Below are 57,671 nucleotides of genomic sequence, written 5' to 3'. Positions count from 1 at the left end.
ACCTCCCACGTCGGCGTGGTCTGGAAGGACGGCCGGGTGGTGGGCGAGTTCGGCGGCCTCAGCACGGTCAGCGACGTCAACCGTTTCGGCACCGCCATCGGCGGGACGGAAGCCGTGGAGCCGTTACTGCTGCACGGCGGCCGGTTGAGCCGACTGGGCCGGCCACCCGGCAACACCCGGTACTTCGCCCAGGCGAGCGCCATCAACGACGCCGGCCTGATCATCGGTGGCGCCAAGTTCGACGACGGCACCGAACACGCCGTGGCGTGGTCGGCCGACGACCCGCGCAATCCGTGGGACCTGGGCGTCACGGGCCGGGCCTGGGCGCTGAAGGACATCAGCGACAGCGGCCAGATCGCCGGGACGGTCCAGGCGGGCACCCGCACCCGCGCGGTGACCGGCACCGTCGAGGCCGGGCTGACTCCGCTGGGCGGGGTCGATCCCAACGCCGACAGCTCGGCGACCGACGTCGCGGGCTCGTTCGTCCTGGGCAAGGGGACCATCCCGGGCCGGGCCGCCGGCTGGGTGCTGTGGCGTGACGGCGTGCCGAGCCCGCTGTCCACCACCGCGACGCTCCAGGACGTGAACGGCTCCGGCGTCGTCGTCGGCCATGAGACGACCGGCGGCGTCCCCACCTCGGCCATTGTCCTGAACGGCGCCACCCGCACGGTGCTGCCCCCGCTGCCCGGGTACCGCCACGCCGACGCGTTCGTCGTCACGGAGGACGGCCGCGTCGCGGGGCGGAGCCATGACGGCCAGTACTTCCGGTCCGCGGCGACCGTGTGGACCTGCCTCTGACGGCCCACCCGGCCTCCGCGCCAGGCTCCGCGGCAGAGGGGGCCGCCGGTCAGGCAGCCCTGCCGGTGCCCGTAACGGCGGGTCGGTGGCCCCAGCAGGACTCGAACCTGCACCAGACCCGGCTTCGTAGACCGGCGCTCTGTCCCATTGAGCTATGGAGCCTTCGGCGCAAAAGAATGCACGGGGAATTCTTGCGGGCGGCGTAAAAAGAAAAGCCGCCGGCTGTGTTCATGGCGGCCTCGGGATTGTCTCCTGCGTGGAGGCCGCTCAGATACGGAAATGGCCGCCATACGGCGCCGGACGGCGAAGACGGCGCCGTTCCGGCCGGTGCGCGGTGGCTGCGAATTCCATGACGGCAACGATAACGCCCCGCCACGAACGGGCGCCACTCCATATCGGTGCGTCGCGTTCATCCGAAGATGAGATAGAGCAGCAGCGCGGCCAGGGCCACCAGGACGGCTCCCAGAGCCGGAGTGAGCAGCCGCCCGGCGTCCGGGGACGCCCGCTTCGACAGGCGCGCCTGCCTGGCGGCCAGGGCGTCCTCCCAGTCTCCGAGCGTGTCGCGCTCCATGAACCTACGGATGATCAGCGGCAGGAACGGCAACGCCACGCCCGCCATGGCCATGGCGGCGCCAGGCACCCCGAACGGCGTGTTCATGATCAGCCGGATCCCGCCGACGACCAGGACGGCGGCGAGCCCGAGCGCCACGGCCGAGCGGCGGGTCAGGTTCATCGCCAACGCGGCCCTGAGGGCGCCGAGCGCCACGGACAGGGAGCTCATCTCCAGCTCCGCCGCCCCTTCGCCGTCGGCGAGCCACTGTTCGAGATAGCGCTCGCGCCGCGCCTTCCCGGGCAGGATCGCGGCGGCCGTGACGATGATGCCCCGGGTCAGCGCGTTCACCTCAGACTCCAGGCTGGGGCAGGCTCTGGCCGATCGGCTGGTACGCGGCCGCGCGCCTGGCGACGACGCGGCGCGCGGCGGGCAGGGCGTCCCCCGTCAGCCGGTAGAGGCGCCGGCGCGACCCGCTCCGCGCGGAGTCCGCCTCCCAGGTGTCCGCCTCCCAAGTGTCCGCCTCCCAGGTGGAGGTCACCCATCCGCTGCGCTCCAGCCGATCGAGGACGACGTAGACGGTCCCCGGGGCCAGGCCGGCCGCCTTGGCGATCTCCAGCCCCCAGCGCGCGTTCAGATCGGCCAGCAAGGCCTCGATCACGTCCACGGTCGCGGGGGTGATCGCCGACAGAGGCTGCATGATCACCACTCTATGTCCCGCGTCGAGACGGAGGGCGAGCCCTCCAGGGCGGCGGTGAGACGGGAGGCGAGCGTCGTGACCGCGGCGCGCAGTTCCGGCCCGCCCTCGACGCGGAAGGGGAACGGCACGGTCGGCAGCCACTCCTGCGCGTACATCGCCGGATTGCTCGTGCTGCCGACGAGCACGCACCCGCTCCCCGACGGTTCGAGCCGTCCCATGGGCGGCCGGATCCAGGGCGCCACCTCGGCAAGAGGAGCGTCGAAGACGACACGCGTGGCGAACTCCCACCCGGTGCCCAGGTTCTCCTCCAGCGCCGCCACCGGGTCGAGGCCGTCGGGCGGCTCGAACGTGTGCGTGCTCCGCTCGACCCGGCGGATGCGGTCGACCCGGTAGGTGCGGACGGCGGCCGCGCGGTGGGAGTGGCACAGCAGGTACCAGCGCCCGTAGCGGACGACGACCGCCCAGGGGTCCACCTCGGCCTCCCACTCGTTGCCGGACTCGCTGCGGTAGGCGACCACCACGCGCCGCCGGTCCGCGATGGCGGTCACGAGCGCGCTGGTGGTGGCGGGATCCGGACGGGCCGAGAACCGGTCGGGCGCCGCCGACGCGTGCTCGCGCAGCGCCGCCGCCTGCCGTCCGACGCTTTCGGGCAGCGCCCGGATGACCTTGCCCAGGGCGGCGCCGACAAGATCGCCGACGTCGGCGGCCGACGGCTGGCCGTCGAGCACGGCCATGACCAGGCCGAGCGCCTCGAGTTCGGTGAAGGCGACCGGAGGCAACCGAGTCCCGCGCCCGAGCCGGTATCCGCCGTAGGGGCCGCGGGCCGACTCGACGGGGATGCCCGCCTCGCGGAGGATCCCGACGTAGCGGCGCGCCGCCCGCTCCGTGACGCCCAGGCAGGTGGCGAGCTCTCCACCCGTCACGCCGGGGCGGGTCCGGAGGATCTCCATGGCGCGCAGAGCCCGTGCGGTGGGGCTGAGGTCGGTCGGCACACGAGCACATTAGGAGGTCACGGGGCGAACAGGAAGTAGAACGTCCGGAATCGGTCCTAGCCTGACGTCCTGACCGGGTTCCGCGGCCAGGACCGCGGGAACGCACCGAAGAAGGAGAACGGATCATGGACATCCTGCTCGTCGCCGGCCTGTGGCTCGACGGATCCTCGTGGGACGACGTCGCGTCCGCGCTGGAGGAGCTCGGTCACCGCCCCGTGCCGGTCACCCTGCCCGGACAGGGTGACGGATCCACCTCGGCCACTCTCGACGACCAGGTGGCGGCCGTGCTCGCCGCCGTGGACTCGGCGTCGGGAAGACCCATGGTGGTGGGGCATTCCGCCGCCTGCACCCTGGCCTGGCTGGCCGCCGACGCGCGCCCGGAGCGGGTCGCCAAGGTCGCGCTCGTCGGCGGCTTCCCGTCCGCCGACGGGCAGCGCTACGCCGACTTCTTCGAGCTGGAGGACGGCGTCATGCCCTTCCCCGGCTGGGGTCCGTTCGAGGGGCCGGACTCCGCCGACCTCGGCGAGCAGGCCAGGCGGGACTTCGCGTCCGCGGCGATCCCCGTCCCCGGAGGGGTGGCGCAGGGAGTGGTACGCCTGACCGACGAGCGCCGGTTCGACGTCCCCGTCCTCGTCGTGTGCCCCGAGTTCACTCCCGCCCAGGCCCAGGAGTGGATCGCCGGCGGTGAGGTGCCCGAGCTGGCCAAGGCCAAGCACCTCGACCTCGTGGACATCGACTCGGGCCACTGGCCAATGATCACCAAGCCGGCCGAGCTCGCCCGCGTCCTGGTGGCATGAACACTCCATGATCAGGCGTAGACGCCATATGTCGGTGTTGTATAGCCTTTCTGGAGGTTCTCCCGGGACTCAAGGGGCCTATGGACAGGCTGGCTGATGAGGACTTGGCGCTGCTGCTGCTGATCCGGTCCTTCGAACGGAAGCTGCTCGCCCTCTTCACCAAGGGCGAGCTCAACGGCACCACCCACACCTGCCTCGGGCAGGAGTACGTCCCCGTCTCCCTGCGCCCGCTGCTGAGCGACCGCGACTGGGTGTTCAGCAACCATCGCGGACACGGCCACTACCTGGCCCGGTTCGAGGACCCCGAAGGGCTGCTCGCCGAGATCATGGGCCGGAAGGGCGCCGTGTGCGACGGCGTGGGGGGCAGCCAGCACCTGCGCCGCGACCGCTACCTGTCGACCGGCGTGCAGGGGCAGAGCCTGCCGGTGGCCGCCGGGGTGGCCCTGCGACTGAAGCGGCACGAGCCCGGCACGCTCGCCTGCGTGTACATCGGTGACGGGACGTGGGGCGAGGGGGCGGTGTACGAGGCGTTGAACATGGCGCGGCTCTGGCGGCTGCCGCTGCTCGTGGTGGTCGAGCACAACGGCATCGCCCAGTCCACCCCGACCGGGCTCCAGATGGCGGGCACCATCGCGGGCAGGGCGGCCGCCTTCGACATCGGGCACACGCGGGTGTCGAGCCTGGACGTCGCCGAGATACGACGGCGGCTCGCGCCCTGGGTGGAGAGGGTCAGGGGCGGCTCGCCGGCGGTGGTGGAGTTCGCCACGCACCGCCTCGGCCCGCACAGCAAGGGTGACGACACACGCCCGTCCGACGCCGTGATCACCGACTGGTACGCCTCCTACCAGGCCGAACACCCCGGCCAGTCGTCCCGGATCGAGGCGGCGGCCCGCTCCCGCATGGACGCGATCGCCGCTGAGGTGGCCGCTCGCCCGCCGGCCGCCTGGACCGCCGCATGAGGGTGGGCGAGAACCTCAACGAGGCCCTGCACGGCCTGCTCGGCGACGACCCCGGTGTGTACGTGCTCGGCGAGGACCTGCTGGACCCCTACGGCGGCGCCTTCAAGATCACCCGCGGCCTGTCCACCCGCTTCCCCGACCGGGTCCTGACGACGCCGCTGAGCGAGGGCGCGATCGTCGGCGTCGCCTCCGGCCTCGCGCTGGCGGGGGAGAAGCCCATCGTCGAGATCATGTTCGGCGACTTCGCCGCGCTCGCCTTCGACCAGATCGTGAACTTCGCCAGCAAGTCCGTCTCCATGTACGGCCGGCGCGTCCCCATGCCACTGATCATCCGCTGCCCCTCCGGCGGCAACCGGGGCTACGGCCCCACCCACAGCCAGAACCTGCAGAAGCACTTCGTCGGCGTGCCCGGACTCTCCCTCTTCGAGATGTCGCCGTTCCACGACAACCGCGCCGTCCTCGACCGCATGCTCGCCATCGAGGAGCCCTGCCTGCTCTTCGAGGACAAGGTCCTCTACACCCGCCGGATGTACGAGGTGGACGAGCTGTTCACCTGGGACCTCGTGGACGACGTCGCCGTGGTGCGGTTCGACGGCGACCTCGACTACGCGGTGATCGCCCCCGGCGGTGTGGCGCACCGGGCCATCGCCGCCATGCGGACGCTGCTGCTCTCCCACGACCTCGCCGGGGCCGTGCTCGTCCCGTCGCGTCTCTACCCGTTCGACCCCGCCGCGCTGCTGCCCCTGCTCGGCCGGGCAGGACTGATCTGCGTGGCCGAGGACGGCAGCGCGGGCGGCACGTGGGGCGGCCACGTCGCCGCCGACCTGCACACCCGGCTGTGGGGCTCGCTCCGGCGGCCGGTCCGCCTGGTCAGCTCGGCCGACAGCGTGATCCCCACGGCCGCCCACCTGGAGCGTGACGTGGTGCTGCAGGACAGCACGATCTGCCGGGCCGTACTGGAGGCGCTCGATGGGTGAGATCCGGGTCCCGAAACTGAACAACAACGACTCGGAGTACACACTGCTGGAATGGCTGGCCGAGGACGGCGCGCCGGTGCGGCGGGACGACCCGGTGGCGACGCTGGAGACGTCGAAGACGGTGGAGGAGCTGGTCAGCGAGCAGGACGGGGCGCTCACCCAGTTGGTACGGACGGGCATGAGGTGCGTCCCCGGCCAGCTCATCGCCCGGGTCGGCCCGCCGCCCGCCGACCCGGCGCCCGCTCACGAGCCGGTGCCCGTCACCCTGGCGCCGGTGCCCGCCGACGGCGGGCCGCTCATCACGGCGCCGGCGCGCGCGTTGCTGGACGAGCTCGGCCTCGACCCCGCGCTGGTGGCCGGGCTGGACGTCAAGGTGGTGCGGCGGACCGACGTGGAGCGGCTCGCCGCCGAGACGGCCACCGGCGGCGGGCGGACCCGTACGCTGTCCGACCACCAGCGCGCGGTCGGCCGGACCGTGACCCTGTCGCACCAGACCGTCCCCGCCGGATACACCGTCATCAAGGTGGACGTCACCCCCGCCCTCACGACGGCCCGGACCCTGACCAGACGACTGCGCAGGCTGGTCGGCCTTCCTGACCTCCTCGTCGCCGCCGTCGCCCGGCTGCACGACGACTTCCCGATGTTCTTCGCCGAGCTCATCGACGACCGGACCGTCCGCATCCCCGACCAGCCGCGCGTGGGAGTGACGATCGACATGGGACGCGGCCTCTACGTGCCGGTGATCCGCGACCGCCTGACCGTGCCGGACATCGCCGAGCGCCTGGCCGAGTTCCGCAGGCTCGCCCAGCACGGCGGTTTCGGCGAAGAGCACCTCACCGGCGGGAACATCGTCGTCACCCTGCACCACGACGCCGACGTCATCCTGGCCATCCCGATCATCTTCCCCGGCCAGACCTGCGCCGTCGCCCTCACCTCACCGCAACCCGAGGGTGAGCGCACGGTGGCGGCGATCGGCCTGGCCTACGACCACAGGATCGTCAACGGCAGGGAGGTCGTGCTGTTCCTCCAGGCGCTGAAGGAGACCCTAGAGCGTCCGTCCGAGGGCCTGTAGCCCGACCAGGTCGTCCGGGGCCGCGTCGGCGCTCTTGTCGAGCAGTCCCGGCAGCCGCGACCGCAGTGCCACCACCGCCAGCACGGCCATCGCCAACGCGAACAGCAGGTACATGAGCCCCACCCCACGCCCGGCGCCGGTCCCGATGAGCGCTCCGACGGTCGGCGCGAGCGACCCGCCGGGGGCGAGCAGCGGGTCGAACACCGCCGCCCCGTACGGCGCCACGAGCCCGAAGCCGAGCGGCAGGGTGGACCAGGCGATCAGCGTGTTCAGCGCGAACACCCGCCCGTGGAACCGCTGCGGCACCTTGACCTGCACGATCGTGGCATAGACACCGTTCAGCAGCGTCACCCAGAGCGACATGCCGAACGCCCCGATCCCGATCGTCACCAGATCCGCCCGCAACCCCGTCACCAGGCAGAACGCCGCCAGCGCCAGCGTGCACCACAACACCGCCCGCATCCGCCCGCGCCGCGGGCCGCCCCAGGCCGTCATCGCCAGCCCGCCGAGGAAGACCCCCAGCCCGGACACGAACGAGATCCGGCCCACGTCCTGCAGCGTGCCGAAGGAGAGCACCAGCGGCGAGATCAGCAGGAACAGGGGCGACAGGAAGATGTTCAGCACCGCGAAGTAGAGGAGCATCTGGCGGAACCCCAGGTTTCCCCAGGAGTAGCGGAACCCGGCCGCCATCTCCGCCAGCACCGGCTCCTTCCGCCGCCAGGCCATCGCGGCGGGGAAGCGCGTCAGCGCCGTCACCCCGATCGCGAACACGTAGCTGGCCACGTCGAGCACGAGGATCCCCTCCAGCCCGATCACGGCCATCAGCCCGACGGCTGCGAGGGGGACGAGCAACTGCGTCATGCCTCCGGCCATCTGGACGATGCCGTTGGCATGGCCGAGGTAACGCTTGGGGACGAGCTGCGGCACGGCCGAGGTGTAGGCCAGCCGCTGGAACGTGAGCGCCACCGACTGCAGCGCGATGAGCGGATAGATGTGCCAGGTCTGCAGGCTCCCCGTCCAGAGCAGCGCCCCGAAGGCGAGCTGGGTGCCGACGGCGGCGACGTCGCCGCCGAGCATGACGGCCCGCCGGTTCCCCCGGTCGACGATCGCGCCCGCCAGCGGGGCCACCACCATCCCCGGCACCAGCCCGATCACGGAGAGCAGGGCGAACTGCGCCAGCGAGCCCGTGGTCAGATAGATCCAGACGGGGATGGCGAACCCGGTCAGCGCCGACCCCAGGAGCGACACCGACTGACCGGCGGCGACGGCCACGAACCGCTTCATGCTCGGCTGCGGCCCGGGCACGCCGGCCTGCGTTCCGGCCGGTGTCCCGGCCTCTGTTCCGGCGGGTGTTCCGGCCCGCGACACCTCCCGCACCCGCCAACTGGCCCCGCCCGCGACCCCTGAGCCCGTCTCCGGCTCTGTGCCCGGCCCCGAGCCCGGTTTGATGGCGAGGTGCGTGCGGGTGACGATCTCGGCGAGCTCCGCCGCCCGATATTTCAGGAAAAAGTGCCCGGCCTCGTCCAACTCCACCACGGCGGCCGTCGGCGTGAGGAAGTGCCACTCGCGATACCGCTCTTCGAAGTACTCGGTCGCCGGGTCGTGCTCTCCCGCCACGCTGATGATCGGCGCCCGCAACCGCTCCACCGAACCCTCGAACAGCCCGGTGAAATACTCCTCCGCCGCCTCGCTGTCACGCCGCATGTTCCTGATGATGTGCCGAGCCTGCCCCGGCTCCAGGTCGCCCATGTCCAGGCCCATGGACGTCAGCCAGTTGGCATAGCTGCGGTCGCCACGCAGGAACTCCCGCCTGGCCAGCCTGGACAGCACCGCCAGGGGCCCGTTCCCCGGGCGGGCGAACGGGAAGATCGCCCCGATGTACACCGCTTCGAGCTCGCGCCCCGCCGCCTCCAGCCGCCGCGCGATCTCGACGATCAGGGCCGACCCCACGCCGCAGTGCCCGTACAACGCGACGGGCCCGCGTACCTTGTCCTGGATCTCGGCCACGCACCTGGCCGCCACCTCGTCCAGCGGCAGCCGCTCCTCGTCCAGGCCGACATCATGCCCGGGGATGGCGAGCGACCACAGGGCGTACGTCTCCGGCAGGGCGTCCGCCAGGGGCTGATAGACCACCGCCGCGCCTCCGCCGTACGGCACGCAGACGTACGTGAGCTCAGGAGGAGAGGTACGGCGAGGCGTCAGCTCGTGCAGGAGCCCGCGCGACGCGCTGGCGGTGCCGTCGACCAGCGCGGCCAGCTCGCGGACGGTCGGGTGCTTGAACAGGTCCACCACGGCGATGGGCGCCGCGCCGGGCGGCAGCACCCTCCGCAGCCTGGCCACCACCTTGATCGCCAGCAGGGAGTGCCCGCCGACGTCGAAGAAGTCGTCGTCGATCCCGATGGCCGCGCCGTCGGGGGCGGCCACGTCGAGCAGTTCGCCCCAGACCGCGGCGACCAGGCGCTCGGCCTCCGTGGCCGGCGCGGCCCGCTCGCCCGGCGCCGCCGTCGCCGATGCCGGCGGGTCGGGGAGGCGGCGCCGGTCCACCTTGCCGTTGGCCGTCAGCGGCAACCGGGGGAGAGGGACGAAGCGGGTGGGGATCATGTACGCGGGCAGGGTCTCGGCGAGATGGGCGCGCAGGCGTACCGGGTCCGGCCGGGCGGCGGGCTCGCCGACCACGTAGGCCACGAGCTGAGCCCGCGTGCCCGATCCGTGGGTGGTGACCACGCACTCGGCCACGTCCGGGTGACGGGAGAGATGGGTCTCGATCTCGCCCAGTTCGATGCGATAGCCGCGGATCTTCACCTGCGCGTCGGCGCGGCCGAGGAATTCGATGGTGCCGTCCGGGCCGTAGCGGCCCCGGTCTCCCGTCCGGTAGAGGCGCTCGCCGGTGCGCGGGTGGGTGAGGAAGGCGGCGGCGGTGCGGTCCGGGTCGCGCCAGTAGCCGGTGGCCAGGCCCGCTCCGCCGATGTGGAGGTCGCCGGGCACGCCCACGGGCACCTCGCACAGGCCGCGGTCCAGGACGTGGAAGGACTGGTTGGCCAGCGGACGGCCGTAGGGGATCGACGACCACGCCGGGTCCACCGCGCCGATCGGGTGGAAGATGGACCAGATCGAGCCTTCGGTGGCGCCGCCCAGGCTGATGATCTCGGCCTCGGGGGCCAGGGCGCGGATCCGGCCGGGCAGGGTCAGCGGGATCCAGTCGCCCGACATCATCACCAGGCGCAGCGAGCTCAGGTCGGTGCCCTCGTGCTCGGCGTGGTCGACCAGGAGCTCCATGAGGGCGGGGACCGAGTTCCACACGGTGACGCGGTGCTCGGTGACCAGGCGGGCCCAGGCGGCGGGGTCCTTGTCGGCCGACGGCTCGCCCATGACGAGGGCCGCCCCGGCCGCCAGGGCGCCGTGGACGTCGTACACGGACAGGTCGAAGCTGAGGGCCGACAGGGCGAGGACCCGGTCGGCCGGGCCGACGCGGAACCGGTGGTTGATGTCGCGGATGGTGTTGAGGGCGGCCCGGTGCTCGATCATCACGCCTTTCGGCGAGCCGGTCGAGCCCGAGGTGAAGATCACGTAGGCGAGGTCGGAGGGCGCAGCCGGGCATCCGTCGCCGGCAACGGCCGGCGACGCGGCGGGGGAGGTCACCGGCACCTGGGTCACGCCGGCGGGCCAGGTCAGGTCCAGCCGCGGCTGGGTGAGCGCGACCCGGCACTCGCCGCGGGCCATCAGCTCGAAGCGCCGCTGGTCGGGCAGGTCCGCGTCGACCGGCAGATACGCCGCCCCGGCCTTGCCGACGGCCAGCACCGCGACGACCTGCTCCCACCCCCGCTCCATCACGACCGCGACCAGCTCTCCGCGTTCCACGCCCGCGGACGTCAGCTCGGCGGCCAGCAACGCCGCCCGCCGGTCCAGCTCCGCGTACGTGATCGCGCCGTCCGGGTGGGTCACCGCGACGGCGTCCGGCGCGTACGGCACCCGCTCCTCGAACGGGCGGTGCAACAGGCCGTCCGCGCCCAGGTCGAGCCCGGTGTCGTTCCACCGCTCCCGTTCCGCCCGCTCTGGCGCCGTGAGCAGCTCGATGGTGGAGACGGGGGCCGACGGGTCGGCCGCGATCCCGTCGAGCAGGGCGGTCAGGTGCCCGGCCATCCGCGCGATCCGTTCCGCCGAGAACAGCGCGACGTTGTAGACGAACAGGAACGAACCATCGCCGCCGGTGTACAGCTCCAGATCGAACCGGGTGGCCCACACCCCCGGCGCGAACCCCTCGACGGCCGGGCCTCCGGAGGACGACGGCTCCCCGCCGTAGTTCTGCATCGCGAACACGACCTGGAACAGCGGCGACCGCGACACCTCGCGCGGCACGTTCAGCTCCGACACCAGCCGCTCGAACGGCAGGTCCTGGTGTGCGTAGGCGTCCATGGACATGTCCCGCACCCGCCGCGTCAGCTCCGCGAACGACGGGTCGCCCGACAGGTCCACCCGCATGGCGAGCATGTTGACGAAGCAGCCGACGAGCCCGTCCAGCTCCGGCAGCGAGCGCCCGGCCACGGGGGAGCCCACCGCCACGTCCTCCTGCCCGGCGTAGCGGCCGAGCAGCACCGCGAAGGCCGCCAGCAGCACCATGTACGGCGTGGCGCCGTGCTCCCGCCCCAGCCGCTCCAGCCGCGCGACCAGGGCGGGATCCACGGCGAAGGAGTGCGCCGCACCGAGGTGGGTCAGCTCGGGCGGCCGGGGGAAGTCCGTGGGCAGCTCCAGCGGCGGCAGACCGGCCAGCCGCTCGCGCCAGTAGGCCACGTCGTCCGCGCCGCCGGGCCGCGCGCGCTGCCAGGCGGCGAAGTCCCCGTAGGTGACGGGCAGGTCGGCCAGCGGCCCCCCGTCGTAGCAGGTCAGAACTTCGCGCAGCAGGATGTTCGCCGACCAGCCGTCGGCCGCGATGTGGTGCACGGCGATGGCCAGCACGTGATCGTCGGCCGCCAGGCGTACCAGCAGGGCCTTGATCACCGGCCCGGTCACCAGGTCGAACGGCTCGGCCAGGAAGCGGTCGGCCAGAGCCCGCGCCTCGTCGGCGGAGCCCGCGGCGGGGGAGGAGGTGAGGTCGGCGACGGTGAGCGGGACCGTGACGGCGGCCGAGACCGCCACCTCGGGCTGCCCGTCGTCACTGACCGGGAAGCGGGTCCGCAGCGGCTGGTGGCGCGCGGCGACCCGGTTCAGCGCGTCGCCCAGCAGGTCCGCGGCGAGCGGGCCGCGCAGCCGCCGTACGAACGGGATCGTGTGCGCGGGGTTGCCCGGCGCGTACTGCTCCATGAACCACAGCCGCTCCTGCGCGTAGGACAGCGGCGGCGCCTGCCCGCCCGGCAGGGCCGGGATCGTCGCGGCGCTCCCGCGCCGCCGCAACCTCTGGGTCAGCAGCGCCCGCTGGGCCTCGGTCAGCTCGGTCACACCGTGTCCTCCGGATCCAGCATGCTCAGCGCCTGTTCGTCGGACAGCCCGGACACCTCCGCCAGCAGCGCCTCCTCGACGGCGCGCGCCAGGTCGGCGACGGTCCGGCGGGTGAACAGCGTACGGATCGGCAGGTCCACGCCGGCGATCGTCCGGAGCCGGGCCGCCACTCTGATGGCGAGCAGCGAGTGCCCGCCGAGCGCGAAGAAGTCGTCGAACGCGCCGATCTTGTCCGCGCCGAGCACCTCGGCCCAGACATCGGCGATCAGCTCCTCCGCGTCCGAGCGCGGCGGCGTGGCCTCCCCGCCCGCCTGGCCGGTGGCGCGGCCCGGCTCCGGCAGCGCGCCCCGGTCGAGCTTGCCGTTCGCGGTGAGCGGCAACGCCTCGAGGACGACCCAGCGGGTGGGCACCAGGTACGGCGGAAGCCGCCCGGCGACATGCTGGGCCACGTGCTGGGCCAGGTCCGCCGCCTCACCCACCACGTAGGCGACGAGCTCGCCGTCCCTGGCGGTCACCGCGGCCTGCCGCACGCCGGGATGCGTGAGCAGGCAGTGCTCGACCTCGCCCGGCTCGACACGGAAGCCCCGCACCTTGACCTGCTCGTCCATGCGCCCGAGGAACTCCAGCAGGCCGTCGGGGCGCAGCCGGACCCGGTCGCCGGTGCGGAAGTACCGGCCGCCGCCGGGAAGCCGGACGAACCGCCGCGCCGTCGCCTCCGGCAGGCCGAGATAGCCGCGGGCGACTCCTGGGCCGCCGATGTACAGCTCACCGGGGGCGCCGGGCGGGGTGGGCGCGCCGTGGGCGTCGAGGACGCGGATCGTGGTGGCCGCGATCGGGCGGCCGATCGGCGGGCGGGGATCACCGCCGGGATCGCCCGTCAGGTCGGCGGCGGTCGCGACGATCGTGGCCTCGGTGGGGCCGTAGGTGTTGACCAGCCGTACCCGGTCGCCGAAACGACGCCGCCAGCGGGCCGCCGCGGTGGCGTGCACCTGCTCGCCGCCGATGACGACCAGGCGGAGGGCGGGGGGCCAGGCGATCTCGTCGATCAGGTCCACGAGCTGGTGGAAGTACGCCGTCGGGAGGTCGAGCACGGTGACGCCGGGACGTCCGGCGAGCAGGTCGGGCAGGGTGGCGCCGCCGTCGGGGAGGAGCACGACCGTGGCGCCGGTGGTCAGGGCGGGGTAGAGCTCCTCGGCGTGGGTGTCGAAGCTCAGGGAGGCGAGCTGGACCACCTGATCGCCGGGACGCAGGCCGTACTCGCGGCGCATCCACCGGACCCGGGCGGCCAGGCCGGCGTGCTCGACCGCCACGCCCTTGGGGGTCCCGGTGGAGCCGGAGGTGTAGAGGACGTACGCGAGGCCGCCGCCGGAGTCGCCGTCCGGGGGAGGCTGGTCGTGGGGAGCCGGGTTCGTGGCCGCGATGCGCAGGCCGTCGGAGACGGTCAGGCGGGCGCCGCTCGTGGTGATCATGTGCCGGTGGCGCGCGGCGGGGTAGGCGGGGTCGAGCGGCAGGTAGGCGGCTCCGGCGCGCCAGATCGCCAGCATCGTCACCACGGCGTCGATCGACCGGCCGAGATGGAGGCCGACCACGTCCCCGCGCCGCACGCCGCGCCGCGTCAGCTCGGTGGCCAGCAGGGACACCCGCTCGGCCAGCTCGCCGTAGGTCACGCTCTCGGCCCCGCACACGACGGCCGTCTCATGGGCGTGGCCGGCGGCGGCCTCCGCGACCATGTCCGGCACGTCGGGTACGTCGGGCACGTCGAGTACATCGAGCACGCCGGCGTCTGAACTGTCGGGCGCGTCGCGCGCCCCGGCGTCCGGCGCGGCGGTCTCGGCGCCGCTCGCCGACGCGATCAGCTCCTGGTCGGCGGCGGTGAGCATCGGCAGGCTCGACAGGCGGGCATGGCGGTTGTCCGGGTCGGCCATCGCGCGCAACAGCACCGCGAACCGTCCGGCCAGCCCCGCCACCGTCTCCGGGTCGAACAGCCCCGCGTCGTAGCCGAACGCCACCCGCAGCCGCCCCGGCGCCCGCCAGGCCTCCACCACCAGATCGAACTTGGCCTGCCGATACCCATCGTCGAAGTACGACATCTCCAGCCCGTCGCCGAGCCGGTCCTGCTCCCCGTCCGCCGTCCGGCTGTTCAGCGTCAGCATGGTCTGGAACATCGGCTTCCTGGTGATGTCCCGCTCGATGTCCAGGTCCGCCAGCAGCCGCTCGAACGGCACGTCCTGGTGCGCCATCGCCTCCAGCACGGTCCCGCGCGTCCTGGTCAGCAGCTCGTCCAGGGTGGGATCGCCCGACAGGTCGCCGCGCAGCACCAGCGTGGTGCTGAGATAGCCGGCGATCGGCTCCAGCTCCACCCGGTCCCGCCCGGCGGTGGGCGAGCCGACCAGGATGTCCGTCTGCCCGGTGTGCCGGGCCAGCAAGACCTGGTACGCCGCCAGCAGCACCATGAACAGCGTGCTGCGCTGCCGCCGCGCCGTCGCGTCCAGCGCCTTGGCCAGATCGTCCGGGATGTCCAGCAGGTGGAAGTCGCCCCGCGCCGGGCCCGGCGTGTGCGGCCGGTCGGTGTGCAGCGCCAGCGTGGGCGGATCGGCGAGCCGTTCCCGCCAGAACTCCAGCGCCGCGCTCCCGTCCTGCTCCCGCAGCCAGCGCGCGACATCACCGTGCTGGACGGTCAACGGAGCCAGGGCCCCGTCCGGCGGGGCGCCGCTCGTCAGGGCCTCGGCGTACAGGGCGGACAGGTCGTTCAGGAGGACGGTGATGGACCAGCCGTCGGCGATGATGTGGTGGAGCACCACGCACAGCACGTGATCGCCGTCGTCCAGGCGGATCAGCGTGATCCGGAGCGGCGGCGCCGCACCGAGGTCCATCGGGGCATTGGTGCGGGCGGCGACCCACGCGCGGGCCTCCGCCTCGTCACGCGCGCCGAGCCGTTCGACGGCGGCGGGCGCGGCGTGCTCGACGACGGCGACCGGCCGCCCGTCCACTTCGGGAAAGCGTGTGCGCAGCGACTCGTGCCGGGCGATCAGCGCGGTCAGCGCCCGTCGCAGCGCCTCGGGGTCGAGCGGGCCGCGCAGCCTGCGCACGATGTACATGTTGTACGAGGCGTCGCCCGGATCGAGCCGGTGCAGGAACCACAGCCGTTCCTGGGCGGCCGACAGCGGAGGCAGCGTGCCCGGCGGACGCGGGGCCGGCGGGCGGCCCGGCTCGTCGGGCAGACCCTCCAGCGTCGCCGCGAACCCGGCCACGGTGGGCCGCCCGAACAGCGTCCGCAGCGGCACCGTCGTCCCCGCGGCCTCCAGCCGGGCGATGACCTGGGTGGCCAGCAGCGAGTGCCCGCCGAGGGCGAAGAAGTCGTCGTCCGCTCCGACGTCGCCGATCCGGAGCACGTCGCCGAAGATCTTGGCCACCTGCCGCTCGCGGGCCGTGCGCGGCCTGCCTCCCCGTCCCGCCGCCGCTCCCTCCGGCTCGGGCAGCGACAGCCGGTCGATCTTGCCGTTGGGCGTCATCGGCAGCACGTCGAGCGCCACCACGACACGGGGCACCATGGAGGGGGGCAGCCATCCGGCCGCGTGTTCGAGCAGGTCCGCCGGGGATCCCGCGGGAGTCGTGGCCACCACGTACGCGATCAGTTCGTCGTCGCGCACGACGACGGCCGCCTGCCGCACCTCCGGATGAGACTCCAGGGCGGTCTCGATCTCGCCCAGCTCGATCCGGTGCCCGCGCAGCTTCACCTGGCCGTCGCCCCGGCCGAGGAACTCCAGGGTGCCGTCGCCGAGCCACCTGACCCGGTCGCCGGTCCGGTAGAGCCCGTTCACGAAGCGCTCGGCGGTCAGCTCCGGCCGGCCCAGGTAGCCGAGCGCCAGCCCGGCGCCGCCGATGGCCAGCTCGCCCGGCACGCCGATCGGCGCCGGCGCGCCGGCGCCGTCGAGCACGTGGACGTGGGTGCCGGCGATCGGCCGCCCGATGCTCACCCGGCCGGGCTCGGCGGGGACCTCCCAGGCGGTGGACCAGATCGTGGTCTCCGTCGGGCCGTACAGGTTGAACAGCCGCGCCGCCCTCCGCCGCAACCGCCTGGCCAGGGCGAGCGGCAGCGCCTCGCCGCCCGCCAGCGCCACCAGCCCGGACGCGTCGAGCCCGGCGGACAGCAGCATGTTCCAGCCCGACGGGGTGGCCTGGACGTGCGTGACGCCCGACGCGGAGACCAGCCCGGCCAGCGCGGTGCCGTCGCGCACGGTCTCGTCGCCGGCCAGCACCAGCCGCCCGCCGGTCACCAGCGGCAGATAGAGCTCCAGCCCCGCGATGTCGAACGAGAGTGAGGTGCTGCCCAGCCACACGTCCGCCGGGCCGGCCCCGAGCAGGTGTTCCATCCCGGTGAGCAGGTTCACCAGAGCCGCGTGGGGCACGGCCACCCCTTTGGGGCGGCCGGTCGAACCGGAGGTGTAGAGCACGTAGGCGGCCGATCCGCCGGTGGACGCGTCGGTGACGGGTCCGGAGGCGACCGCCGGGAGCGGGTCGTCGTCGGCCAGGGTGAACCGGGCTCCCGAGTCCGCCAGCACGTACGCCGCCCGGCTCGGCGGCAGCGCCGGGTCGATCGGCAGGTAGGCGGCCCCCGTCAGCATCACGCCGAGCAGCGTCCCGGGGAGCGCCGCCGACCGCCGCAGACGGACGGCCACCACCGCTCCGGGCCCCGCGCCCCGCTCCCGCAGCTCGCCCCCGACCCGCAGGGCCTGGGCGGCGAGTTCGGCGTAGGAGAGGCGCTCGCCGCCGCACGTGACGGCGGTCGCGCCGGGCCGCAGCCGGGCCTGCCGCAGGACCAGGTCCACCACGGTCGTGGCCGGCGTCTCCAGGATCGGGCCGGTCGAGGCCCGGTCGAGCAGCGCGCGTTCGGCGACCGGAAGCAGGTCGAGCTCCGACAGCCGAGCCTCGGGGGAGGCGACGATCGAGGCGAGCAGGGTCAGGAAGCGGCCGGCGAGCCGGGTCACCGTCTCCCGGTCGAACAGCTCGGTGCTGTAGAAGAACGCCCCGTGCCAGCCCCGCTCCGACGGCCAGAGGTCCATCCGCAGGTCCACCATGGCCGGAGGAGCCCCGTGCGGGAACGGCAGGCTCTCCATCCCGGCGAACGACTCCACCTCGTCGTAGCCGACCGCGGCGTTGTGCACCGCCAGCATCGCCTGGAACAGCGGCGTACGCGACAGGTCGCGCTCGATGTCGAGCGCGGACAGCACCCGCTCGATCGGCACCTCACGGTGCGCCATCGCCTCCAGCACGGTACGCCGGGTCCGGCGCAGCAGCTCGGCGAACGTCGGATCCCCTGACAGATCCCCCCGGAGCACCAGCGTGGAGGCGAACAGCCCGACCATCGGCTCCAGCTCCGGCCGGTCACGACCGGCGGTGGGCGAGCCGACCACGACGTCGTCCTGCCCGGCATGCCTGGCCAGCAGCACCTGGTACGCGGCCAGCAGCACCATGAACAGCGTCGAGCGCTCGGCCCTGGCCAGCCGGGACAGCGCGCCGGCGAGCTCGGGCGGCAGGTCGAAGCCCACGTCGTCGCCCGCGCTGCTCCGCCGGGCGGGACGCGGCCGGTCCGTGGGCAGCTCCAGCGGCGCCGCCCCGGCGAGCCGGCCCGTCCAGTAGGCGATGTGGGCGCCGGCGTCGGAGCTCCGCTGCGCGGCGGCGTACTCGGCGTAGCGGACGGGCAGGCCGGGAAGGACGGCGGGGACGCCCCGCGCGCGGGCGAGGTAGCAGGCGGCCAGGTCGTTCATCAGCACGTTCAGGGACCAGCCGTCGCCGATGATGTGGTGCAGCACCACGCACAGCACGTGGTCGTCGTCCGCCAGCCGGACCAGCGTGATCCGCAGGGGCGGGGCGGAGGCCAGGTCGAAGGGCGTGTTGGCGCGCTCGCCGAGCAGCCGCGCGACCTGGTCGAGCACGGGTTCGTCCGTGCCCGCCCGCTCGAACGCGACGAGCTCCACGGGGACCGTCCCCGGCGGGTCGATCACCGCGACCGGCAGCCCGTCCTGGTCGGGGAACCGCGTGCGCAGCGACTCGTGCCGCTCCACGACCTCCCCGAACGCGCCCCTCAGCGCCTCCACGTTGAGCGTCCCCCGTAACCGCCGCACCACCGCCACCCGGTAGGCCGCGTCGGACGGGTCGAGCCGCTGCAGGAACCAGAGCCGCTCCTGGCCCAGAGAGATCATGACCGCAGCCCGTCCACGGCCTTGGCCACCCCGATGATCGTCGGATCGTCGAGGAACACGTCGAACGGCACCTCCACCCCGAGCCGTTTCCTGATCCGGGCGCTGATCTGCGTGATGGTCAGGGAATGCCCGCCGAGGTCGTAGAGGTCCTCGTCCGGGGCGATGTGGTCCATCCGCAGGACCTCCATCCAGATCAGCCGGACCTGCTCGATCAGCTCCTCCTCGACGGGTTCCGCCTGGGCCCCGGAGCGCGCCGGCCCGGTCTCCGGGGTGGCAGGCGAGGGGATGTCCAGCGGGGCCGCGGGGAGTGGCAGGTCGGCGAGCCGCACGTCCGGATCGGCGCGGACCGCGCGCAGCACCGCGGAGAGATGGTCGCCGGCCAGTTCGACGTCCTGCCGGGAGATGACGTCCGGGCTGTAGTGCAGCGTCAGGAGCAGGCCGTCGTCGCCGTCGACGGCCTGGAGGTGGAGGACGTTCCTGACCACGTGGTTGGACATCTTCCACTCCACCGACAGCCCCAGCCCGGGGAAGACCTGGTCGGGCGCGCGCCGCCGGAAGCTGATGGACACCGGCGCGAGCGCCACCGTCGGCTTGATGCCGCCCACCGCCCTGGCCACCGGCACCTCGCGGAAGGCGTTCAGCTCGCGCAACTCGTCCTTGAAGCCGAGGGCGAGGTCGCGGAAGGAGCCCGCGGACGGGAACGACGAGAAGGTCGGCAGCTCGGTGGCGAACAGGCCGATGTGGTCCCGGGTCTCGGCGGTCCTGGTCGACATGGCCACGGCCACGGCCGTGTCGGCGTTGCCGTACCGGTGGAGCAGGGCGTGCACGGCGGCGAGGAAGATCTGGAACCTGGTCGCGCCGGGCAGGTCGGGCATGTCGGGCGTCAGGTCGCGCAGCACGCTCTCGCCGTGCTCGGCCAGTCGCGGCGTCCTGGTCACCCCGTTGATCGTCACGTGCGGCACCTCGCGCCAGCGCGCCCGCCAGTACGCCTGCGCCTCCGGCGAGGGCGGCTCCGCCCTTCCGTGCGGCAGGGGCAGCGGCGGGCAGGGGGCTCCGGAGTAGGCGGCGGCGAGATCCCGTACGAGCAGGTCTTTCGACATGCCGTCGAAGACGAGGTGATGCGCCACGAACAGCAGCAGGTGCCGGACCGGCGAGATCTCCACCAGCGTGAACCGGGCCAGCGGCCCGCTGGAGAGCTCGAACGGCAGCGCGATCTCCTTGTCGATCAGCGCCCCCGGATCCGGCTCCACCACGAACCCGATCGGCGGGGCGCCCGTGGCGGGCACCAGGCGCAGTGAGCCGTCACGCTCCTCGAAGGCGCGGCCCAGCACCGGGTGCCGCGCGACCACCGCCCGGCACGCCGTCAGCATCGCCTCCCGGTCCAGCGGGCCGTCGAACCACAGCGCGAAGGGCATGTGGTAGGCCGTGCCGGTGCCGTGCATCACCTCGGTGAGCCACATCCCGTGCTGCGCCTGCGACGCCAGGACCATGTTCACTCCTCTGCCAAGCCGCGCAAGTCTCGCTTGATCACTTTTCCGGCGGCGTTCCTGGGCAGCGCGTCCACGCACAGCAGCCGGGTGGGCAGTTCATGCTGGGCCAGCCGCTCGGACAGGAAGGCCCGCAGGCCGGCCAGCGTTACCGGCTCGCCTGCCACGACGGCCGCCGCCACCGCCATGCCCATGACCGGGTGCGGCACGCCGAACACCGATGCCTCGGACACGGCCGGATGCTCGTGCAGTGCCGCCTCGACCTGGAGCGTCGAGACCTTGAAGGCGCCCGACTTGATCACGTCGCTCTCCCGGTCGACGAGGTACAGGTAGCCCTCCTCGTCGAGGTAGCCGAGGTCGCCCATGCGTACCCAGCCGTCCCGGAAGGTGTCGCTCCGCTGCTCGCCGTAGTAGGACCGGGAGTGCGCCGGGGTGCGCAGCCACACCTCGCCGGTCTCGCCCGGCCCGGCCGGGGTCCCGTCGGCGCCCGCGATCCGCAGGTCGCCGCTCGCGTGCCCGAGAGCGCCCGGCCGGTCGGGGTCGTAGATCATGATGGTCTGGGCCGGGGCCGCCTCGGTCGAGGTGTAGTAGTTCGCGACCGTCGCGTTCGGGAACGCCTCGCCCAGCCGGGCCGCGACCGCGGGTGGCAGCGCGGCGGCGGCCGAGCCGAGCAGCAGCACGCTCGACAGGTCGTGGCGGTCCTGGACGCGCGCGCCGAGAAGCTCGATGGCCATCGCGGGCACCACGAACACGGTCCCCGCCGCGTACGACTCGATGAGCGCCGCGAAGCGGGCCGGCGTGAACAGCGGCAGCGTGACCACGGAGGGCGCGGCGGTCAGCGCGTGGAGCAGCATGACCTGGCCGGCGTTCGTGCCGATGGGGAACGCGTGCACGAGATGCCTGGAGTGCGCGAACGGGCGCCGTCTGGGGTGGACGGGCGGGGAGGCGAGGTTCGCGTGGCTCGCGGCCACGCCCTTGGGCTGTCCGGTGGTGCCGGAGGTGTAGAGGATCTGGGCGAGATCCAGCGGATCGACCTCAGCCGGGGCGGGGACCGGGCCGGGCGGGGTGGGGCCGGGCGCGTCGTCGCGGCGGATGGTCGTCGTCGCGCCGCAGTGCTCGACCAGGCGGGCCAGCTCAGGCGCGGCCAGGCGGTCCGACAGCGGGACCGCGACGGCGCCCGCCTTCAGCACGGCCATCCAGTGCACGGCGTAGTCGAGCCAGTCGGCGCCGCCGAACACCAGCGCGACCCGGTCGCCTCGGCGTACGCCCCGGACGAGCAGGCCATGGGCGGCGGCGGTGGAGCGTTCGTCCCACTCGCGGAGCGTGAGGCCGCCTGCTCCGGCGACGATGAGGGCTTCGTGATCGGGGGTGGTGGCGGCTCGTGAGCTCAGCAGAGCAGGGACAGGAAGGGCCGACTGAACCACCCCCCAAAATTTTTTATCGGGCTGCCGCAAGACGCTAGAAAAAATGCACAATCACGTCAACCCCTTACCTGTAGGCGCTTGCCGCCATCAGGCCCCGCATGACACACTCGCCCCGAATTTCCCAGAACGGGAGGGCTTTTCCAGGTGCAGACGGACGAGGAGCTACGCGGACGGCTCGCCGACATGGTCGCCAAGGCCACCGATGGCGCGGTCGAGGCGGCCGAGGTGCTGACGGGCGAGGCCAGGCTGGCCGATCTCGGCGTCACCTCGCTCGGCTATCTCAGGCTGATCGACGCGGTGGAGGCGGAGTTCGGCGTCGAACTCGACCTGGCGTCGGCCGACAGCCTGGACGAGCTGGTGGACTACCTGCGGCTCCATGCTTGAGTCGCCGCTCACGTGGGGACAGCAGGACATCTGGCGGGCCGTCGTGGCGGCGCGGCCGGAGGAGCACTATCTCAACATCGGCCGGATCTTCGCCGCGCCGAAGCGGCCCGTGACCGTCGAGCGCGCCGTCAACGCCCTGGACAGGCTCGTCGCCAGGCATGAGGCGCTGCGCACCCGGCTCAGCGGGCCCCGCGACCACCCCCGGCAACGGATCTCGCCCATCGCCCGGCCCTACGTCGAGGTGACGGACGAACCCGCGCAGGTGGTGTGCGACCGGTTGTCGGCCGAGCCGTTCGACTATTGGGAGGAGTGGCCGCTGCGGGTGGCGTTCCTCGTGAACGGAGAACAGGTCCGGCACGTCGTGCTGGTCCTGTGCCACCTGGCCGCCGACGGACACGCGGCCGAACTCCTGGTGAAGGACTTCCGGCTGCTCCTGCTGCGCGACTCGCTGCCACCAGTGGAGAGCGCCACACCACGCGAGATCGCCGCATGGCAGCGCTCGGCCGAGGGCAGCCGCGTGTCGGAGGAGGCCCTGTCCTTCTGGCGGTCCGAATACCGGCGCATGGATCCGGTGACCCTGTCGGACGCCCCCCGGCACCCGCGGTTCTGGGAGGCCACGATGACCTCCGCGGCGATCGCCGCGGCGGCTCAGGCCGTGGCGGCCCGCGCGCGCGTGAGCTCCTCGACGGTGCTGCTCACCGCCGCGATCCGGCTCGCCGGGCGGCTCACGGGCCAGCGGTTCTGCGGCATGCGGGTGATCGTCAACAACCGGTTCGCGGCCGATCGCCGCGACGTGGTCTCCACGATCTCGCAGGAGGGGCTCGTGCTCCTCGACCTGCGCACCTCGGACTTCGGCGAGCTGGTGCGGCAGGGCTGGCGCGTGGCCATGAAGGCGTACCGGCAGGCCCAGTTCGATCCGTACGCGATGGAGGAGGCGGTGTCGGGCGTGGGGGCGGGGATCAGGTCGTTCGGCTGCTTCAACGACCAGCGGCTGGTGCAGCGCGACGAGGCGACCCAACTGGACGAGCGGGCCGTCCGCGCCTCGATGGAGCGGACCGAGGTGGCCTGGACGGACACCATGGACCGCAACATCTGCGACTTCCGGCTGCACGTCGGCGGTGAGCCGGGGCGGATGGAGGTGTCGCTGTACGCCGACACCGCGCTGCTCGCGCCGCCGGCGATCGAACGGTTCCTGTTCGACCTGGAGTCGACGCTGGTCGAAGCGGCGTTCGCATGAGCCTGTATGCGGCGGCCACGTCGTGCGCGCAGGGCGAGGCCCTCCGGTTCCACCTGTGCGGCGACCCGCTCGTCGACGGCGGCACGATCACCGTCGAGGACGTGCCGTCGGGGCGGGTCGTGCTCCGCGACACCGCCGGCGGCGACACCTGGACGCTCGAGGTGGGCTCCGACTGGCCCAGCTCCCTCTACCGCGCGGTCCTGGGCGACGGGTGCGCGTATTTCGTCGTACGGGCGAGTGCGCCGGCCTCACCGGTGGTGGTGGCGATCCCCTTTCCCACCTGGGAGGCGTACAACCGGCCCGGCGTACCCGGTGAGGGGCTCTACCAGTCCGAGCAGCCCGATCGCGCGGTCAAGGTCAGCTTCGACCGGCCGGGGGCGGGGCCGCAGGTCGAGGAGTGGGAGCTCGGGCTGCTGCGGTGGCTCGGGCCGTCGGGATACGCGGTCGACTACTGCTCGGGGCTGGACCTGCACGGCGGTCTCGACCTGCTGAGCCGCTACCGGCTGCTGGTGATCAACGGACACGACGAGTACTGGTCGTGGGAGATGCGGGACGCGGTCGAGGCGTTCGCGCGGGGTGGTGGCAACATCGCCATCTTCTCCGGCAACACCTGCTGGTGGCAGGTCCGCTTCGAGGACGACCTGCGCACGATGGTCTGCTACCGCGACGCCGTCGCCGACCCCCTCGCGCGCACCGACCCCGGCCGTACCACCGTCGAGTGGCCCAGCGACCCCGTCAACCGTCCCGAGAACACCCTCACCGGGCTGACCTTCCGCAACGGCGCCGGCTGCTGGGTCGACTCGCGGGTGATGTCCCAGGAGTCCTACACGGCCCGTTTCGCCGACCACTGGGTCTACACCGGCACCGGCCTGCGGGACGGCGACACGTTCGGCAGGGGCGCGCTCGGTTACGAGACCGACGCCGCCGACCTGGAGTGGCTGGACGGCGTCCCCCGGGCCACGGGCCGCGACGGCACCCCGCCGTCGTTCGTCGTCCTCGCCACGGCGGACCTGTCGCACTGGCGCAGATACGGCAGGGGCGGCGCGGCCACCATGGGCGTGCACCGGCTGGGGGCCGGGACGGTCTTCAACGCGGGCACCATCAACTGGGGCAACACCCTGGCCGCCGACCCGGTCCTGGCCCGCATCACCCGCAACGTCCTGGACCACCTCTCCCGCCTTCCCGGCCCACCGCGATGGGAGGACATCGGCCCGGCCACCCCATCGCGTCCGGCCCTTTCATCGCACTCGGCCGCTTCATCGCGTCCGCCTGCCCCGTCGCGTCCGCCTGCCGCATCGTCCCCCGCCGCGGAGGCCCGGCCGGTCGCGCTGGTCGTGTGCGAGAACCGGCTCTTCGCCGCCGGGCCCGGCGGCGGGCTGAGCACGCGCGACCTGTCCGGCCAGAACCTGCCCTGGCGCCCGATCGACGCCACCGACGCCCAGGCGCTCGCCGCCCCCCGCGAGGCCCACGGAGGCCCGCCGGCGGGCCTGTACGGCCTGGCCCCCGACGGCGTCATCCGCTATCGGGACCCCGTCCTGTCCCCGGCCCCTTGGACGGACGTGAGCCGGGCCCCGGAGCGCACCACCGACCTGGCCGCCGCGGACGAGGCGCTGTTCGCCCTCACCTCGGACGACGAGCTCTGGCACCTCCCCATCCGCCGCCTCGCGGACGCCGCCTGGACCCGGATCGGCGGCGGGGGCGGGGCCACGGGCCTGACGGCGATGAACGGGCGCCTGTTCGCCATCGCGGGCGACCGCGTCCTGACACGAACCGTCGACCGTCGGAATCTCGACTGGACCGACCTCGGCCCGTCGTGGCCCACGACCGTCTCCGCACCGGCCCTCTCCGAGGATGGCGGCGTCTCCGCGAACGGGAGCCCCGGACCGCCCCTCTCCGGAGGCCGCGTCGCGCTGGCCGCCGCCTCAGGACGGCTGGTCATCGGGGCACCCGACGGACGGCTCTACTGGCGGTCGCTCTCGTAGGCCAGCCACTGCGCACACGTGTGCAGCCCGTAGTCGAGATCCACCTCCGGCCGCCACCCCAGCTCGCCGAAGGCCCGCTCGACGTCCACCGCCACTCCCTCCGTCACACCCGCGTCAGGCGTGGCCTCGATCGGCACGGGCCGGACCGCCTTGGCCACCGCCTCCGCCAACTCCAGCCCGCTCACCTCCCGCGGGGCGGCGACGTCGTACACCCCCGCGCCACGGGTGAGGGCGGCGATGACGGCGGCGGCGACGTCCCGCACGTGCACGAGCCGGCCCGCCCCGCCGTCGGCCCGCAGCGGCCGGCTCAGGGACGAGCGCAGCACCTGCTCCATCACCGTCCCGCCCGGCGGCATCCCCGGCCCGTACGGCTCACCGAGGCGCAACACCACCGCCTCCTCGACCTCGATCCCGCGCGAGCCACCTGAGGTCAGCAGGATCCTGCGCCCGGCGTGGCCCGAGAAGGCCGCCCGCGCCCGCCGTACCTCCTCGGCCGGATCCGTGCCGGAGTCCGTGCCGGCGTCCGGCGCGCAGACGTGCACCACCACGTCGGGATCGGGCGCGGTCAGGTGGCCGCGGTCGGCGAGCGCCCACGTGAGCTGTTCGCGCAGCCACGTGTCGGCCCCGGTCACGGCCACCGTCGGCCGCGCGGCAGGCCGAGGGGACGCCGAGAGCCCCGCAGCGAGCCCGTCCCGTGCGACGTCGTGGAGCTCCTCTGACAGCCGGGCCAGCTCACGAGAGCCGAGCTCATGGCAGAGCCCGCCGGCTCCCATGGTCCCCAGCGCCCGATCCAGCACCCGAGGATCCCCCGCGTTCTCCTGGACCACGCCCATGGCGAAGGCCGTGAGCCAGAGCGGCCACCAGCGGCCCGTGAAACCCGCCCGCAGGCCGCCGACGTCGAAGCCCAGCCCGTCCAGATAGTCCGCACAGCGGATGTCCCGCCACCCCGAGGCGCCGGGCACCGCGCACTGGGCCACCCCGCGTTTGAAGAACGGGATCGCGGCCAGGGACCCGAGCACCCGGTCCTCGCCGGAGAGCGGCTCGTCGTCGATGAAACAGGCAGAGCGCCGCAGCCCCTGGAAGTCGTTCTCCACCAGGCTGGCCAGGTCCTCGTGCTCGGCCAGGCTGGGCACCGCGACGTACACCGGCACACCGGCCTGCCGGAGGTAGCGGCCCATCAGGACGTCGTCCGGCCAGGTGCCGCCCCGATCGCGGGCCCAGCCGACGTACCCCTCGGCCACCCGCCGGGGCAGCAGCAGGGCCGCGACAGGCGTGTACTCCCCGGCCCCGCGCACCCAGCGCGCCCCGGCGAGCGCGCCCAGCCGCACGGCGGCGCCGTTGCGCGAGTTCCAGAACGCGAACAGCGCGAGCGCCGCGTCCGGCATGGCCCGCGCAGCCGCCGCCGCCCGCTCGAAGAAGGTCTCCGACAGCACCATGTCGTCATGGAGCAGCACGTGGTGGGTGGCTCCCTCGGGAATGCTCGACCAGGCCAGCAGCGACGTCCGGAACGCCGACGGCCGCCCTCCCGGATCCGGGTCGGTGACCACGTCCAGGACGCCGCCCGCCAGGCGGACGGCCGCCTCTCTGCGCTTGGGATGCGCCATCACCGCCCCGGTGAGCGTCACGTCCCCAGACATGTGCCTGCCGCGAGCTCACCCGACTCCAGCAGGGTCAGCGCGTCAAGCCGTCCGGCGCCCTCCCACTGGACCTCGCGGACGACGAGCAGCCCGGAACCGCACGCCACCAGCGCCCCGGCGGTGCCGGTCGACCAGACCGGCACCAGCACGGTGCCCGGCGGCTCCCGGTGCTCACCCCACTCGATGAGGTCGGCGCTGTGGACGAACAGCTTGCGCCCGCCGGCGAAGGTGAAGGCTCCCGGGTACGGCGCGGCCAGCGCGCGTACCCAGTCGTAGACCTCGCTCGCCGGCCTGGACCAGTCGATCAGGCCGTCCTCCGGCCGCCGCCGCTCCCACACCGACCCGCCCGGCGGCTGCGGGCGCGCCACCACCTGACCGTCGAGCAGCAGCGGCACGTACGTGGCGAGCAGTTCGATGTTGATCTCGGTCACCTTGCGGTACACCTCGGTGACGTCGTCGCGGCGGCTCACCGTGAACTCGCGCTGGGCGATGAGCTCTCCCTCGTCGGCGCCCTCGTTGAGGAAGAACAGGCTGACCGCGCTCGACCGGATGCCCTTGATGATCGTCCAGGGCAGCGGAGCCCGCCCCCGGCCCTCCGGCAGCCGGGTCGGGTGCAACCCGACCGCGCCGAGCGGGCACGCCGACAGCAGCGGATCACGGACGAGCTGTGACCAGCCGGCGACCACGAACAGGTCGATGCCCAGGTCGGTGACCAGCTTGTGCGCCCGGCCGTCGTTGATGTCGGCCGTCTCCAGCAGCGGGATGTCGTACGTGGCCGCCGCGTCCTGCAGCGGCGCGTAGCCCGAGCGGTGCTGGAGCTGGGGCGGGTAGCCGATGAGCAGCGACGGGGGAGTGCCCTGAGCGGCCAGGACGTCCACGGCCGGCGCCGCGAACTCCATACCGGTGCAGAACGCGAACGTCTTCACAGGACCTCCCTCAGCACGCCGAACGCCTCGGCGTGGGCGACTCCGATCTCTGCGCCGCGCAGCGTCGCCAGCGCCGTCACCGACTCCTCGCTCCTGATGTGCGGCGAGGGCCGGTGCTGACTCTTGTAACCCCGCAGCGCCTCCAGCTTGCGGTCCAGATGGGCGCTGATGTCGCAGTAGGCCGTCGAGCGCGGCATCGGCTCGGCCGCCCACTGGATCTTCGACATCTCGTACAGCAGCACAGTCGGCACGAGCCACTTGCCGAACTGCGGCGCGATGGGCCTGGCCGCCGCGAACCCGGCGCCGAACACCGCGAGGTGGTCCTGGTCGTAGTCGGCGAAGCTGGGCAGTAGCAGCAGGTCGGGCCGCCGCTCGTTCAGGGACCGCTCGAACAGGTCGACGAGCTCCCTGCGCGGCAGCGTGTCCAGCCGCTCGGTCAGGTCCCTGTCGCCGTAGGCGATCTCGTAGGAGAAGCCGAGCGTGACCCGGACGGCTTCGATCTCGTCCAGCCGCTGCCGATAGGTGGTGGCGCCGTCGAGGCCGTAGTGCCGCATGCCGTCGACCGCCAGATACAGGACGTGGACCTCGGCGCCCGCCCCGACCTGTGCGGCGATCAGACCGCCGCAGCCGAGCACCTCGTCGTCGGCGTGGGGAGAGATCACCAGTACGCGGTCAAAGCGGCGCATTCACTGCCCTCCGGTCCTCGCGGGCGCGATAGTAGGCGGCGGTGCTCAGGATGAGCTCGTCGAGCGCGATCCTGGGCTGCCAGCCGAGGCTCGTCGCCGCCCGCAGCGCCGGGACCTTGTGGAACGACTCCGCCTCCGCGTAGTGCGGCCCGTGCACGCTCCTGCCGTCGACGCCGACGATCGGCGACGCGCTGCCGAGCAGCTTCTTCACGCGATGGGCCAGCTCCATGATGGTGATGGCGTTCGCCGGGTTGCCGACGTTGATGACGGTGGCGTCGCCGTCCAGCGCCGCGTCCATGTGGTCGATGAGGAACCGGGTCAGGTCGCTCGCCGCGATGAACGCCCTGACCTGCTCGCCGCCCGCGAACACGGTGATCGGCTTGCCGGCCAGCGCCTGCTGGACGAACGTGGGCATGACGAACCCGCCCGCCCGCGACTGCCGCGCCCCCGCCACGTTGAACGGCCTGATGACGATTCCGCGCAGGCCGTGCTGCCGGCTGTTGGTGACCATCGCCTCGGCCAGCGTCTTGGCGATCGCGTACTCGATGCGGGTGTTGTACTGCGTCGGGACGACGATGTCGTCCTTCTCGTCGAGGACGCCGCTGCGGCCGTACACCTCGGCCGAGCTGAACAGGCACATCGGCGTTCCGGCGCCGATGCAGGCGTCGATGACCGGTGCGGTGCTGCCGATGATGTCGTGGCCCAGCCGCCCCGCCCTGGACAGGATGCTCGCGGGGCCGACGTAGGAGGCCGCGTGGATGACGCGGTCGGCGCCGGCGAAGTCGCCGCCCGCCGCCAGGTAGTCCTCCACACGCTGCCGGACGACCGTGCAACGGGGGTCGCGGTCGTAGTCCTCGCCGTCGATGACCGCGCCTGCGCTGGAGTCGATGATCGTTACGCGGTGGCCCGCTTCGAGATACGCGTCCACCAGGTGTGAGCCGATGAAACCGAGACCGCCCGTGACGATGACTTCGCCACTTGGAGCTCCCACAAGCCTGCCTTTCCCACGAAGTCGCGATTTCGAGGAAAAACGGCCACACCGGGGATGTACCGCCCCGGTGGCGCCTAGCGTGGGATTAAAACAGTTTTCGCCACACTTGTCACGCGTGGCATAAGTTTTCACCGGAGCGTACGAGAGCCCCTCGGTTCGGGTGGTACGGACGAGCCGGACGTCCTGCGGGTGGGCCGGACGGGGAAGGCGACGGCTACGACCTGGACCTCTGCGGTGGCGGCGGGCTCGGCCGCCTGACCTGAACGAGCGCTCGGAGCGCCGGGCGAATGGCCTGGCGCTCCGACCGCATGGGGAAGGCGCTTACGAGAGCCGGCAAGCGGTCACGGCGACAGAGCTGAGCACTTCGGAGTCTTCCAGGATCTCGATGCAGAAGGCCTCGACGAGCGAGTTGCAGGCGCTGACCCTGGCCGGGGTCGATGGATAGCCGTGGTCGTTGAGATAGAGCAGGCAGTCGTCCGGCGACTGTGGCGCGGCCCGCTGGACGCTTGCCACCGCCGGTCCGGCGGCTGCCGCCGAGACGGCCTGGGCCGGCAGGGCGGACATGCCCATCGCGAGCGCGGCCAGGCTCCCGGAAACTGCGATGATCTTCAGGATGCGCATGGTGGGTGGGGCTCCCCTCAGCATTTCCAACTACGGTCTGCGTGAATATCCCGGCGAATACGTAGTTTTGTATCGGCCCCAAGGAAGTGCCAGGACTTTACCCGGACATTCGCCGGACAATCACCTGCCCGGTGCTTTCCGCCTGCGCATTCTTCGTTCGGCAGGGGAGGGCGTGGCTGCCGGGCCAGGCCGGCGGCCACGCGACATCAAGCCTGGTTGACAGGCTCGGTGACAGGCTCCTTGAGGAAGACGATGCCGTCGATCAGGCCGAGGTGAGCCGGGTCCAGCGGGAAATAGGCGAAATCGTGGGAGACGCGCAGCGCGGGCTTCGTGATGACCTCGGCCAGGCGGCGGGCGTCGAGGAGAGAATGGTCCCAGGGGAGCGTGGACAGGATGCCCTCGACGGTGTCCGGGGGCGGGGTGTCGCCGCCGACCGTGCCGAGGACCGAGGCCAGGAAGGCGTATCGGTCGCCCAGATACGTCCCGGTGATCGCCCCCGCGCTCCACCACTCCAGCGCCTGGTCGCCGAACGGCATGAGGCTCTTGTTCCGCTGCAGGTGGAGGTTGTGGGAGAAGACCAGGGCCGGGCCGCGCTCGGCGATGGCCCGCAGGTTGGCGGCCATCATCGCGTCCCGCAGGGCCGACAGCCGGGTCCACCGGTCCGGGGAGGTGTCCGCCATCCAGTAGTGGTAGCGGAGCAGGCCGGTGGCGGTGCGCCCGTACAGTGCCGCCCGCTCCCTGTCCTCCGCGCTCAGCCCGGGCGCCTGCATGTCGAGCAGCGCCACCAGGTCGTCGGCGATCAGCCGCAGCGCCTGGGCCTCGGCGGACCGGCCGATCGACTGCGACGGATCCATGGCCGCGGCCTCGTTCGACCACGGCTCGTCCGGGCCCAGCAGCGCGTCGAGGCTCTCCCGGGAGCAGCGGAGCGGGCCGTCGAGGAGGTCGTGCAGGCCGGTGAGCGCCTGGCGCGGGCTCGCCGCCCAGTACTCCAGCGGGCCGTCGAACCCGAAGAACCGGAGCTTCTCATCATGTTCCTCGTTGTACGCCCGCATCCAGCGCACGAGCTCACGGTTGCCCGGTGCCGCGCCGAAGTTGTGGCTGAAGCCGCGCTCCATGACGTCGTCGAGTGTCCCCGCTCCCGTCGTGACGTAGGCGTCCACGACCAGGCCCATGAGGCAGTCGCTCTCGATCGCGAACGACCGGTAGCCCTCGTGCTCGACGAGGTGCCGGAAGATCTCGTTGCGCAGCTCGCCCATGTCCACCACGAAATGCCTGGCCTCGCCCAGACCGAGCAGCAGGGGTCTGGCGGGCAGCGACCGGAGGAAGGCCGAGATGCCCGCGCCGTCGAGTGGGCGGGCGGTGTCCTTGATATCCATGCCTTCAACGGTATCGTTGAACTTTCGGTGTAAACTTTTCCCCGAAAATACTGGATCTACTGCTAGAGACCTTCAATCGGCGATGCATCCGGCAAGCAGGCGCCCACCATTTTCTGAGTGGCGGAACGTCGGGCGGGCGCGCAATCGGCACCCGTCCGGAAGCCGGCGGGCCGAACGGCCCGCCGGCCGGGGGCTACTCCATCCCCGGGTGGGTGATCTGCCGCTCGCCCATCAGCCGGCGGAGCGTGTTCTTGAGGTTGGCCTCTTGGACGAACAGGTCGTGCTCGGGACGGACGTCGGGAGCGTGCTGCGGGCTCTTGAAGTAGAACGACAGCCACTCCTGTACGCCCTTGAGCCCCGCCCGCTTGGCCAGGTCCGTGAAGAGCACCAGGTCGAGCGCCAGGGGCGCCGCCAGGATCGAGTCGCGGCACAGGAAGTCGACCTTGATCTGCATCGGATAGCCGAGCCAGCCGAAGATGTCGATGCTGTCCCAGCCCTCCTTGCTGTCACCGCGGGGCGGGTAGTAGTTGATGCTCACCTTGTGCTGGACGTTGCCGTAGAGCTGGGGGTAGAGGCTCGGCTCCAGGAGGTGTTCGAGCACGCCGAGCTTGGTCTGCTCCTTGGTGCGGAAGCTGCCGGGGTCGTCCAGCACCTCGCCGTCGCGGTTGCCGAGAATGTTCGTCGAGTACCAGCCCTGGAGCCCCATCATGCGGGCCTGCAACATGGGCGCGAGCACGGTCTTCAGCAGGGTCTGCCCTGACTTGAAGTCCTTGCCGGCGATGGGCACACCGGCCGTGAGGGCGAGCTCCACCATCGCCGGCACGTCGACGGTGAGGTTGGGCGCTCCGTTGATGAAGGGCACGCCCTCCTTGAGAGCCGCGTACGCGTAGAGCATCGAGGGCGGGACGCTCTCGTCGTTCGCGTCCATCGCGGCCTCGAACGCCTCCAGATCCTGGTGGGCCGGGCCGGGCTCGAGAAAGGTCTCGGTGGACGCGCACGAGATCACGACCATGCGGTCGCAGGAGTGCGCCGCCTGGAAATCGCGGATGTCCTTGCGGAGGGCCTCGGCGAGGTCGCGCTTGCCCGCCTTGGACTTGACATTGGGGCCGTCGAGCCGCCGCACGCTGTTCTGGTCGAAGACGGCCGGCATGGGCTCGATCTCTTTCAGCGCGTCCGCGATCGGTTCGATATGGACGAGCCGGTCGAGCACGCCGCATTTCAGCGCGGCTTCGTAGGCCGTGTCCGAGATCGGATCCCAGGCGCCGAAGACGAGCTGGTCAATGCCGGCCAGAGGCACGAAGTCGCGAATGGGCCGTACCCGGTCGTCACTCCGTTCGCCGAGGCGAATGGTTCCCATCTGAGTGATCGAACCGATGGGCTCGGCATGACCTCGCCTGATCAGCTCGACGCCGGCGATAACGGTCGACGCCACGGCGCCGAGCCCCACTGTCAGGACGCCCAACCTACCGGCGGCAGGCTCGATGTGGTGCTTGGATGTCTCCACGAAATCACTCGCCTCCAGGATGATGCCGTGCCGGCACGGCAGCGCCGGCAGAGCTTGAAACCACTGCGCCGAAATACGGCCGGTCTGTGTTCGACGGTGCTCCGGCGCGTGCCCGACGACTGCGCCGACGCACTCCGCCCGCCGAACCGGCGGTCCACCCGCTCGGCGGGATTGCCCTTCACTCCTGAGCCCGCACCTCGCAATCCAGGCAAAAGCTGCGTTCTCGACGGCAGATCGTGTGGCTCGATCTGTCAGCCCGATGTATCGAGTTGATACATCAGGACGATAGGTGCTCGAGTCCTGCCGCGCAAGGCGACCCCCGGTGCGAAGGAGCCTGCCGAGGGACGCCCCTGCGCACTTGGTCCGGAATGCCCGCTACCCTCAGCCTCCGGCGGCATTACCGCCGAAGCCGAGACGTGCGGAGGAGACGGCGATCTCCTGGGAGCTATCGTGGATCTTCGAACGCGTGCGCGGGAAGCGGATGGCGATGAAGTGAAGAACCGAGGAGAGGCGATAGTGAATTTTCCGAAACTCCTGCCGGGGCAAACCTGTCAGGTCTGGACCGTCGACCCTGCCGGCAAGAATCCCGTCAAGCAATTCGAAACGTCACAGCGCCTGCTCTCGTCGCCGAACTGGCTGCTCTCCGGTGACGCCTTGGTGCTCAATGGCGAGGGCCTGCTCTGGCGGCTGTCCCTTTCCGCGACGCGACCACTCGATCAGATCGTGATCACGGGGATTCCGCAGCTCAACAACGATCACGTGCTCGATCCCGACGGTGCGCACATCTATCTCTCGGCCTACGACCGGCAGATATATCGAGCCCCCATCAGCGGTGGAGCCGCCGAGCTGATCACCGGGGATCCATCGGGCGACGGAATATTCCATTTCCTGCACGGCGTACACCCCCGCGGCGACCGCCTCGCGTTCATCGGGCTGCGGCCGGCGCCGGGGAACCAGCGGACTCCGGGCAACGTCTTCACGATGTCGGTGGACGGTGGCGGTTATCGCAGACTTACTTCCGGGCCTGGGCATTCTGACGGATGCGAGTACTCGCCGGACGGGGAATGGATCTATTTCAATACCGAACTATTCGATGAGCACGCCCAAATAGCCCGCATTCGCCCCGATGGCAGTTCTCTCGAGCAACTGACCTTCGACGACCGCGTCAACTGGTTCCCGCACATCTCGCCCGACGGCAGGTGGGCAACGTACATCTCGTTCCCGCCCGGCACTCAAGGCCATCCCGCCAACGTCCGGGTCGACGTGAAAGTCGTCGCGCTGGACGACTGGTCCGCGGCCACGACCGTCGCCCATCTCTTCGGCGGTCAAGGCACGTTGAACACCCCGAGCTGGGCCCCTGACAGCTCGGCCTTCGCCTACGTGAGCTATCCGACCGACTGACGCCGCTCTCAGGCGCACGGCATGGCGCCGAGGCCAACATGACGATCACTGACCGGCCGGCTGGTCCACACCCCCAAGATCACCGAGGCGGCCCGGCGGTGCCAGTAGGCCGCTGATCACACCGGCTCATCACCGGTCTCCGTCTCCGTGGAGCCGACTCACGGGTGGTAGTGCTGAGAGAGCGTGGTGATCTCCGTGCCGTCCGAGAGGTCGACGGAGATGGTCTTGAAGGAGCGGAAACGCGGGTCGAGACCGCCACGTTCCAGGCTCGGCTCGGGCGTGGCGCGCAGCAGCTCGATGAACGTCGCGACGCCGTAGCGCGCAGCGACGGGGCCATCGCTCATGTCCATGAGGACGACCGTGGCTCGCCGGGCCAGCCGGTAGGTCTTGGCGGGACCGGAGACCGGCTCGTAGCAGCCGTTGTTGGCGACCCTGGGGCCGCAGACCAGGGTGGAGGGCCTGGCCTGCAGCACCACGCGATCGCCGTCGACACTGATGCCGCTGACGGTCAGCACATCGGGTGCGGGTACGCGGTGTTCGCCGCGACGGTCGCAGATCTTGGGGCGCGGACGGGGCCCGAGACCGCTGGTCGCCGTCGGCTTGGGAAGGTCGGCCGGAGATGAGAGGGAGGACGACGCCGAGACGGGTTGCCGCGGCAGCGCGGCCGGGGCGGTCGCGCGACTGTGCGGCGTGACGGTCTGGATGACGGCAGGCCGTGGCTCGGCGGTCTGGGCCGAACAGCCGGCCGCGGCCAGCGCGGCGGCCGACAGCGCGATCACGCGTAGCACGCTCAAGGTGAACCCCCGGACCCCGGCGATGACGATCATGGGAGTACGACGACACGTCCCGCGCGAAAGTTCACGCTGAAGAAACGTTGACGCCACGTCATCAGGCCGTGACATACCGGCGACATACCACCTCTCATTAGCGTTGCCCCGGCCAACGATCGGACCCCCGGTTGCCGACCTGCACGACTTGTGATCATGACCTTCGAGAGGGACGACATGAAGATTCTGCGTAACGTGGCGGTCGTCGCCGCCATGGGCCTGGCCGCGTCGATCACGGCGGCGCCCGCCATGGCATCCGCCGACCAGTACCTGATCGCGCGCTGCGCGAAGGGCGACTTCGGCATCGAGATCCGCGTCCGCTACGCGACGTCCGCCACGAACCACCTGTTCACCCAGCTGTCCTGGCGGATCGCCGGCGACGTCGGCGACAACAACACCGTCCGCTTCCACTTCATGCAGGACGCCCAGCCGGACATCATGTTCAAGACCTTCAACTACCAGGGCGGCAAGACGGGCACGCGGAACATCTCGGTGGTCAGGCCGAAGCCGCACCAGGTGTACGTGAAGTTCGGCGCGCAGTTCGACACGAGCGCCTCATCCGACCCGGGCTGCACGGCCCAGACCCGCGGCATCTAGATGATCGATGCCAGGGGTCTGGCCACGGTCAGTGGTCGTATGTGATCAGGGATCGTTTGACTGGCTGGCAGGCCGAGCCGTGCCTCGCGCTCATCGACCTTGGCACCGCTCAGCGCGGACAGCACCGGCAACCCGCCCAGCGTGCACAGCAGGTGCAGCCGAAGCCCCCAGAAATAACGCCCTCTGACCCCGAAAAGGGCTGAACAGGTCGCTCCGGCACGCCACCCATGGCTCCCCCGGCGCCTTGGGGAGCCATGGGTGGGGGAGATCAGTCTGTGCAGATGGTGTTCCGGGCAGGCAGGGCGCGTTCGGTCAGGTAGTGATTGGTCGCGTCCCGGACGCACTGCGAGATCGCGAACATGCTGTAGTCGTCGCCCTCACGACTGAGCACCACGCTGCCGGGCAATTGGCGTGCCATGGCGTACCCCGCCGCGTGCGGTGCGAAGACCTGGTGCGTGGACTGCACGATCAGCGCGGGTGGCGCGCCCGCTATGGGCTTACCGGCATGCACCGGCTTGGGCGGGACCGGCCAGCCGATGCAGCCGGACAGTGCGATGGCGGAGGAGACTGCTCCACCCAGATGCGGGGACCTTTCGACGAGCCGTTGCCGCACCCGGGACAAGTGACCGAAGGAGCGGATCTGCCTCGGGTCGTCCGCGCACGCCTGCGCCCGCGCGTGCACTGGATCGAGCGCCGTCCTGTCAGCAGCGGTGGCGAACAGGGTGGCGTCCCCGGCCTCCGCCTGGAGGATGGCCGCGGCGAGCCGCGGCCAGCCGATCTGGACAACCGGGAGGAGCGGCTGAGTCGCCTCTTGGATGTCCTCGCCGGTCATGGGATGGCGCACAGCGCCCGCAGGGATGGGCCGGCGGTTCGCACGCTCAACGAGCGCGTCGTACCTGGCCGCCACGTCCTGCCCGCGCAGGACGCAGTCTTGCGAGGTGGCACACCACTCAGTGAACCGGTTGAAGGCGTTCTCCGCGGCGCCCGCTTCCTGGAGTGCCCGGTCCGCGGGTGACACCGTGTCGTCGATGGCGGTGTCGAGGACCATGGTCCGCAAGCGGCCGGGGAAGAGCTTGGCGTAGGTGCGGCCGAGCAGATCGCTGTATTCGATCCCGTACCAGTTGAGCTGCCGCTCGCCGAATGCGACCCGTACGGCGTCGAGGTCGCGAGCGGTGCTGACCTGGTCCATGTGAGCCACCAGGGAACCGTTGCGCCGCACGCAGTCTCGCCCGAGCATCCGGTTGTGAGCGGCAAGCTGGTCGAAAGCCGCCTTGCTCTTGGGAAAGTAGCTGACGCCGGCGGGCTTCAGCGATTCCACGCAGCGGATGGGCGTGCTGTGTCCGACGCCGCGGGTGTCGACGGCGACGAGGTCGAATCGCTGGGGCATCGCCCCGCCGATCTGTGTCAGTCCTTCCAGGGCGTACCGGAACTGCTCGATCGCCGACAGGCCGCGCCCGTTGTTGATCAGCAGCGTGCCGATGCGGTGTGCGGGGTCGAGCGCGGGCTGGCGGACCAGTGCGAGCGTGAGGTGAGCGCCGCGAGGCCGCGACCAGTCGATGGGAACCCGCATCGTGCCGCACTGCTTGCCGGCGAAGACGGGATCGGTGCAGGCCTCCCACTTGATCCGGTGCGTCGAGTGCCGCAACTCGGCCGCGGCCGCGGGTGTCGCCACTGTTGTTGCCACCGTGGCTGCCACTGTTGTTGCCACCGTGGTCGCCACCGTGGCGGCAAGCACCCATCGCCAGCTCCGACGAAGTCGGCTCATCTGATCGTTTCGTAACACGTTGGTTGTCCCCCTTGTGGACTTCTCGGCTGATCGCGCCATCTGAATTCGCCCGTACGGACTGACGACCGATGCGGCGTGCGTGGCCGCGCCGCGGAGCGCTTGAGCATGATGGAGAACGCCCGGACATGATCGGTCGGTGATGGCGACGCCAGGCTAAGAGCGACCGCCCCGGCCGTAGTAGTGCTAGATTTTCTTGACACTGTCAAGGAGGACGAGCGGGCCGTGACGAGCCAGCGATCGGTGCGCGAGCGGCGCCGCGCCGTGGCGATGGCCGAGATCCTGGCGACGGCGCGGCGGCATGTGGCCGCCCAGGGCGCCGCCGCCCTGTCTCTGCGTGCCGTCGCCCGCGAGCTGGGCATGACCGTGCAGGCGCTGTATCACTACTTCCCCAGCAAGGGCCACCTGCTGACGCCGCTGATCGTGGAGGCGTACGAGGAGCTCGCCGCGGCCGCCGAGACCGGCGCCGGGCACGGCCGGGGATCGACCGCCCTGCTCGTCGCCGCCGAGGGCTACCGCGCGTGGGCACTGGAGAACGTCCAGCTCTTCCACCTCATCTACGGGACGCCGCTACCGCACTACCGGGCTGCCCCGAACGGCCCCACGACGTCCGCGGTGCGACGGATCAGCGCCGTGTTCCACCGCGCCCTGTTCGACGGCTACACCGCCGACCAACTGGCCCGTGCCGACGCGCCCGACCTCAGCCCCGCGTTGCGCCGGCGCCTGGAGAGCCTGCCGGAGCAGGAGGAGCTCGGGGCCCTTCCGGCCCCGGCGACGGCGCTCTTCATCAGCGCGTGGGGGCACATGCACGGCCTGGTGGTGCTCGAGGTCTTCGGCCACCTGTCGTTCATCGGCGCCGAGCAGTCGGAGATCTTCCGCATGGCGATGCGCAATCTCGAAAAAGACATCCGGCAGCGTGTGCCGTCGGAGCGCAAGAGACCTCTCGCTGAGAACGCGCCGGAGGACTTCTTCCCCCAGAAGGACCACTGAGGTGCCCGGCGAGGGCGGGAAACGCCGCCGTGAAGGCGGCGCCGCGACCCGGGGACGTACGCAGGTCGATCCAGCCGCTGTGGCGAGCCCCCCGACCCACGCACCCCGGGTGTCCACCTCATCAGCACAAACGTCGATCGGTGACACGAGAACGGCCTCGGGGAACATCGATCAACGTTCACCTTGACCGGTGCGGTCTCGGAGTGGCGGGCTTCGCGCTGCCGGTCGGCCTCCTCCCGCGGCTGCCGGGCTCGTACGCCGTCAACGAGGAGGTAGAGGTCTGGATGCGTCGCCATCTCCTGGGGCGGTGTGCCGCTGGTCCCGCCATCCCGCGCGCCCGAGGATCCGGTCGATCACCGGCCCCTTGGCCTCGGCGTAGTAGTGGATGTCACGCCATTCCCGCTTCGCCAGCTCGCGTTTGGCGGCCGCGTAGAGGTCCCGGTCGCTCTCGCTCGTCGTCCGGGTCGTCGACGCCGACGACGATGTCGATGATGGGCTTCGCGGCCAGGCCGGGCACCGCGGTGGAGCCGATGTGCTCGATGAGCCGTGCTCGCTCGCCGAGGATCGCCCGCAGTTCGGCGGCCCGCCGTTCGAAGCGCACCGGCCAGGAGGGGTGGTCGTCGGCGATGGTCACCGTCGCCGGACGCAGACCGTGGACCAGCACGGCGGACAGCTTGGCATCATCGTACAAATCAGATATTTTCCAGCCCTCCCGTGGGCAGCGGACCAACGTAACCGACGGCTCGGATCGTGGTCAACGGTGTCCCTGCCCCGCCACGGGACGGTGCTCAGGCCACCTCGATGACGTTCAGGCGAACCACGTCCAGCGCCGCGAGCACGTCCTTCCTGCTCTCCGCCGCCGGCCACACCATGTCCACCGAGGCCGTCAGCCCGCCCTGAATCGCCCGATGCCGCACGCCGGCAGCAAGACCCGCACCCGCCGGCCGATCAGCCGCACCGGCACCGAGCAGCGCTTTGCCGACATCCCCTGTCGCTCCCCGGCAAAGATATGCAGAAAGGGGGACGCCCGGAGGGGACGGCCCCGGCGATCCTTCCAGCATGAACATCGTCGCCTCACTCGTCATCGGCGCGGTCACCGCCGTCGCCCCGGTCACGACCACGCCACCGTCGTGGCAGGACTGCGGAGACGGTCTGCAATGTGCGCAGATCCAGGTGCCGGCCGACTGGGCCCGCCGATCAGGGCCGAAGGTCACGATCGGTCTCGCCAAGCTGCCCGCCCAGAACCAGGCAGGCAAGAAGGGCGTGCTGCTGGTCAACACCGGTGGGCCTGGCGAGCAGATCACGCTTCTCCGCCAGGGACAGAAATACTTCAAAGATCTCACCCAATGGTTCGACGTGGTGATTTTCGACCCGCGGGGGTTCGGCAGGTCCAGCGCGATCAACTGTCCTGTCCCCGCACCGTTCGCCACCGAATGGGTGTTTCCGAGCAAGCCGGCCTACGACGCGTACGCTGCGAAGAACCGCACGTTCGGGGAGGCGTGCGCCAAGGAGGCCGGGCCGCTGTCGGGAAACCTCAACTCCTGGCAGATCGCGCACGACATGGAGGCGATCAGAAAGGCCCTGGGCCAGGCCAAGCTGACCTACCTGGGCAACTCGCACGGCACCGTACTCGGGCAGGCCTACGCCGAGTTGTTCCCGCGCAAGGTCGGCCGGATGTACCTCGACAGCGTGTGGGACCACACCACGCCCGGCCTGCGCGAGTGGCTCCGCCGGCGCGCCCAGGCCCTGGAGGCCAACGCCGGACGCTTCGCCACCTGGTGCAAAAGCACCACCACCTGCGCGCTGCACGGCAAGGACCCCCTGGCCGTCTGGGACGAGGTGATGGACAAGGCCCGCCGCGAGCCCATCCCCGCACCCGAGGCCGGTCCCGAGGTGCGCATCAGCGACACCGAGATCGCCTCTCGCGCCAACTTCACCTACGAGGCCACCTGGGAGCGCCTGGCCGCCGGACTCGCACGGGCGCAGGCCGGTGACGCCTCGTTCTTCGCCAAGGTGGAAGGAGTGCCCGACCCCAGCCTGTCGCGCGTCATCCTCTGCGCGGACCTGCCCTACCCCGGCTACGACAAGCTCAAGAAGCTGGAGAGCGCGCTGCGCCGCGACACGCCCCACATCGGCTGGCGGATGGTGTGGCCGATGGCCAACCACTGCGCGGGCCTGCCGCCGACCAGGACGTACCCGCCCCACCCCATTAAGGCGCCGGGCCTGCCGCCCGTGCTCATCGCCAACGGCGACTACGACGACAACAGCCCGGCCGCCGACGGCCGGCGACTGGCCGCACAGCTTCCCCGCGCCCATTACCTGAAGGCTGTGGGAGGACATGCCCTCTACTTCTCCGGCCACCCGTGCGTACGCGAACACGTGCACCGCTACCTGACCACGGGCAAGATGCCGCCACGCAGCGCCTCCTGCGGACCGGCGAAGTAGCACGGCGGCCGTGCGCGCCAGACAGGGACTGCTCATGCTCGCGGTCACAACGCGGTGGCGATGCGCTGGGGCGCGTGGCCGTTGTCCAGGTGGAATTCGATGGCGAGCCGGCCGGCGTGGTCGCGCCAGATCCGGGAGACCTTCGCGTCTCCCGGACGAAGCCGAACTCCTCTTCGGTGCGGGGGAGAGGTCGCTACGCCTGCTCGGCCCAGCGCAACCACCGGTGCGCGAGTACGGTTACGGCGGCACGGACAGCCGGCCACAGGGATTCCTGTACTGGCTGCACACGGACACCGACGTCACCCGCCCGCCCAACCGGGTCAACCTGGCCATCGCGACCCGTAGCAGGGCCTCGGCCGTCTACGTCGTCGAGTCGCCCATCGCCACGGGCCGGCCCGCGCTCGGCGCCACCATCGACGGCGTCGTCTACTTCACGGTGCACGGATTCTCACCGGGCGGCAACGACATGGCCGGGTTGGTGGACCGCATCAGGACCCGGATGGCCACCGCGGGCCCCAACGGGACGGCGCTGCCCTGGGTGGTCATGGGCGACTTCAACCGCGAACCGGGCCAGTTGCGCACCGCGCTCGACCAGCGCGCCCCCGGCCAGTTCAGGGTGAACGGCCCACCGCAGGTGACGCATCCGACTCAGCCCCGCTTCGACGCGAACAACAATCCAATCCCGCCCAGAAGCCTCGACTACGCGGTCACGCTGAACGCCGCGGACGCGCCCCGTGTCACCGCGCACGGCGTGGCGGACCGCATGCTGCTCTCCGACCACTTCCCCGTCGTGTACGAGATCGGCGGGCTACCGGACCGTCCCCCACCTTCCCAGCTCGAAACGCCGAACCCGCCGGAGGTGGTCGTGCTGCAGAACGCCCATACCACGAACGTGGCCGGGCCGCTGGGCGGCGGCAGCCACGTGATCGGCAACGTGCCGTACGACCAGGCCACGCTGCCGGGGCAGACGTGGGCGCTGGCGTACGAACCCGAGTCCCCCGGTTACTACCGTCTGGTCAACCGCCAGAACGCCCGCTATCTGGGACAGGAGGGCGGTGTCCGCGACGCGCGGGTGGTGCTGTGGCCGAACGAGGCAGCCGATCAGCTCTGGCGGCCGGTGTACCAGGGTGACGGCACCTGGACCCTCGAGAACATGGTCACCGACCAGCTGCTCACGGCCGTCAACGGCGTCGCGGCGCTGGCGGGCCGCGATCCCGACGGCTCGGGCGCCCAGCGCTGGTTCCTCCAGAACCCTGATGAGATGGGGGATCTGGTCGAAGTCGGCCTGGAAGAGCCCACGCCGGTGCGTTTCGTGGCCAACGTCGAGGGTGCCTCCGCCTCGGAGAACACCCGGGTGATCCTGTACCAGGACAGCGACGCGCCCAACGAGCGGTTCACCGCGATCCCGGCGGGGCGGACCGGCACCGACGACTGCCGGTACCTCATCTACCGGGGGAAATACCTGAATTCGACGGCCTCCACCCCACTGCCGCTGAACGGCAACGGGGTCACGCTGAACTCCTTCCGCCCCAACGACGACGGCTACCTGTGGTGCCAGAGCCCCGCCCCCCAGGGTCTCGGCATGCTGCTGAGCAACCACTCCTTCGAGTTCGGCGCCGACCAGCGCATGTACCTCACGGAGAACGGGGAGAACGGCCAGTTGACCATAAGATCCGGTGTCACTCCGGACATCTGGACGTGGCAGTGGGTCACCGGCTGACCGGCGCGGCCGAACCGGCCTGACGAACATCGCGTCATGGCCGTCCTCCCGGGGCGGTCATGACGCGAGCGAGCTCGGCGCGGGAGCTGACACCGAGCTTCGGATAGATGCGATAGAGGTGGCTGCCAACCGTCCGCGACGACAGGAACAAGCGGGTGGCGATCTCCCGGTTGGGCAGCCCTTCGGCGACGAGCCGCGCGATCTGCTGCTCCTGCGGGGTGAGCGTGCCGCGGGCGTCCAGGGTTCGGCGAACCGTCTCGCCGGAGGCGCGCAGCTCCTGGCGGGCCCGTTCGGCCCAGGGGGTGGTGCCCAGGGCGTCGAAGGTCGCGATGCCGGACCGGAACAGCGACTCCGCCGCGTCGTCGGGCGCGATCAGGGCGCGGGCGTAGGCGAGGCCGGCGTTCAGCGCGGGGAATCCGGTGACCGCGGCGATCGGTTCCAGCTCTGTGACCACACGGTGCACGTCGCCGCGCCGGCCGCACCGCGTTCCCGACTCGGCCAGGTGTGCGACGACGAAGAAGCGGACGTAGGCGTGATAGGCGGGGTCCGTGGGGTCGGTGATCCGGGCCAGGTGAGCGTAGGCCTCCTCGTAGCGCCCACCGCCCAGCGCGTCGATCCCCCTCACCTGCTGGACCATCGCCAGCATCGGGAACGCCCCGATCGCCAGGAGCGTGCGCTCTCCTTGGTGGGCCAGAGTCCGTGCGGCCTCGCCGTTGCCGCACAACGCCTCGATCTGGGCGCGCATCAGGTCGGTGATCAGCACAGTCCGGACCTGCCCGATCTCGGCCGCGAGGCGGTTTCCTTCCGTCGCGGCGGTCATGCCCAAGATCGTGTCGCCGAGTTGCGCCGCCGTCCACGCCTGGGACGAGAGAGCTTGGGCCAGCAGGCCGAGTTGGCCCTGATCGCGCAACCCCGCGACGGACGCGCTCAGAAACACGGCGGCCTCACCGGGTGCCCCGAGACCGGTCGCCGCTATGCCGAGCTGGAACAGGCGCTCGGGGTCGAGGTCGACCCGGGTCATGAGGAGTGACAGGCGCTCCAGCACCACGGCTCCCCGCTCGACCGGCGCTCCAAGCGCCAGGATGTGGACCAGGCGCGGGTCGTGCGGGTCGGCGTCGAGCCGTTCGGCCACCGCGACGACGGCCTCGCGAGTGGCCTGGTCCGGGTTCGACCACCAGCAGCGTAAGGCGATGAGGCAGAGCGCCTGCAAGGCTCGGTCGGTGTCCCCGTCCAGACGCATCCGCTCGGCGATCTCCGTGTGGACCACGAGCCTGGTGCCGCCCGACCATCCGCCGCGTGCCACCTCCTGGATCCACTGCAGGCGCGCCCGGTCGGCGGTGGGCAGGTCGGGCTCGGCGACGGCGCGTACCAACCGCTGGAAGGTCTCGTGGTCGTCGGCCTCATACGCCGTCTCAGCGGCATCGAGGAGCCGGCCGGCCCGGTCGGCGGGCCTCGGTGACAGCTGGGCGGCCCGCTCCAGAGCCGCCACTGTCGTGGCGAGCACGCCCCGCCGTCGCATCCGGACGGCCACGGCGGTCAGCTCGGCGGCGACCTTCTCGTCGGGCCCGATCGTGGCGGCCGCCCGATGCCACGCACGCCGGTCCGGGTCCCGCAGGACCTGCGCCAGAGCGGCGTGCACCTGGCGTCGCTGGACGAGACCCGTCCGCTGGCGTACCGACGACCGCACCAGGGGATGACGGAAGCGCACGTGGTACGTGCTGTCGATGTCGAGCAGGCGCGCCAAGACGGCGGGCTCGAGGGTCGAAGACGTGACCGGCTCGTCCGCGCTCACTGATCCCGCGGCGAGTATCTCGTCCAGCCGGTCCCCATCGTTGAGCGCGGCGACCCGCAGCAGAGACCGCGTCGGGGCGGGCAGTTCCGCGACCGCGGCGCCGAACGTCTGCTCCAGCCGGGTGGTGAGCGGCAGCCACGCCGGCAGCAAGGCGTCCTCGCCCAACCGCGTCGCGACGACGGCGAGCTCCACCAGGCCGAGCGGGTTGCCCGCTGCCTCGGCCAGCACCCTGGCTCGCAGGTCCGGGCGCAGATCGGGGGCGTGCCGGTCGAGCAGTGCGGCCGCCTGCGCCTGATCCAGCGGCTCGACGCGCATCTCGGACAGATCCGCGCGCGCCAGCCTGGCCTCGGTCTCCTCGCCGTCCCGCATGGCCATCAGTAGCAGGACCGGGTCGGCCTCCAACCGACGGCCGACGAACGCCAGCGTCTCCCAGCTCGACCTGTTCAGTCACTGCGCGTCCTCCACCGCCAGGAGAAGCGGCCGATCGCCGGCGGCCTCGGTGAGCAGGGACAGAACGGTGAGCGCAACCCGGTAGGGGTGGTCCTCCTCGGACACGGCGGCGCTGCCGGTGAGCTGGCGTACGAGCATGTCCAGGCCGATGAAGGGAAGATCGATCTCCGCCTGGACCGCGGTGCTGCTCAGTACCCGCAGCTCATGCTCGGCCGCCTCGGCGACGATCTCTGCCAGCAGCGACGACTTTCCCACCCCTGCCTCGCCGCGCAAGATCAGCGTCCCGCCCCGTTCCGACACGCGGTGGAGGAAGTCACGTAGCCTGGCCAGTTCATCGATCCGGCCCACTAAAGCGCCTCTCGGCATCCATGACCTCCGTAATAGGAAGTAAACATGAGCGACACGCGGTGGTGCTGTGGCTGAACCCGATTCATCTTCTCTCACAGGCTCGAGCGGTCCAACGTCTGTGCCAGATGCCGGAGACCTTGAGTGGGCGTTCGGTCCTGCTAATTCAGTTTGATCCAGCACTTATTGCAGGTGGGGCAGCATGCAGAGGGCGTCGGTCGGCGGAGGGGCAAGTGCGGCCCGTCGCCGTCGTGGCAGGTAAGCGCCATATTTTCCGACTAATGACTCAGTCATTCGCAAGGGCAAAGTAGGGTGAACCTAGAAGCATCGAGATCAAACGCCCACTTGAGCTTGTTCTTTATGCTCCGGATTGTTGTAGGGGCTGCGAAGGTGCGGCCGGTGTGGTAGTCCCATTTGGCGTAGACCCACTGGCCGGCACGCGGATACACCTCCGTCTGGCCGGCCGCCGCCTCCGTCGCGCGCCTGGCCAGGGTCTTCGCGTTCGCCACCGGCAGCCGGGCCGGGGCGCCGGCGACCCTTTGCCCTGGCCATCCGTGCCGAGGCTCTGCACCACCGTCACGTCCGCCGTGATCGTGACGCCGAGTGCGCCCACGACGGCCACGCGCAGCACCGTACGCCGGGCTCGGCGGGCCGATGGCCCCGGAGCCATCGCGGCCGGCATCCGGCGACGAGCGCGATGGAGATCGTCCGCTTCGCTCTACCTCTGGCCACAGGTCGCGGACCAGGTCCAGATCGTTCATCAGGCCTCCTACGGGGTTGCCGCCCAGCGCCTGGGCGATCTTGCGGCGGGCCCGGGACGGCCGGGACCGGACCGTGCCGACCGGCACGTCCAGCGCCTGCGCCGTCTCCTCCCGCTCGTCGAAGGCCACCGCCACGGGGTCCTCCTCGGTTCGGGCGAGCGCAAGGTATCCGCGTATCTCCGCTCTTCGGTGGGTGCCGATGATGTTCGTGGTGATGCCGTACAGCCAGGGCAGGGCGTCCTGGCGGTCGAAGGCGTACGTGCGCCGCTTCTCGAAGGCCCGGGTGAATGATCGCGAATGCGGGTATTTCCTCCCAGGGAGGCAGCCTATGACCGATGTCTTATCCGGAGCCCTCACCCGGCGAAGCCTGCTCGGCGGCGGTGGACGCCTCGCGGCCGCGGTCGCGCTGGGGTCGGGCGGCCTCGCCCTGGGCGCCGGGCCGGCCGTGGCGGAGGTGCCGGACTCACCCCGGTTCGACCTGGGCGGCCCGGGCGGCAACCCGGTCTGGAAGAGGTCGCTGCACGCGAACTGGGTGCTGCAGTCCTTCGCGTACGACAACGTCAACCAGCACATCTACTTCGCGCAGGTCAACTCCCAGAACACCGACCCGGCCCACGTCGGCGACCTGTGGATCACCAAGACCGACACCTCCGGCCGCGAACTGGGCTCGATGGCGCTGCACGGCTTCGGGCACGGGGTGTCGATCGCGGTCGAGCCGTACGAGGGGTCGGTCCATCTGTGGACCGAGTGGATGACGAGCACCGGTGGGTTCGGCACGCGGGTCGGGCGCTTCGCGTTCAGGGACGGCGTCGTCCTGGAGCAGGGCAGCGGTGCGGTCCAGGACCGCACGCCCACGATCGGCGACACCATGATCAACCCGCAGCCCGCGATCGACCCTTCGACCGGCCGGTTGCTGGTGCGCTACAAGACCGGCGTCGACCAGCCGCGCATCGTCGTCTTCGACCTCGCCGACGCCCGCGCGGGCCGGCTGGCCGCCGAGCACCGGCTGGCCGAGCGGGCCCTGCCGGCCAGGGGAGCGTGGGCCGCCGACAACCCGTTCCAGGGCCACACCGCCTACGGCCGGTACACGTACCTGCTGGAGGGCCGGGCCGGCGGCCCGTCGTACATCACGGTCGTCGACCTCAACGGCACCGGCCAGTCGACCGTCGTCGACCGGGCGCCGACCACCGCCGGCGAGTCGCTGCCGGGCCGCGAACCGCAGGGGATGGCCATCTGGACGCACGCGAGCGGGCCGCGGCTGGCGTTCGGGTTCCACTCCAACACCGGCGGGGTGCGGCAGGCCAGCGTCTTCTACAAGAGTCGGTTGGTGTGAGCGGACCGGCCGGTCCCGCTTTCGCGGAGGCATGGACCATCCGATACCGGGCGCTCGAAGGTGTCGTGCCGGTGCACCCCGGGTGAACTGGTGGCAAGGGCCGCCCGCCAGGCGATGAGCCACCGGCGTGCGGTCAAGGGTGGTGCTATGGATACGGACACCCTTTTGCCGGCCGTCGTCGTGGCCACCGCGCTGGGCTTCGACTTCACCAACGGATTTCACGACACGGCGAACGCCATGGCCACCTCGATCGCGACCGGCGCGCTCCGGCCGAAGACCGCGGCCGCGATCGCGACCGGGAGCGTGGAGACGGGCGCGGTGCTCGCGCCGCTGGCGGCCATCGGGGTGGCCACGCTGGGCACGTACTTGGTCTACACGCTGACCCGGTCGGTGCCCGAGCGGCTGCGGGAGCGGGGTTTCCGCTTCGGGCAGATCGGGTCGGCGTCGCTGGTGTCGCTGGCGCACGGCGCCAACGACGCGCAGAAGACCATGGGCGTCATCACGCTGGCGATGATCGCCAACGGGACGATCGGCGAGAACGCGGGCACGCCGTTGTGGGTCATCGGGGCCAGCGCCACCGTGATCGCGCTGGGAACGTACGTGGGCGGGTGGCGGGTCATCCGGACGCTGGGCAAGCGGCCGGCCGAGGTCCGGTGGGGGTGGCGGGCAGGATGGTCGGCTCCGCCGCGGCCTCCCGCTCGCCGAGGACGTCGGCGATGGCGGCCAGCGCCTCGCAGTCGGCCGCGTACAGGCTGTTCAGCCCCACGTCGTGGGCGGCGAGCAGGCTCTTGGCCTGGTCGAGGGGGACGTCGTCGAAGACGGGGTGACCGTCCCAGCCGGTCTCGCAGGTCGCGCCGAAGTGCTGGTGGACGCGCGGGACGTCCTGCGGCGAGGGGAATTCGGGGTCGAAGTACGTCGAGCCGGCGCACAGCAGCTCGCCGTCCCTGCGCATCCGCCACCACCAGCGGTTCCAGGACAGGAGCGGCTCGAAGGTCTCCTCCAGGAACCACCGGTCGCCGAACCTGCGGTAGAGCTCGAGGGTCGCCATCGAGCCCACCGGCGGCTGGGACCCGTCGTAGGTCCTGCGGCCGGTGCCCTGTTCGACGTTCGGGACGAAGCCCTCCGGGGTCAGGGCGCGCAGCATCTCGACGGTGTTGACGTAGGCGAGCTCCTTGCTCGACACGGTCGCCGGCAGCGCGTTGAAGAAGGCGTCCCAGCAGAACAGTGCGTAGCCGCCGCGCTTGCCGACGTTCCAGAGCCGGCTGACGGTCGTGATCACGCGTGACCGCGCGGGCTCGTAGATCGTGTTCCAGGAGATGGCGTCCCTGACGATCTCGCGATGCTGCGCCAGGGGGTCGGTGCCGGCCGTCCCGATCCCGGCGGAGGCGCGGGCGACGATCTCCGCGATCTCCGGCAGGTCGCGGGCGCGGCCGGTGCTGATCCCGACGGCGCCGGTCAACTGCGGGCGAGCCCCGCCCGGCGGCGCCGGCTGCGCGGCCACGAGATCGCGATGATCTTCCAGGACCCGCGGTCCTCGCTCAGCCCGCGCATGACCGTCGCCGCGATCATCGACGAGGCCTGGCGCACCCACCCGAGACGAACGCCTGCCGGGCCAGGTCCGGAAAGGCGCCGTCACGTCGCGTGCGTGATCAGGCCGACGTCAGGTAGCGGGTGAACATCGCGACGAGCTCGTTCTCCAGGCGCTTCAGGTCGATCGGCTCGTGCTCCGCGATGACCTGGTGGACGACCAGTTCGATCGTGGCGTTGATGATCCGGGCGGCGGTGTCGACGTCGGAGACCCGCACCTCGGGGTGGCGGCGCAGCAGCTCACGGGCGTAGGCGATCCGCGCGTCCTGGTACTGGCGGACCTTCGTCACCAGGTCCTCGGAGCGCGGCGCCTGCTCCAGCATGATGCGCAGCAGTTGCGGGTCCTCCAGGTGGTTCGCGATGGCGGCCTGGACGAAGACCCGCATGACGCCCTCGATGGTGCCGGGCAACTCCTCGGCCTGGCGGCGGTCGACCTCGACCGCGCCGCTGTCGAGGTGGCGGGCCATCAGTTCCAGGAGGATGGCGTCCTTGTTCGGATAGTACTGATACAGCGATCCGATCGACACGCGGGCCCGTTCGGCGATGCGGTTGGTGGTGCCGGCGGCGTAGCCGTACTCGGCGAAAACGTGAGCAGCCGCCTTGAGGATGCGCTGGCGGGTGAGCTCGGCGCGGACCTGCCGTGGTTGTTTGCGCGGGTGAAGCCGTTGTTTCTCCGACACCGCGGACCTCCTGCCGAAGAGCGTGAAAGCGAGTAGCGCAAGAACCGAAGGATTGCTCATAATAGTGCCATGAGCAGGCAAAACGCGCCACTCGCAGAGCTTCGTCCGTCCCCCGCGCGGCCCCGCGAGGTGTCCATCGACGAGGTCCGCGCCCGGCTCGGCGAACCCGACGCGATGACCGTGAACAAGATGCAGGACCACATCGACGAGCACATCCGGCTCTTCATCGCGCACTCGCCCTTCCTGGCGATGGCCACCGCGGACGCGTCGGGCCGGGCCGACTGCTCGCCCCGCGGCGACTATCCGGGCTTCGTGAAGGTCCTCGACGAGCACACGCTCGCGATCCCCGACCGGCCCGGCAACAAGATCGCCGACTCCTTCCGCAACCTCGCCGAGAACGACGGGGTCGGGCTGTTGTTCCTCATCCCCGGCTCGCGGGAGAGCCTGCGCGTCAACGGCCGCGCCTATCCCACCGACGAGCCCGACGTGCTCGCCCGGCTGCAGACCGAGGCCGGCGAGCCCGAACTGGCCCTCGTCGTCGAGGTCGAGGAGGCCTACTTCCACTGCGGCCGCGCGCTCATCCGCTCCCGCCTGTGGGACCCCGCCAGCCAGGCGCTCGCCGACGAGCTCCCGACGCTCGGCGAGGTGGCGGCGGCTCAGTTCGGGCTCGACCTCGACCCGCGGCTCATCGAGGCGAGCCTCGAAGAGGGCTACCGGAAACTGTACTGACAGAAACCAGACGTGATCATCCCATGCAGCTCACCATCCTCGACCGCGTCGACCGGGTCGCCGAGAACGTCGTCGCCCTCACCCTGCGCGGCGCGAGCGGCCCGCTGGCTCCCTGGGAGCCGGGCGCGCACATCGACCTCGCCCTGCCGAACTGGCTGACCAGGCAGTACTCCCTGTGCGGTGACCCGGCCGACCGCGGGCACTACCGCATCGCGGTACGCCACGAACGGCTCAGCCGAGGCGGCTCCGACTACATCCACCGCTATCTCCGGCAGGGCCGCACGCTGGAGGTGTCCGCGCCGCGCAACAACTTCCCGCTCGTCCCCGCTCCCGACTACCTCTTCCTGGCGGGCGGGATCGGCGTCACCGCCATCCTGCCGATGCTGCGGGCGGCCGTCGACGGGGGCGCGTCCGGCACGATGGTCTACACGGGCCGCACGTACGCCACCATGCCCTTCGCCGGTGACCTGCGAGCCGCGTACGGCGACCGGGTGACGATCGTCGCCACCGAGCACGACACGCGCCCCGACCTCGCCGAGCTCGCCGGCGGCCTGGGACCCGAGACCGTCGTCTACTGCTGCGGGCCGGCCGAGCTGCTCACCGCGTCCGAGGCCGTCTTCCCGGCCGAGCGGCTGCACACTGAGCGCTTCCGCCCGACGCGCCGGACGTTCGCGCCCTCCACCGCGTTCGACGTCGTGTGCGCGCGATCGGGGCGAACCGTGCCGGTGCCCGCGGACGAGACGCTGCTGGACGCCCTGACCCACGCCGGTCTCCCCGTTCCCTCCGGCTGCCGGGAAGGCGTCTGCGGGAGCTGCGAGCTCACCGTCCTGGAGGGCGAGCCCGAGCATCGCGACGACATCGGCGCCGCGCCCGGCCGCCTGTACGCCTGCGTGTCCCGCGCGCTGTCGCCCCGCCTCGTCATCGACCTGTGAGGAGAGACCAGAGGTGCTGCCAAAGGTACGCCTGCCCGAATCACGACGAATGATCACCCTGGAGGTCGTCAGGAACACCCGGCTGAGCCCTCACTTCACGACCGTCACGCTCGGCGGCCCCGAGCTGGAGCGGCTGTGCCCGATGGGCTTCGACCAGACGGTACGGCTGTTCTTCCCCCGGGAGGGCCAGGCCGGCCTCCGGATGCCGACGCTCTCCAACGAGGGCTGGATGGCGCAGGTGCTGCTGCAGCCGAAGTCGCGCCGGCCCTGGGTGCGCAATTACACGATCCGGCGCTTCCGCCCCGAGACGAACGAGGTGGACATCGAGTTCGCCCTGCACGGCGAGGCGAGCCCGGCCTCGGCGTGGGCGACGCGGGCCACGCCCGGCGAACCGGCGGGCATCTTCGACATGGGCATCAGCTACCTGCCGCCGTCCGACGCCTCCTGGCACCTGCTCGTCGGTGACGAGAGCGCGCTGCCCGCGATTCTGGCGATCCTGGACAGCGCCCCCGCCTCACTCGTCGCCGAGGTCTTCCTGGAGGTGCCCGAGAGCGCCGACATTCGTACGGACCTGACACCGCCGCGGGGCGTACGGATCCACTGGCTCCCCCGCGACGGTGCCGGCGCCGCCCCCGGAGAGCTGGCCCTCGAGACCGTCAAGCAGGCGAGCCTGCCGGGCGGCCGCTCCTACACGTGGGTCGCGGGCGAGTCCCGCCTGCCCACCGGGCTGCGCCGGCACCTGGTGAACGACCGTGGCACGCCCAAGGGCGACATCGCGTTCTTCGGCTACTGGCGGCGCGGCCGGGCCAGTCCCGGCTGATCGGGCCGCCCGCGCGCCGAGCCCGCCGTCCCGCTGGACCGGCGGAGCCCTGAGGATGAGAATCGCAGGGATGCTCGCCGCGCCGGCGAACGCGATCCGGCGTCCGGAGCTTGGAGGGCAGCATGGGACATGCCGCCGCGGACCGGCCCCTCGTCATCGACCCCACCGGCCGCGACATCCACGCGGAGGCGGAACGCATCCGGGCGCTCGGGCCCGCCGTACGCGTGGAGCTGCCCGGAGGTGTGCCGGTCTGGGCCGTGTGCGGGCAGGAGCAGCTCCGGCTCCTCCTCACCGACCCACGGGTGTCCAAGGACGCCCACCGGCACTGGGCGGCGTGGATCAGGGGCGAGGTCACCGCGGAGTGGCAGTTGTTCCCGTGGGTGGGCGTGCGCAACATGTTCACCGCGTACGGTCCCGACCACCGGCGGTTGCGCGGACTCGTGTCCAGCGCCTTCACCGCCCGCCGTACCGCCGCGCTGCGCCCGCGGATCGAGGAGATCGTCGAAGTGGCCCTCGACGAGCTGGCCGGTGTCGCCCGCGGGAACCCCGTGGACCTTCGCGAGTACTACGCCTACCCCATCCCGGTCAACGTGATCTGCGAGCTGTTCGGCGTCACCGACGCGGACACCCGGGAGCAGGTGCGCCGCTGCGTCGACGCCTTCTTCCGCACCGCGGCCGACCGGCGGGAGGCCGCCGAGGCGTACCCGCGCATCCAGGGGATCCTGCGCGGGCTGATCGCCGGGAAACGGGAACACCCCGGCGACGACCTGTCCTCGGCGCTGATCGCGGCGCGGGACGGCGGCTCACGGTTGTCGGAGGACGAGCTGGTCGCCACGCTCTCGCTGTTCCTGAGCGCGGGCCACGAGAGCACGGTCAACCTGCTGGACCACGCGATCGCCGCGCTGCTCACCCACCCCGGCCAGCTCGACCTCGTCCGCACCGGCCAGGTCACCTGGGAGGCGGTGATCGAGGAGACGCTGCGCCACCAGGCCCCGGTGGCCAGCATCCCGCTGCGCTACGCCGTCGAGGACATCGACCTCGGCGACGGGATCACGCTGCGGGCCGGCGACGCGATCCTCGCCTGCTACGCGGCTGCCGGGCGCGACCCGCTGGTGCACGGCCACGACGCCGACCGCTTCGACGTCACCCGCCCGGCGAAAGACCACCTCTCCCTCGGCCACGGCGCCCACCACTGCCTGGGCGCCCCGCTGGCGCGCCTGGAGGCGCTGGTCGCGCTGCCCGCCCTGTTCGCGCGCCACCCCGGCCTGACCCTGGCGGCCGATCCCGGCACGCTGGCACCGATGGAGTCCTTCATCTCCAACGGACACCGCACTCTGCCCGTCCGGCTCGGACCGTGACCGAGGGCGCGCGGCCGGCGTACGCGTGGGGCGCGGCGGCCTCGACCCGGCGCACTCCACGGTCAAAGTCACTGATCTACGAATTTTCGTGAGATCAGCCTGTTCGTGAGGTTGCCAGGAACCCTGGATCTCTGGAAACCCGCAACCCCTTCTGCGGACGCCGCCGTCACCCCAAGACTCCTCATGGCTTCAAGGTCCGCGTTGGCCGCGCCCTTCAGGTGGAACACATGAGGTGAGTGATGCGCAGGTGCGTACTTCGATCACTGCCCGGCGCGCTGGGCGGCTGCTCGCGCCGTCCGGACCGGCGGCTCGCGCACAGCAGGCGGCGGCATCCGGCCGGGCCGGAACGACCCGCGCGTGGGAGAGACCCCACGACGGCCGCCGGAACCGATGACGCTTCGCCCGGTCCGGGCCACGACACCGAAGGGAATTCGATGAACGACGTCCTCTCACCCGTCCGGCGGCGCGGCGGCACCGCGGTCGCCGTGGCGCTGCTGTCCGCCTGCCTCGCGGCGGCCTCGTCCGCGTCGGCCGCGCCCGCGTACGCCGACAGCGTCGCCGCCCGCTTCACCACGGCCCAGCCGGACTGGCGACCGGGACAGTCCGCCCAGTCCGCCACCGTGGCGCTGGTCTTCCAGCGAGACGGGAACCTCGTCCTGGTCCAGCGGGGCTCCGGCAAGCCGCTGTGGGCCTCGGGGACCCGCGACCGGGGCGTGGTCCGGCTGGTGTGGACCAGCACCGGCTTCATCCGGCTCAAGAACGCCGCCGGCAACGACGTGTGCACCATCGGCAAGACCAGACCGGCCGCCGGCGGGCACGCGAGCGTCCAGGACGACGGCAACCTCGTCTTCTACAAGCCCAACGGCGTCCCCTCGTGGGCGTCGGACACCGACGGCCTCAAGCAGGGCACCACCAACTACTGCTTCGGCTAGATCCCGCGGGGTCCGGCCGGAGGGCCGGCCGGACCCCGCGAGAAGCGCCGGTGAGCTGCTGACCATGCTCCGTAGGCGAGAACGCGCCCAAGGACTTCACCCTCTAGCGTTCCCTCACCCGTACTCGATCGCGTGGTCGTCGAGGCGGCCGTGCCCGGACGGCGGTCAGTTCCGCGGGCGCTCGTCCAAGCCGTCCACCCAGCCCATGTCCTCGTAGGTGACCTGCAGCAACGGCGCCGATCGCGCTGGAGAGCGGGACTCGTGGGCGAGCAGCTCCGCCGTGTCGTCGTCCACGATCAGCCGGGACTCGGCCGCCGCGTCGCCGTTGCCCGCCGTGGCCAGCGCCAGCGCCATCCCGGTACGGCCCCGCAGGTCGGTCACCTCTCCGAGCGACCTGATCGCGGGCTGTTCGGCGAGCAGCCGGTAGAGGGCCGAGCGGGTCCCGGGGCTGATCGGACCGGCCAGCAGGTCCGACGCCGCCGCCCACACATAGCCGGTGAAATCTGGTTTGGCGGGCCACCAGTCACTCGGGGACTCCTCGTCGAACAGCCGCCGCAGCCGGCTCTCCAGCCCGTCCTTTCCGGTCGGCAGCTTGAGCAGTTGCCCCACGGTGAAGTGGTGGTTGCCGATCTGGAAGAAGAGCCGCATGTCGTAGTCGTTGGTCGCCGGCTTTCCCGGGGCCAGGGCGGGCGAGCCGAATCGTCTCCACTTCGCCTCGTCATCGGAGGAGGCGAAGGTGACCTCCGGGTCCTGGCCGGTCCTGGTCCGGCTGGGCGCCCCCTTCTCGCCGGCGTACCAGCTCTCTTGGGTGCTCGCCACGGTCGCCGAGAACGGCACCTCCCGTCGTTTCGGCTTCCCGGTGATCTTGCCGGTGCTCGGGAGGGAACGCACCGGCTGGGAGGTGCGCTGGCGGGTGTACCAGTAGCGGCCCGACGTGGCCGGTTCGCGGGCGGCGGTCTCGGCCGCGGCCAGCAGGACGGACCGGGCGTCCAGAGATCGGGGAGCGGGGGAACGCGTGGGCGGCGAGCCGTCTCCGGCGAGCGGCACACTCGCGGCCGGACTCGGCGGCGTGCCGGCGGGGCCGACTCCGCCGGTGCCCACGACCACGACGACGGCCGCCGAGGCCAGGGCCGTTCCGGCGACGGCGCTCACCATGGCCCGGGTCCGCCTGGCCCGGCGTCCCCGGCGTAGCAGGTCCGGCACCGGCGCGGGCGTGGCCGGTTGACGGTGAGCGAGGGTCCGCAACGCCTGTGCGAGCTGTTCCTGGTCGTCCTTCATCGTGCTGCCTCCTGATGTTCCCGCAGCGCCGTGCGCAGCCGTGCCATCGCTCTGAAGTGCTGATTCTTGACCGTGCCGACCGTGCAGCCGAGGGCCGCCGCGACCGCCTTCTCCGTCAGGTCCTCGTAGTGCCGGAGCACGACGATGGCGCGCTGCCGGCGCGGCAGGGAGAGCAGCGCGCGCCGTAGATCCTCGTGCGGCTCGTACGGCCCCGACCGGGGATCGGCGTGATCGGGCGGGCTGGCGGTGGGCAGCTCCCGTCGTCGCCGCCGCCACCAGCTCACGTTCCCGTTGACCAGCATGCGCCGCAGGTAGGCGTGCGGGTCGGTGGCACCCACCCGCCGCCACCGCACGTACAGCCGCACCAGGCAGTCCTGGAGCAACTCCTCGCCCCGGAGGCGGTCGCCGGTGAGCAGGATGGCGACGGCCATGTGCCTGTCCCAGGCCGCCTCGACGAAGGCGGCGTACGCGGCGTCTTCCGTTGGATCACTCACATGGCCTCAACGCGGAGGTGCCGGAAAAGGTTGGCAGAAGGCCGGGAAAAGCCGGAAAGGCGGGCCGGGGCACGGGCATGCGGAGGCGACGGGGCCCGCGCATGGCGCGCCGCCGACCGGGTCAACCACGGCCGGCTCGACCCAAGGACCTGTACGGCTGGCAGGCCACCCCCAGCGCCGACCGCCTGACACGGCCGCCACCCTCAAGGCCAGTTTCGGGACCGACGGCCAGCCCGGCTCCCACATCGACATCGATGCCTGCGACGCGATCGCGTTATGGGACCACAACGTCGCCGAGACCCAGGTGGTGCTGTGGGAGCGGATGCTCGACCGCCGCCACGGCCCGCGACCGCCCGCGATGATCGCCGTCGATCCCCGCAACACGCCTGTGGCGCGGGAGGCCGACGTGCACCTGCCCGTGCGTGCCGGAACGAACGTGGCTCTGATGAACTGTTCGTGGCGGTCCAGGACCTGTTCCGCACCGAGACCGCGGAGCGGGCCGACGTGGTGTTTCCGGCCGCGGCCTGGGGCCGAGAAGCTGGGCACCTTCACCAGCGCCGACCGGACGGTGCACCTGTCGGAGAAGGCCGTGGAGCCCCCTGGCGAGGCACGGCCCGATCTGGACATATTCCTGGACTACGCGCGCCGGATGGACTTCCGCGATCGCGCCGGCCAACCGCTGATCACCTGGTACGACCCGGAGCCGCCGTTCGAGGCGTGGACGGCGTGTTCAACACCGACCCGGATCGCTGCGAAACCCACGGCCAGGACCTGGTCACCGTTCCAGTTCCACACCCGCACCCAAGACCGGCCGCGCCCCCCAGCTCAACGACGCCGCCCCCGAGCCGTGGGTGGAGATCAGCCCGGCGGACGCCGGCCCGCTCGGCATCGGCGACGGAGATCTGGTGCGCGTGGAGTCGCCGCGTGGCCACCTGCGGGCGCCGGCGACCGCCTTCCGCGACGCCGCCGCGACTCACGGAGGGGAGCCCGACGTGGTGCGCATCTGCGAGCGGCTCGCCGGGCAGTGCGACGAGCACGTGCGGGCGCTGCGCCCGTTCGTGGAGCGCTACGCCGGGGACACCTCCGACGAGCCGGGACGGCCGCGCTCCAGCCTCTTCTCCGGCGCGCGCGATGGCGGTCTCGGTCTGCTTCGCGACCCGCACGGCCTCTGTCTGATGGCGGCCGACTGCGACATCTGCTGGGCGCTGATCGGCCAGGCGGCACAGGGCGCCCGCGACGAGCCGCTCTTGGAGACCGCCGGACGCGACGAGGACGAGGCCGCCGTCCGGTTGCTGTGGCTGCGTACCCGGATGAAGCAGGCGGCACCTCAGACGCTGGTCGTCTCGACCGGTTAGCGGGTCGCGCGCTGCCACAGGGCGGGCCAGCCGCCGTTGCCGAGCCAGGCGGTCGGGACGCGGAGCCCGCCGGTGGCGACTCGGTCTTGGAAGGTCTCCAGGTCGGCGCCCAGCTCCGCGGCGTCGGGGAGGGCGCGGCGCCAGGGGCCGGTGGGGTCGCCCAGGTCGGAGCGGGGGAAGCCGGGCACGGCCGGCTCGCCGGGGGCGGTGATCGGGACCGTCGGCTGGGTCGGCGGCCAGGTGGTGACGGCGATGATCAGCGGGCACAGGAAGGCCGTGTCGGCGTGGCGGGTGACGTGGCCGGCGAGGACGGGATTCGCGGTGCG

At 71.6% G+C, this 57,671-nt stretch carries 47 protein-coding genes, 1 tRNA gene and 2 pseudogenes (2 of these 50 cut by a window edge); 22 read left to right on the top strand and 28 right to left on the bottom strand.

Annotated elements, in window-relative coordinates; genetic code table 11:
* Nucleotides 1-798, top strand: partial view of a hypothetical protein gene (locus tag AB0I15_RS14650; protein ID WP_358094786.1) — the 3' portion only. Its footprint begins 243 nt before the window's first position; only the last 798 of its 1,041 coding nucleotides appear in the window; its start codon lies beyond the left edge, outside the window; it ends in the stop codon at nt 796-798.
* A gap of 86 nt (nt 799-884) precedes the next feature.
* Here AB0I15_RS14650 and AB0I15_RS14645 read toward each other — a convergent pair.
* From AB0I15_RS14645 to AB0I15_RS14630, 4 genes are all read right to left on the bottom strand, one after another.
* Nucleotides 885-960: transfer RNA gene (locus AB0I15_RS14645), tRNA-Arg, on the bottom strand.
* A 247-nt stretch (nt 961-1,207) separates the two neighbouring features.
* Entirely contained in the window at nt 1,208-1,699 is a 492-nt protein-coding gene (locus AB0I15_RS14640) for a hypothetical protein (RefSeq protein WP_358094784.1), read from the bottom strand.
* Nucleotide 1,700: 1 nt separating this feature from the next.
* The gene (locus AB0I15_RS14635) at nt 1,701-2,048 is read right to left on the bottom strand and encodes a PadR family transcriptional regulator (protein ID WP_358094783.1); all 348 of its coding nucleotides are present in this window, start codon (nt 2,046-2,048) and stop codon (nt 1,701-1,703) included.
* Between the two features lie 2 nt (nt 2,049-2,050).
* Complete coding sequence (locus AB0I15_RS14630) at nt 2,051-3,040, bottom strand: WYL domain-containing protein (RefSeq protein WP_358094781.1); 990 nt, start codon at nt 3,038-3,040, stop codon at nt 2,051-2,053.
* Nucleotides 3,041-3,165: 125 nt separating this feature from the next.
* Between AB0I15_RS14630 and AB0I15_RS14625 the strand changes: the two genes are divergently transcribed.
* The 4 genes from AB0I15_RS14625 to AB0I15_RS14610 all read left to right on the top strand — a co-directional run bounded on the left by AB0I15_RS14625 (nt 3,166) and on the right by AB0I15_RS14610 (nt 6,845).
* Nucleotides 3,166-3,837, top strand: coding sequence for an alpha/beta hydrolase (locus AB0I15_RS14625; RefSeq protein ID WP_358094779.1), 672 nt, complete (start codon nt 3,166-3,168; stop codon nt 3,835-3,837).
* A gap of 80 nt (nt 3,838-3,917) precedes the next feature.
* Complete coding sequence (locus AB0I15_RS14620; RefSeq protein WP_358094777.1) at nt 3,918-4,796, top strand: thiamine pyrophosphate-dependent dehydrogenase E1 component subunit alpha; 879 nt, start codon at nt 3,918-3,920, stop codon at nt 4,794-4,796.
* Nucleotides 4,793-5,773: a transketolase C-terminal domain-containing protein gene (locus AB0I15_RS14615; protein ID WP_358094776.1), complete on the top strand. Its 981-nt coding sequence runs from the start codon at nt 4,793-4,795 to the stop codon at nt 5,771-5,773. The genes AB0I15_RS14620 and AB0I15_RS14615 overlap by 4 nt, the downstream gene beginning before the upstream one ends.
* Nucleotides 5,766-6,845, top strand: coding sequence for a 2-oxo acid dehydrogenase subunit E2 (locus AB0I15_RS14610; RefSeq protein ID WP_358094774.1), 1,080 nt, complete (start codon nt 5,766-5,768; stop codon nt 6,843-6,845). The genes AB0I15_RS14615 and AB0I15_RS14610 overlap by 8 nt, the downstream gene beginning before the upstream one ends.
* On the opposite strand, the gene AB0I15_RS14605 is transcribed toward AB0I15_RS14610, so the two are convergent.
* The 4 genes from AB0I15_RS14605 to AB0I15_RS14590 are packed head-to-tail and all read right to left on the bottom strand — an operon-like array spanning nt 6,819 to nt 21,392.
* Nucleotides 6,819-12,278 (bottom strand): amino acid adenylation domain-containing protein, encoded by a 5,460-nt coding sequence (locus AB0I15_RS14605; RefSeq protein ID WP_358094772.1) that lies wholly within the window; start codon nt 12,276-12,278, stop codon nt 6,819-6,821. The genes AB0I15_RS14610 and AB0I15_RS14605 overlap by 27 nt on opposite strands.
* Entirely contained in the window at nt 12,275-18,481 is a 6,207-nt protein-coding gene (locus tag AB0I15_RS14600; RefSeq protein ID WP_358094770.1) for an amino acid adenylation domain-containing protein, read from the bottom strand. Before AB0I15_RS14600 ends, AB0I15_RS14605 begins: the two co-directional genes overlap by 4 nt.
* Entirely contained in the window at nt 18,478-19,971 is a 1,494-nt protein-coding gene (locus AB0I15_RS14595) for a condensation domain-containing protein (RefSeq protein WP_358094768.1), read from the bottom strand. The genes AB0I15_RS14600 and AB0I15_RS14595 overlap by 4 nt, the downstream gene beginning before the upstream one ends.
* Before the next feature lie 2 nt (nt 19,972-19,973).
* Complete coding sequence (locus AB0I15_RS14590) at nt 19,974-21,392, bottom strand: AMP-binding protein (protein ID WP_358094766.1); 1,419 nt, start codon at nt 21,390-21,392, stop codon at nt 19,974-19,976.
* Nucleotides 21,393-21,536: 144 nt separating this feature from the next.
* On the opposite strand from AB0I15_RS14590, the gene AB0I15_RS14585 reads away from it, so the two are divergent.
* From AB0I15_RS14585 to AB0I15_RS14575, 3 genes are read left to right on the top strand one after another with little or no spacing between them, the layout of a single operon-like run.
* Nucleotides 21,537-21,776 carry an acyl carrier protein gene (locus AB0I15_RS14585; protein ID WP_358094764.1) on the top strand — a complete coding sequence of 80 codons (240 nt, stop codon included), beginning with the start codon at nt 21,537-21,539 and terminating at the stop codon, nt 21,774-21,776.
* Nucleotides 21,769-23,013: a condensation domain-containing protein gene (locus AB0I15_RS14580; protein ID WP_358094762.1), complete on the top strand. Its 1,245-nt coding sequence runs from the start codon at nt 21,769-21,771 to the stop codon at nt 23,011-23,013. Before AB0I15_RS14585 ends, AB0I15_RS14580 begins: the two co-directional genes overlap by 8 nt.
* The gene (locus tag AB0I15_RS14575) at nt 23,010-24,995 is read left to right on the top strand and encodes a N,N-dimethylformamidase beta subunit family domain-containing protein (RefSeq protein WP_358094761.1); all 1,986 of its coding nucleotides are present in this window, start codon (nt 23,010-23,012) and stop codon (nt 24,993-24,995) included. Before AB0I15_RS14580 ends, AB0I15_RS14575 begins: the two co-directional genes overlap by 4 nt.
* On the opposite strand, the gene AB0I15_RS14570 is transcribed toward AB0I15_RS14575, so the two are convergent.
* The 7 genes from AB0I15_RS14570 to AB0I15_RS14540 form a co-directional block, all read right to left on the bottom strand.
* Entirely contained in the window at nt 24,974-26,632 is a 1,659-nt protein-coding gene (locus AB0I15_RS14570) for a hypothetical protein (RefSeq protein WP_358094759.1), read from the bottom strand. The two genes, AB0I15_RS14575 and AB0I15_RS14570, sit on opposite strands and share 22 nt — an antisense overlap.
* Entirely contained in the window at nt 26,617-27,558 is a 942-nt protein-coding gene (locus AB0I15_RS14565) for a methionyl-tRNA formyltransferase (RefSeq protein WP_358094757.1), read from the bottom strand. The genes AB0I15_RS14570 and AB0I15_RS14565 overlap by 16 nt, the downstream gene beginning before the upstream one ends.
* Entirely contained in the window at nt 27,555-28,244 is a 690-nt protein-coding gene (locus AB0I15_RS14560) for a PIG-L family deacetylase (protein ID WP_358094755.1), read from the bottom strand. Before AB0I15_RS14560 ends, AB0I15_RS14565 begins: the two co-directional genes overlap by 4 nt.
* Entirely contained in the window at nt 28,231-29,235 is a 1,005-nt protein-coding gene (locus AB0I15_RS14555; protein WP_358094753.1) for an NAD-dependent epimerase/dehydratase family protein, read from the bottom strand. Before AB0I15_RS14555 ends, AB0I15_RS14560 begins: the two co-directional genes overlap by 14 nt.
* Before the next feature lie 321 nt (nt 29,236-29,556).
* On the bottom strand, nt 29,557-29,856 hold the full coding sequence (locus AB0I15_RS14550) for a hypothetical protein (protein ID WP_358094751.1): 300 nt from the start codon (nt 29,854-29,856) through the stop codon (nt 29,557-29,559).
* Between the two features lie 206 nt (nt 29,857-30,062).
* A complete protein-coding gene (locus AB0I15_RS14545) occupies nt 30,063-31,232 on the bottom strand; it encodes an erythromycin esterase family protein (RefSeq protein WP_358094749.1) in 1,170 nt (389 codons plus the stop codon).
* 193 nt (nt 31,233-31,425) lie between these two features.
* Nucleotides 31,426-32,736 (bottom strand): inositol-3-phosphate synthase, encoded by a 1,311-nt coding sequence (locus AB0I15_RS14540; RefSeq protein ID WP_358094748.1) that lies wholly within the window; start codon nt 32,734-32,736, stop codon nt 31,426-31,428.
* A gap of 450 nt (nt 32,737-33,186) precedes the next feature.
* Between AB0I15_RS14540 and AB0I15_RS14535 the strand changes: the two genes are divergently transcribed.
* The gene (locus AB0I15_RS14535) at nt 33,187-34,137 is read left to right on the top strand and encodes a hypothetical protein (protein WP_358094746.1); all 951 of its coding nucleotides are present in this window, start codon (nt 33,187-33,189) and stop codon (nt 34,135-34,137) included.
* Between the two features lie 158 nt (nt 34,138-34,295).
* Here the strand turns inward: AB0I15_RS14535 and AB0I15_RS14530 are convergent, their stop codons facing one another.
* On the bottom strand, nt 34,296-34,964 hold the full coding sequence (locus AB0I15_RS14530) for a hypothetical protein (RefSeq protein ID WP_358094744.1): 669 nt from the start codon (nt 34,962-34,964) through the stop codon (nt 34,296-34,298).
* 177 nt (nt 34,965-35,141) lie between these two features.
* Between AB0I15_RS14530 and AB0I15_RS14525 the strand changes: the two genes are divergently transcribed.
* On the top strand, nt 35,142-35,561 hold the full coding sequence (locus AB0I15_RS14525) for a hypothetical protein (protein ID WP_358094742.1): 420 nt from the start codon (nt 35,142-35,144) through the stop codon (nt 35,559-35,561).
* A 268-nt stretch (nt 35,562-35,829) separates the two neighbouring features.
* Here the strand turns inward: AB0I15_RS14525 and AB0I15_RS14520 are convergent, their stop codons facing one another.
* On the bottom strand, nt 35,830-37,296 hold the full coding sequence (locus AB0I15_RS14520; protein ID WP_358094740.1) for an alpha/beta fold hydrolase: 1,467 nt from the start codon (nt 37,294-37,296) through the stop codon (nt 35,830-35,832).
* Between the two features lie 273 nt (nt 37,297-37,569).
* Between AB0I15_RS14520 and AB0I15_RS14515 the strand changes: the two genes are divergently transcribed.
* On the top strand, nt 37,570-38,334 hold the full coding sequence (locus AB0I15_RS14515; RefSeq protein WP_358094738.1) for a TetR/AcrR family transcriptional regulator: 765 nt from the start codon (nt 37,570-37,572) through the stop codon (nt 38,332-38,334).
* Nucleotides 38,335-38,722: 388 nt separating this feature from the next.
* On the opposite strand, the gene AB0I15_RS14510 is transcribed toward AB0I15_RS14515, so the two are convergent.
* On the bottom strand, nt 38,723-39,025 hold the full coding sequence (locus AB0I15_RS14510) for a GrpB family protein (RefSeq protein WP_358094736.1): 303 nt from the start codon (nt 39,023-39,025) through the stop codon (nt 38,723-38,725).
* Between the two features lie 97 nt (nt 39,026-39,122).
* Nucleotides 39,123-39,251 (bottom strand): hypothetical protein, encoded by a 129-nt coding sequence (locus AB0I15_RS14505; protein WP_358094734.1) that lies wholly within the window; start codon nt 39,249-39,251, stop codon nt 39,123-39,125.
* Between the two features lie 142 nt (nt 39,252-39,393).
* Here AB0I15_RS14505 and AB0I15_RS14500 point away from each other — a divergent pair, with 142 nt between their 5' ends.
* The gene (locus AB0I15_RS14500) at nt 39,394-40,779 is read left to right on the top strand and encodes an alpha/beta hydrolase (RefSeq protein ID WP_358094732.1); all 1,386 of its coding nucleotides are present in this window, start codon (nt 39,394-39,396) and stop codon (nt 40,777-40,779) included.
* A gap of 223 nt (nt 40,780-41,002) precedes the next feature.
* Nucleotides 41,003-42,499 (top strand): RICIN domain-containing protein, encoded by a 1,497-nt coding sequence (locus tag AB0I15_RS14495; protein WP_358094730.1) that lies wholly within the window; start codon nt 41,003-41,005, stop codon nt 42,497-42,499.
* Between the two features lie 34 nt (nt 42,500-42,533).
* Here AB0I15_RS14495 and AB0I15_RS14490 read toward each other — a convergent pair whose 3' ends face one another.
* The 3 genes from AB0I15_RS14490 to AB0I15_RS14480 all read right to left on the bottom strand — a co-directional run bounded on the left by AB0I15_RS14490 (nt 42,534) and on the right by AB0I15_RS14480 (nt 46,204).
* On the bottom strand, nt 42,534-44,666 hold the full coding sequence (locus tag AB0I15_RS14490; RefSeq protein ID WP_358094728.1) for a helix-turn-helix transcriptional regulator: 2,133 nt from the start codon (nt 44,664-44,666) through the stop codon (nt 42,534-42,536).
* A 72-nt stretch (nt 44,667-44,738) separates the two neighbouring features.
* On the bottom strand, nt 44,739-45,089 hold the full coding sequence (locus tag AB0I15_RS14485; RefSeq protein ID WP_358094726.1) for an ATP-binding protein: 351 nt from the start codon (nt 45,087-45,089) through the stop codon (nt 44,739-44,741).
* Nucleotides 45,090-45,376: 287 nt separating this feature from the next.
* Nucleotides 45,377-46,204 (bottom strand): hypothetical protein, encoded by an 828-nt coding sequence (locus AB0I15_RS14480; protein ID WP_358094724.1) that lies wholly within the window; start codon nt 46,202-46,204, stop codon nt 45,377-45,379.
* Between AB0I15_RS14480 and AB0I15_RS14475 the strand changes: the two genes are divergently transcribed.
* The gene (locus tag AB0I15_RS14475) at nt 46,176-47,180 is read left to right on the top strand and encodes a hypothetical protein (protein WP_358094722.1); all 1,005 of its coding nucleotides are present in this window, start codon (nt 46,176-46,178) and stop codon (nt 47,178-47,180) included. The genes AB0I15_RS14480 and AB0I15_RS14475 overlap by 29 nt on opposite strands.
* Before the next feature lie 218 nt (nt 47,181-47,398).
* On the opposite strand, the gene AB0I15_RS14470 is transcribed toward AB0I15_RS14475, so the two are convergent.
* On the bottom strand, nt 47,399-47,542 hold the full coding sequence (locus AB0I15_RS14470) for a hypothetical protein (protein ID WP_358094720.1): 144 nt from the start codon (nt 47,540-47,542) through the stop codon (nt 47,399-47,401).
* Between AB0I15_RS14470 and AB0I15_RS14465 the strand changes: the two are divergent.
* Nucleotides 47,484-47,759, top strand: a pseudogene (locus tag AB0I15_RS14465) (inorganic phosphate transporter); the annotation flags it as partial. The gene AB0I15_RS14470 and the pseudogene AB0I15_RS14465 overlap by 59 nt on opposite strands.
* Before the next feature lie 37 nt (nt 47,760-47,796).
* On the opposite strand, the gene AB0I15_RS14460 reads toward AB0I15_RS14465, so the two are convergent.
* Both AB0I15_RS14460 and AB0I15_RS14455 read right to left on the bottom strand, forming a co-directional pair.
* Nucleotides 47,797-48,681, bottom strand: coding sequence for a hypothetical protein (locus tag AB0I15_RS14460; RefSeq protein ID WP_358094718.1), 885 nt, complete (start codon nt 48,679-48,681; stop codon nt 47,797-47,799).
* Nucleotides 48,682-48,829: 148 nt separating this feature from the next.
* On the bottom strand, nt 48,830-49,447 hold the full coding sequence (locus tag AB0I15_RS14455) for a TetR/AcrR family transcriptional regulator (RefSeq protein WP_358094716.1): 618 nt from the start codon (nt 49,445-49,447) through the stop codon (nt 48,830-48,832).
* A gap of 69 nt (nt 49,448-49,516) precedes the next feature.
* Here AB0I15_RS14455 and AB0I15_RS14450 point away from each other — a divergent pair, with 69 nt between their 5' ends.
* From AB0I15_RS14450 to AB0I15_RS14430, 5 genes are all read left to right on the top strand, one after another.
* On the top strand, nt 49,517-50,176 hold the full coding sequence (locus AB0I15_RS14450) for an MSMEG_1061 family FMN-dependent PPOX-type flavoprotein (protein ID WP_358094715.1): 660 nt from the start codon (nt 49,517-49,519) through the stop codon (nt 50,174-50,176).
* A gap of 23 nt (nt 50,177-50,199) precedes the next feature.
* Entirely contained in the window at nt 50,200-51,108 is a 909-nt protein-coding gene (locus AB0I15_RS14445; protein ID WP_358094713.1) for a PDR/VanB family oxidoreductase, read from the top strand.
* Nucleotides 51,109-51,157: 49 nt separating this feature from the next.
* Nucleotides 51,158-51,928: a siderophore-interacting protein gene (locus AB0I15_RS14440; RefSeq protein WP_358094711.1), complete on the top strand. Its 771-nt coding sequence runs from the start codon at nt 51,158-51,160 to the stop codon at nt 51,926-51,928.
* 122 nt (nt 51,929-52,050) lie between these two features.
* Nucleotides 52,051-53,286, top strand: coding sequence for a cytochrome P450 (locus AB0I15_RS14435; protein ID WP_358094709.1), 1,236 nt, complete (start codon nt 52,051-52,053; stop codon nt 53,284-53,286).
* 434 nt (nt 53,287-53,720) lie between these two features.
* Nucleotides 53,721-54,218, top strand: coding sequence for a hypothetical protein (locus AB0I15_RS14430; protein WP_358094707.1), 498 nt, complete (start codon nt 53,721-53,723; stop codon nt 54,216-54,218).
* 165 nt (nt 54,219-54,383) lie between these two features.
* On the opposite strand, the gene AB0I15_RS14425 is transcribed toward AB0I15_RS14430, so the two are convergent.
* Both AB0I15_RS14425 and AB0I15_RS14420 read right to left on the bottom strand, forming a co-directional pair.
* Nucleotides 54,384-55,496 carry a hypothetical protein gene (locus tag AB0I15_RS14425; RefSeq protein WP_358094705.1) on the bottom strand — a complete coding sequence of 371 codons (1,113 nt, stop codon included), beginning with the start codon at nt 55,494-55,496 and terminating at the stop codon, nt 54,384-54,386.
* Complete coding sequence (locus tag AB0I15_RS14420; RefSeq protein WP_358094703.1) at nt 55,493-55,990, bottom strand: SigE family RNA polymerase sigma factor; 498 nt, start codon at nt 55,988-55,990, stop codon at nt 55,493-55,495. Before AB0I15_RS14420 ends, AB0I15_RS14425 begins: the two co-directional genes overlap by 4 nt.
* A gap of 453 nt (nt 55,991-56,443) precedes the next feature.
* Between AB0I15_RS14420 and AB0I15_RS14415 the strand changes: the two are divergent.
* Both AB0I15_RS14415 and AB0I15_RS14410 read left to right on the top strand, forming a co-directional pair.
* Nucleotides 56,444-56,546, top strand: a pseudogene (locus AB0I15_RS14415) (molybdopterin-dependent oxidoreductase); the annotation flags it as partial.
* Nucleotides 56,547-56,841: 295 nt separating this feature from the next.
* Nucleotides 56,842-57,345, top strand: coding sequence for a molybdopterin dinucleotide binding domain-containing protein (locus AB0I15_RS14410; RefSeq protein WP_358094702.1), 504 nt, complete (start codon nt 56,842-56,844; stop codon nt 57,343-57,345).
* Here the strand turns inward: AB0I15_RS14410 and AB0I15_RS14405 are convergent.
* Nucleotides 57,342-57,671: the 3' portion of a hypothetical protein gene (locus AB0I15_RS14405; protein ID WP_358094700.1), read on the bottom strand. It continues 2,715 nt past the right edge of the window; only the last 330 of its 3,045 coding nucleotides appear in the window; its start codon lies off the right edge, out of view; it ends in the stop codon at nt 57,342-57,344. The two genes, AB0I15_RS14410 and AB0I15_RS14405, sit on opposite strands and share 4 nt — an antisense overlap.

This window comes from Nonomuraea sp. NPDC050643, assembly GCF_040654715.1.
Classification (GTDB): Bacteria; Actinomycetota; Actinomycetes; order Streptosporangiales; family Streptosporangiaceae; genus Nonomuraea.
This window is presented reverse-complemented; position numbering and strand designations above follow the sequence as displayed.

Coding starts and splice junctions, on each gene's coding strand:
- AB0I15_RS14635 (WP_358094783.1), bottom strand. CDS start 2,048: ATGCAGCCTCTGTCGGCGATCACCCCCGCGACCGTGGACGTGATCGAG.
- AB0I15_RS14625 (WP_358094779.1), top strand. CDS start 3,166: ATGGACATCCTGCTCGTCGCCGGCCTGTGGCTCGACGGATCCTCGTGG.
- AB0I15_RS14620 (WP_358094777.1), top strand. CDS start 3,918: ATGGACAGGCTGGCTGATGAGGACTTGGCGCTGCTGCTGCTGATCCGG.
- AB0I15_RS14615 (WP_358094776.1), top strand. CDS start 4,793: ATGAGGGTGGGCGAGAACCTCAACGAGGCCCTGCACGGCCTGCTCGGC.
- AB0I15_RS14610 (WP_358094774.1), top strand. CDS start 5,766: ATGGGTGAGATCCGGGTCCCGAAACTGAACAACAACGACTCGGAGTAC.
- AB0I15_RS14600 (WP_358094770.1), bottom strand. CDS start 18,481: ATGATCTCTCTGGGCCAGGAGCGGCTCTGGTTCCTGCAGCGGCTCGAC.
- AB0I15_RS14595 (WP_358094768.1), bottom strand. CDS start 19,971: ATGGTCCTGGCGTCGCAGGCGCAGCACGGGATGTGGCTCACCGAGGTG.
- AB0I15_RS14580 (WP_358094762.1), top strand. CDS start 21,769: ATGCTTGAGTCGCCGCTCACGTGGGGACAGCAGGACATCTGGCGGGCC.
- AB0I15_RS14575 (WP_358094761.1), top strand. CDS start 23,010: ATGAGCCTGTATGCGGCGGCCACGTCGTGCGCGCAGGGCGAGGCCCTC.
- AB0I15_RS14570 (WP_358094759.1), bottom strand. CDS start 26,632: ATGTCTGGGGACGTGACGCTCACCGGGGCGGTGATGGCGCATCCCAAG.
- AB0I15_RS14560 (WP_358094755.1), bottom strand. CDS start 28,244: ATGCGCCGCTTTGACCGCGTACTGGTGATCTCTCCCCACGCCGACGAC.
- AB0I15_RS14550 (WP_358094751.1), bottom strand. CDS start 29,856: ATGCGCATCCTGAAGATCATCGCAGTTTCCGGGAGCCTGGCCGCGCTC.
- AB0I15_RS14545 (WP_358094749.1), bottom strand. CDS start 31,232: ATGGATATCAAGGACACCGCCCGCCCACTCGACGGCGCGGGCATCTCG.
- AB0I15_RS14530 (WP_358094744.1), bottom strand. CDS start 34,964: ATGATCGTCATCGCCGGGGTCCGGGGGTTCACCTTGAGCGTGCTACGC.
- AB0I15_RS14525 (WP_358094742.1), top strand. CDS start 35,142: ATGAAGATTCTGCGTAACGTGGCGGTCGTCGCCGCCATGGGCCTGGCC.
- AB0I15_RS14500 (WP_358094732.1), top strand. CDS start 39,394: ATGAACATCGTCGCCTCACTCGTCATCGGCGCGGTCACCGCCGTCGCC.
- AB0I15_RS14490 (WP_358094728.1), bottom strand. CDS start 44,666: ATGGCCATGCGGGACGGCGAGGAGACCGAGGCCAGGCTGGCGCGCGCG.
- AB0I15_RS14475 (WP_358094722.1), top strand. CDS start 46,176: ATGACCGATGTCTTATCCGGAGCCCTCACCCGGCGAAGCCTGCTCGGC.
- AB0I15_RS14450 (WP_358094715.1), top strand. CDS start 49,517: ATGAGCAGGCAAAACGCGCCACTCGCAGAGCTTCGTCCGTCCCCCGCG.
- AB0I15_RS14445 (WP_358094713.1), top strand. CDS start 50,200: ATGCAGCTCACCATCCTCGACCGCGTCGACCGGGTCGCCGAGAACGTC.
- AB0I15_RS14440 (WP_358094711.1), top strand. CDS start 51,158: ATGATCACCCTGGAGGTCGTCAGGAACACCCGGCTGAGCCCTCACTTC.
- AB0I15_RS14435 (WP_358094709.1), top strand. CDS start 52,051: ATGGGACATGCCGCCGCGGACCGGCCCCTCGTCATCGACCCCACCGGC.
- AB0I15_RS14430 (WP_358094707.1), top strand. CDS start 53,721: ATGAACGACGTCCTCTCACCCGTCCGGCGGCGCGGCGGCACCGCGGTC.
- AB0I15_RS14425 (WP_358094705.1), bottom strand. CDS start 55,496: ATGAAGGACGACCAGGAACAGCTCGCACAGGCGTTGCGGACCCTCGCT.